At 66.8% G+C, this 46,400-nt stretch carries 50 protein-coding genes (1 of these 50 running past the window's edge); 14 read left to right on the top strand and 36 right to left on the bottom strand.

Translation table 11 applies throughout. The annotated features are described in order from the left end of the window. Positions 1–83: 83 nt before the first annotated feature. The 3 genes from ACQKLX_RS12630 to fabD all read right to left on the bottom strand — a co-directional run bounded on the left by ACQKLX_RS12630 (position 84) and on the right by fabD (position 2,403). Positions 84–317: an acyl carrier protein gene (locus ACQKLX_RS12630; RefSeq protein ID WP_043236751.1), complete on the bottom strand. Its 234-nt coding sequence runs from the start codon at positions 315–317 to the stop codon at positions 84–86. A gap of 370 nt (positions 318–687) precedes the next feature. Beyond that, entirely contained in the window at positions 688–1,425 is a 738-nt protein-coding gene (gene fabG, locus ACQKLX_RS12625; protein ID WP_427361910.1) for a 3-oxoacyl-[acyl-carrier-protein] reductase, read from the bottom strand. A 33-nt stretch (positions 1,426–1,458) separates the two neighbouring features. After that, entirely contained in the window at positions 1,459–2,403 is a 945-nt protein-coding gene (gene fabD, locus ACQKLX_RS12620; protein WP_427361909.1) for an ACP S-malonyltransferase, read from the bottom strand. Positions 2,404–2,750: 347 nt separating this feature from the next. Here fabD and rpsF point away from each other — a divergent pair, with 347 nt between their 5' ends. The 10 genes from rpsF (at position 2,751) to ACQKLX_RS12570 (ending at position 12,621) form a co-directional block, all read left to right on the top strand. Further along, positions 2,751–3,197 carry a 30S ribosomal protein S6 gene (gene rpsF, locus ACQKLX_RS12615; RefSeq protein WP_427361908.1) on the top strand — a complete coding sequence of 149 codons (447 nt, stop codon included), beginning with the start codon at positions 2,751–2,753 and terminating at the stop codon, positions 3,195–3,197. Positions 3,198–3,199: 2 nt separating this feature from the next. Next, on the top strand, positions 3,200–3,445 hold the full coding sequence (rpsR, locus tag ACQKLX_RS12610; RefSeq protein WP_038367644.1) for a 30S ribosomal protein S18: 246 nt from the start codon (positions 3,200–3,202) through the stop codon (positions 3,443–3,445). Positions 3,446–3,595: 150 nt separating this feature from the next. Next, a complete protein-coding gene (locus ACQKLX_RS12605) occupies positions 3,596–4,540 on the top strand; it encodes a hypothetical protein (RefSeq protein ID WP_427361907.1) in 945 nt (314 codons plus the stop codon). Positions 4,541–4,576: 36 nt separating this feature from the next. Then, a complete protein-coding gene (gene rplI / locus ACQKLX_RS12600) occupies positions 4,577–5,140 on the top strand; it encodes a 50S ribosomal protein L9 (protein WP_377795550.1) in 564 nt (187 codons plus the stop codon). 151 nt (positions 5,141–5,291) lie between these two features. After that, a complete protein-coding gene (locus tag ACQKLX_RS12595) occupies positions 5,292–6,785 on the top strand; it encodes a replicative DNA helicase (protein WP_427361906.1) in 1,494 nt (497 codons plus the stop codon). Continuing rightward, positions 6,782–7,912 (top strand): alanine racemase, encoded by a 1,131-nt coding sequence (gene alr, locus ACQKLX_RS12590; RefSeq protein WP_427361905.1) that lies wholly within the window; start codon positions 6,782–6,784, stop codon positions 7,910–7,912. The genes ACQKLX_RS12595 and alr overlap by 4 nt, the downstream gene beginning before the upstream one ends. After that, positions 7,912–9,336 carry a DNA repair protein RadA gene (gene radA / locus ACQKLX_RS12585; protein WP_427361904.1) on the top strand — a complete coding sequence of 475 codons (1,425 nt, stop codon included), beginning with the start codon at positions 7,912–7,914 and terminating at the stop codon, positions 9,334–9,336. The genes alr and radA overlap by 1 nt, the downstream gene beginning before the upstream one ends. Positions 9,337–9,529: 193 nt before the next feature. Then, entirely contained in the window at positions 9,530–10,246 is a 717-nt protein-coding gene (locus ACQKLX_RS12580; protein ID WP_427361903.1) for a CvpA family protein, read from the top strand. Between the two features lie 142 nt (positions 10,247–10,388). Further along, complete coding sequence (purF, locus tag ACQKLX_RS12575) at positions 10,389–11,861, top strand: amidophosphoribosyltransferase (protein ID WP_427361902.1); 1,473 nt, start codon at positions 10,389–10,391, stop codon at positions 11,859–11,861. 19 nt (positions 11,862–11,880) lie between these two features. Further along, positions 11,881–12,621, top strand: coding sequence for an SDR family NAD(P)-dependent oxidoreductase (locus ACQKLX_RS12570; RefSeq protein WP_427361901.1), 741 nt, complete (start codon positions 11,881–11,883; stop codon positions 12,619–12,621). Between the two features lie 121 nt (positions 12,622–12,742). On the opposite strand, the gene ACQKLX_RS12565 is transcribed toward ACQKLX_RS12570, so the two are convergent. The 4 genes from ACQKLX_RS12565 to ACQKLX_RS12550 all read right to left on the bottom strand — a co-directional run bounded on the left by ACQKLX_RS12565 (position 12,743) and on the right by ACQKLX_RS12550 (position 16,066). Further along, a complete protein-coding gene (locus ACQKLX_RS12565) occupies positions 12,743–13,153 on the bottom strand; it encodes an NUDIX hydrolase (RefSeq protein WP_427361900.1) in 411 nt (136 codons plus the stop codon). Then, a complete protein-coding gene (gene der / locus ACQKLX_RS12560) occupies positions 13,153–14,541 on the bottom strand; it encodes a ribosome biogenesis GTPase Der (RefSeq protein WP_427361899.1) in 1,389 nt (462 codons plus the stop codon). The genes ACQKLX_RS12565 and der overlap by 1 nt, the downstream gene beginning before the upstream one ends. Positions 14,542–14,645: 104 nt before the next feature. Beyond that, complete coding sequence (locus ACQKLX_RS12555) at positions 14,646–15,308, bottom strand: tetratricopeptide repeat protein (RefSeq protein ID WP_427361898.1); 663 nt, start codon at positions 15,306–15,308, stop codon at positions 14,646–14,648. A gap of 164 nt (positions 15,309–15,472) precedes the next feature. Continuing rightward, positions 15,473–16,066 (bottom strand): TetR/AcrR family transcriptional regulator, encoded by a 594-nt coding sequence (locus tag ACQKLX_RS12550; RefSeq protein ID WP_427361897.1) that lies wholly within the window; start codon positions 16,064–16,066, stop codon positions 15,473–15,475. A 70-nt stretch (positions 16,067–16,136) separates the two neighbouring features. On the opposite strand from ACQKLX_RS12550, the gene ACQKLX_RS12545 reads away from it, so the two are divergent. Beyond that, entirely contained in the window at positions 16,137–16,541 is a 405-nt protein-coding gene (locus ACQKLX_RS12545; protein WP_427361896.1) for a VOC family protein, read from the top strand. Between the two features lie 63 nt (positions 16,542–16,604). Then, positions 16,605–17,612, top strand: coding sequence for a purine-nucleoside phosphorylase (locus ACQKLX_RS12540; protein ID WP_427361895.1), 1,008 nt, complete (start codon positions 16,605–16,607; stop codon positions 17,610–17,612). 3 nt (positions 17,613–17,615) lie between these two features. Here the strand turns inward: ACQKLX_RS12540 and queA are convergent, their stop codons facing one another. The 25 genes from queA to ACQKLX_RS12415 form a co-directional block, all read right to left on the bottom strand. Beyond that, entirely contained in the window at positions 17,616–18,710 is a 1,095-nt protein-coding gene (gene queA, locus ACQKLX_RS12535) for a tRNA preQ1(34) S-adenosylmethionine ribosyltransferase-isomerase QueA (protein WP_427361894.1), read from the bottom strand. Positions 18,711–18,786: 76 nt separating this feature from the next. Continuing rightward, positions 18,787–19,254, bottom strand: coding sequence for a peptidylprolyl isomerase (locus ACQKLX_RS12530; RefSeq protein WP_427361893.1), 468 nt, complete (start codon positions 19,252–19,254; stop codon positions 18,787–18,789). Next, entirely contained in the window at positions 19,254–19,883 is a 630-nt protein-coding gene (locus tag ACQKLX_RS12525; RefSeq protein WP_427361892.1) for a hypothetical protein, read from the bottom strand. The genes ACQKLX_RS12530 and ACQKLX_RS12525 overlap by 1 nt, the downstream gene beginning before the upstream one ends. A gap of 4 nt (positions 19,884–19,887) precedes the next feature. Then, on the bottom strand, positions 19,888–20,448 hold the full coding sequence (locus ACQKLX_RS12520) for a peptidylprolyl isomerase (RefSeq protein ID WP_427361891.1): 561 nt from the start codon (positions 20,446–20,448) through the stop codon (positions 19,888–19,890). Between the two features lie 393 nt (positions 20,449–20,841). Further along, positions 20,842–21,072: a DUF1467 family protein gene (locus ACQKLX_RS12515; RefSeq protein WP_427361890.1), complete on the bottom strand. Its 231-nt coding sequence runs from the start codon at positions 21,070–21,072 to the stop codon at positions 20,842–20,844. Next, positions 21,069–21,470 carry a RidA family protein gene (locus ACQKLX_RS12510; protein WP_427361889.1) on the bottom strand — a complete coding sequence of 134 codons (402 nt, stop codon included), beginning with the start codon at positions 21,468–21,470 and terminating at the stop codon, positions 21,069–21,071. The genes ACQKLX_RS12515 and ACQKLX_RS12510 overlap by 4 nt, the downstream gene beginning before the upstream one ends. Positions 21,471–21,473: 3 nt before the next feature. Next, positions 21,474–21,878, bottom strand: coding sequence for a methylmalonyl-CoA epimerase (mce, locus tag ACQKLX_RS12505; protein ID WP_092154233.1), 405 nt, complete (start codon positions 21,876–21,878; stop codon positions 21,474–21,476). Positions 21,879–21,926: 48 nt separating this feature from the next. Then, on the bottom strand, positions 21,927–23,597 hold the full coding sequence (locus ACQKLX_RS12500; RefSeq protein WP_427361888.1) for a ribonuclease J: 1,671 nt from the start codon (positions 23,595–23,597) through the stop codon (positions 21,927–21,929). A 107-nt stretch (positions 23,598–23,704) separates the two neighbouring features. Beyond that, on the bottom strand, positions 23,705–24,484 hold the full coding sequence (locus ACQKLX_RS12495; RefSeq protein ID WP_427361887.1) for a biotin--[acetyl-CoA-carboxylase] ligase: 780 nt from the start codon (positions 24,482–24,484) through the stop codon (positions 23,705–23,707). Between the two features lie 8 nt (positions 24,485–24,492). Further along, on the bottom strand, positions 24,493–25,923 hold the full coding sequence (nuoN, locus tag ACQKLX_RS12490) for an NADH-quinone oxidoreductase subunit NuoN (RefSeq protein ID WP_427361886.1): 1,431 nt from the start codon (positions 25,921–25,923) through the stop codon (positions 24,493–24,495). A gap of 10 nt (positions 25,924–25,933) precedes the next feature. After that, positions 25,934–27,445 (bottom strand): NADH-quinone oxidoreductase subunit M, encoded by a 1,512-nt coding sequence (locus ACQKLX_RS12485; protein ID WP_427361885.1) that lies wholly within the window; start codon positions 27,443–27,445, stop codon positions 25,934–25,936. A 4-nt stretch (positions 27,446–27,449) separates the two neighbouring features. Next, positions 27,450–29,474: an NADH-quinone oxidoreductase subunit L gene (nuoL, locus tag ACQKLX_RS12480; RefSeq protein WP_427361884.1), complete on the bottom strand. Its 2,025-nt coding sequence runs from the start codon at positions 29,472–29,474 to the stop codon at positions 27,450–27,452. A 26-nt stretch (positions 29,475–29,500) separates the two neighbouring features. After that, complete coding sequence (gene nuoK / locus ACQKLX_RS12475) at positions 29,501–29,809, bottom strand: NADH-quinone oxidoreductase subunit NuoK (RefSeq protein ID WP_091829440.1); 309 nt, start codon at positions 29,807–29,809, stop codon at positions 29,501–29,503. Next, positions 29,806–30,429, bottom strand: coding sequence for an NADH-quinone oxidoreductase subunit J (locus ACQKLX_RS12470; protein WP_346364090.1), 624 nt, complete (start codon positions 30,427–30,429; stop codon positions 29,806–29,808). The genes nuoK and ACQKLX_RS12470 overlap by 4 nt, the downstream gene beginning before the upstream one ends. Before the next feature lie 129 nt (positions 30,430–30,558). After that, positions 30,559–31,047: an NADH-quinone oxidoreductase subunit NuoI gene (gene nuoI / locus ACQKLX_RS12465; protein ID WP_057192642.1), complete on the bottom strand. Its 489-nt coding sequence runs from the start codon at positions 31,045–31,047 to the stop codon at positions 30,559–30,561. Between the two features lie 21 nt (positions 31,048–31,068). Next, entirely contained in the window at positions 31,069–31,308 is a 240-nt protein-coding gene (locus ACQKLX_RS12460) for a hypothetical protein (protein WP_427361883.1), read from the bottom strand. Then, positions 31,308–32,327, bottom strand: coding sequence for an NADH-quinone oxidoreductase subunit NuoH (gene nuoH, locus ACQKLX_RS12455; protein ID WP_427361882.1), 1,020 nt, complete (start codon positions 32,325–32,327; stop codon positions 31,308–31,310). Before nuoH ends, ACQKLX_RS12460 begins: the two co-directional genes overlap by 1 nt. A 3-nt stretch (positions 32,328–32,330) precedes the next feature. Next, positions 32,331–34,394 (bottom strand): NADH-quinone oxidoreductase subunit NuoG, encoded by a 2,064-nt coding sequence (gene nuoG, locus ACQKLX_RS12450; RefSeq protein WP_427361881.1) that lies wholly within the window; start codon positions 34,392–34,394, stop codon positions 32,331–32,333. A gap of 4 nt (positions 34,395–34,398) precedes the next feature. After that, positions 34,399–35,703, bottom strand: coding sequence for an NADH-quinone oxidoreductase subunit NuoF (nuoF, locus tag ACQKLX_RS12445; protein WP_427361880.1), 1,305 nt, complete (start codon positions 35,701–35,703; stop codon positions 34,399–34,401). An 11-nt stretch (positions 35,704–35,714) separates the two neighbouring features. Further along, positions 35,715–36,959: an NADH-quinone oxidoreductase subunit NuoE gene (nuoE, locus tag ACQKLX_RS12440; protein ID WP_427361879.1), complete on the bottom strand. Its 1,245-nt coding sequence runs from the start codon at positions 36,957–36,959 to the stop codon at positions 35,715–35,717. Continuing rightward, positions 36,959–38,149: an NADH-quinone oxidoreductase subunit D gene (locus ACQKLX_RS12435; RefSeq protein ID WP_137880609.1), complete on the bottom strand. Its 1,191-nt coding sequence runs from the start codon at positions 38,147–38,149 to the stop codon at positions 36,959–36,961. The genes nuoE and ACQKLX_RS12435 overlap by 1 nt, the downstream gene beginning before the upstream one ends. Then, on the bottom strand, positions 38,146–38,583 hold the full coding sequence (locus ACQKLX_RS12430) for a GFA family protein (protein ID WP_427361878.1): 438 nt from the start codon (positions 38,581–38,583) through the stop codon (positions 38,146–38,148). The genes ACQKLX_RS12435 and ACQKLX_RS12430 overlap by 4 nt, the downstream gene beginning before the upstream one ends. A 4-nt stretch (positions 38,584–38,587) precedes the next feature. Continuing rightward, entirely contained in the window at positions 38,588–39,193 is a 606-nt protein-coding gene (locus tag ACQKLX_RS12425; RefSeq protein WP_427361877.1) for an NADH-quinone oxidoreductase subunit C, read from the bottom strand. Positions 39,194–39,229: 36 nt separating this feature from the next. Next, positions 39,230–39,808 (bottom strand): NuoB/complex I 20 kDa subunit family protein, encoded by a 579-nt coding sequence (locus ACQKLX_RS12420; protein WP_091830506.1) that lies wholly within the window; start codon positions 39,806–39,808, stop codon positions 39,230–39,232. 78 nt (positions 39,809–39,886) lie between these two features. Further along, a complete protein-coding gene (locus tag ACQKLX_RS12415; protein WP_427361920.1) occupies positions 39,887–40,252 on the bottom strand; it encodes an NADH-quinone oxidoreductase subunit A in 366 nt (121 codons plus the stop codon). Positions 40,253–40,671: 419 nt separating this feature from the next. On the opposite strand from ACQKLX_RS12415, the gene ACQKLX_RS12410 reads away from it, so the two are divergent. Then, on the top strand, positions 40,672–41,286 hold the full coding sequence (locus tag ACQKLX_RS12410; RefSeq protein ID WP_427361876.1) for a YcbK family protein: 615 nt from the start codon (positions 40,672–40,674) through the stop codon (positions 41,284–41,286). A gap of 24 nt (positions 41,287–41,310) precedes the next feature. Here the strand turns inward: ACQKLX_RS12410 and ACQKLX_RS12405 are convergent, their stop codons facing one another. Continuing rightward, positions 41,311–42,624, bottom strand: coding sequence for an aspartate aminotransferase family protein (locus ACQKLX_RS12405; protein WP_427361875.1), 1,314 nt, complete (start codon positions 42,622–42,624; stop codon positions 41,311–41,313). A 134-nt stretch (positions 42,625–42,758) separates the two neighbouring features. On the opposite strand from ACQKLX_RS12405, the gene ACQKLX_RS12400 reads away from it, so the two are divergent. Next, entirely contained in the window at positions 42,759–43,541 is a 783-nt protein-coding gene (locus ACQKLX_RS12400; RefSeq protein WP_427361874.1) for an IclR family transcriptional regulator, read from the top strand. An 8-nt stretch (positions 43,542–43,549) separates the two neighbouring features. Here the strand turns inward: ACQKLX_RS12400 and ACQKLX_RS12395 are convergent, their stop codons facing one another. The 3 genes in view from ACQKLX_RS12395 to ACQKLX_RS12385 are tightly spaced (at most 55 nt apart) and all read right to left on the bottom strand, a layout consistent with a single transcriptional unit that may run on beyond the window. Beyond that, on the bottom strand, positions 43,550–44,497 hold the full coding sequence (locus ACQKLX_RS12395; protein WP_427361873.1) for an ABC transporter permease: 948 nt from the start codon (positions 44,495–44,497) through the stop codon (positions 43,550–43,552). Beyond that, on the bottom strand, positions 44,494–45,372 hold the full coding sequence (locus tag ACQKLX_RS12390; RefSeq protein WP_427361872.1) for an ABC transporter permease: 879 nt from the start codon (positions 45,370–45,372) through the stop codon (positions 44,494–44,496). The genes ACQKLX_RS12395 and ACQKLX_RS12390 overlap by 4 nt, the downstream gene beginning before the upstream one ends. 55 nt (positions 45,373–45,427) lie before the next feature. Beyond that, positions 45,428–46,400, bottom strand: the 3' portion of a protein-coding gene (locus ACQKLX_RS12385) for an ABC transporter substrate-binding protein (protein WP_427361871.1). 566 nt of this gene lie beyond the right edge of the window; 973 of the gene's 1,539 nt are visible here — the last part of the coding sequence; its start codon lies beyond the right edge, outside the window; its stop codon occupies positions 45,428–45,430.

Raw genomic sequence — 46,400 nt, 5'->3', positions numbered from 1 at the left:
CACCCCCCCCGGCCGATCGGTCCTCCAAACACCCCGCGCGGGCGCGCGGGCGCCGCCCCCCGGCCCCCGGGGCCAAGGCCTTGTCAGGCCGACTTCGACAGGAACTTGACCGCGTCGCCGACGGTCACGATCGTCTCGGCCGCGTCGTCCGGGATCTCGACGCCGAACTCTTCCTCGAAAGCCATGACCAGCTCGACGGTGTCGAGGCTGTCTGCACCGAGGTCCTCGATGAAATTGGCGCCCTCGACAACCTTCTCCGGCTCAACGCCGAGGTGCTCGATCACGATCTTCTTCACGCGCTCGGCGACATCGCTCATGGGTCTTTCCCTCAAACCTCGAAAACACACCGCTGAATGCGACGCGTGGGTGAAACTGATTTCCCGGCCCGGATCTTCGCCTGGCGGCGGACCACGCCGGGGAGTTCATCGCTGCACAAACGCAACAACCGGGCCGGCGTCAAGTCCCAAGAGCACGCGCCGATCAGATTGCAATGCAATCTGATCGGATCACGCGTTCTCCAACAAGAGCTTAGAGACGGATTCACCGATCAGGCTGATTCAGCCTGATCGGATCCGGCTCTAGAACACCGATCGGCGCTTGGCCGGCAGGGTCATTAACACACTCGTAATGGGCTGGCGAGAGCGCAGCACAAACCTTTAAGTGTATTAAAAATCTGAACTAACCAATTCAGATCATTGCCATTCCGCCGTTGACGTGCAGGGTCTGCCCGGTCACGTAGCCGGCTTCCTCGCTGGCGAGATAAGCCACCGCCGCAGCGACGTCCGCTCCCTGGCCGAGGCGCCCCATCGGCACGTCGGCGAGGATGCCCTCGCGCTGCTTCTCGTTCAGCACATCGGTCATCGGCGACTCGATGAAGCCCGGCGCGACGACGTTGACGGTGATGTTGCGGCTAGCGACCTCCGCGGCCAGCGACTTCGACATGCCGATCAGCCCGGCCTTGGAGGCGGCGTAGTTACCCTGCCCCGGATTGCCGCTGGTGCCGACGACGGAGCCGATCGAGACGATGCGGCCATAGCGACGGCGCATCATGCTCTTCACCGCCGCGCGCGAGAGCCGGAAGGCAGCAGTCAGATTGACGGCCAGGACGAGATCCCAGTCCTCGTCCTTGAGGCGCATGAAGAGGTTGTCGCGGGTAACACCGGCATTGTTGACGAGGATGTCGAGCCCGCCGAGCTTGGCCTCGGCCGCCGGCACCAGCGCCTCGACCGAATCGCGGTTCGACAGATCGCAGGGCGTGATCTCGGCCCGCTCGCCGAGCTCCTTCGCCAGAGCTTCCAGCGCCTCGACGCGGGTGCCGGACAAGGCGACGGTCGCGCCCTGGGCATGGAGCCGGCGCGCGATCGCGCCGCCGAGGCCGCCCGTGGCGCCAGTGACCAGCGCCTTCTTTCCCGTCAGATCGAGCATACTGCCTCCCTTGATCGCCGGCTCTATTGCCGTTCAGCCCTTCTGGGCCTTGTAAGCCGCAATGTCGTCGGGCGTGCCGATCGACGCCGCAGTCGTTCCCGCCGCGATACGCTTGACCAGGCCGGCGAGCACCTTGCCCGAGCCGACCTCGTAGAACTGGGTGACACCCGCAGCCGCCATCGCCTCGACGCATTCGCGCCAGCGCACAGTGCCGGTGACCTGCGCCACCAGCGAGGCGCGGATCGCGGCCGGGTCGCTGAGGGGAGCGGCGCCGACATTGGCCATGACCGGCACGACCGGCGCCTGCATCGAAACCTCGGCGAGCGCCGCCTGCATGGCCTCGGCCGCCGGCTGCATCAGGGCGCAGTGGAAGGGCGCGGAGACCGGCAGCAGCATGGCGCGGCGCACGCCGCGTTCGCCGGCGAGCGCGATCGCCCGCTCGACCGCCGCCTTGGCGCCGGAGAGCACGACCTGTCCACCGCCATTGTCGTTGGCCGCCTGGCAAACCTGGCCCTCGGCGGCGTCGGCCGCGATCGCACGGGCCTGCTCCAGCTCGACGCCGAGCAGCGCCGCCATGGCGCCCTCGCCTGCCGGCACCGCCTTCTGCATGGCGTCACCGCGGATGCGCAGCAACCGGGCTGCATCGCTGATCGAAAAGGTGCCGGCCGCAGCCAGCGCCGAATACTCGCCGAGCGAATGGCCGGCGACGAAAGCGGCGTCGTTCTTCAAAGAGAGCCCGGCCTCGGCCTCAAGCACGCGGATCGCGGCCAGGCTCACCGCCATCAGCGCCGGCTGGGCGTTGGCGGTCAGGGTCAGCTCCTCGCCGGGACCGTCCCACATCAGGGTGGAGAGTTTCTGCGAGAGTGCGGCATCGACCTCGTCGAAGACGGCGCGCGCCACCGGAAAGGCTTCGGCGAGCGCCTTGCCCATGCCGACGGCCTGCGAACCCTGCCCTGGAAAGATGAAAGCCGTCGCCATGTCGCAATGGTCCTGAAGATCACGCTTGGTTAATAAAGTCCGGGCGCAGTCGCACCGTGCGGTGGGCCAAGTCAAGGCGTTTACGCGACTAAAGTCGACCTTCGCTGGCATTTTCCGGTGTTTTCCGCTTGCATGATAGAGCGTCCCGCTGTAACGACCGCCTCGGTTTGTTCGGCCGGAGGCTGAACGGACGGCGAAGCGATTCCCAAAAAGGAAGCGTTTTGTAGGCTTCTCCCTGGAGGGCCGCCGTCCCGTGTCTCCGCCTTCGAAGAAATCCTGTCGGGCCTTTATCCAGGGCTCGGAGGGCTCCGCGTCGAACGAAACCGGTGAACGAAGAAAGGCCAATCATGGCATTGTACGAGCACGTTCTGCTCGCGCGGCAAGACGTCAGCGCGCAGCAGGTCGAGGCCCTTGTCGAGCAGTTCAAGGGCATCGTCGAGGCGAATGGCGGTTCCGTCCCCAAGGTCGAGTACTGGGGTGTGAAGTCGCTGGGCTATCGCATCAAGAAGAACCGCAAGGCGCACTACTCGCTGCTGAACATCAACGCTCCCGCGGCGGCCATCGCCGAGATGGAGCGCCAGATGCGCATCAACGAAGACGTGCTGCGCTTCATGACCATCCGCGTCGAGGAACTCGAGGAAGGTCAGTCGGTCATGCTGCAGAAGCGCGACCGCGACGAGCGTAGCGACCGCTTCGACCGTGGTCCGGGCGGCGACCGTTTCGACCGCGGCCCGCGCCGCGAGCGCCCGCGTCGTGAAGACGAGGCGACCACCGAGACCGCTGGGGAGGCCTGAGCATGTCGACTGCATCCGCCGGCGCCCGCCGCCCCTTCTTCCGCCGCCGCAAGTCCTGCCCGTTCTCGGGCGAGGGCGCGCCGAAGATCGACTACAAGGATGTGCGCCTGCTCTCGCGCTACATCTCCGAGCGCGGCAAGATCGTGCCGTCGCGCATCACGGCCGTCTCGGCCAAGAAGCAGCGTGAGCTCGCCCAGGCGATCAAGCGCGCCCGCTTCCTCGGCCTGCTGCCCTACGTCATCCGCTGAGCGGATGAGGATTTCCCCGGCGGCGCCCAGCGCCGCCGGGCTTTCGATCTCACGTGAACTTTAGTCGCCAGGCGGTGAAAACCCGTCTGGTATGTTGAGGCGAAAGCCTCTCACCCTGCCCTTTTCGAGCAGCGGGACAGCAGGACGGATATGCTCCCCATCGTCGGCATCGGCGCCGGGCTGGTTTCAGCCCTCCTGTTCACAGTGGTGATCACCGGATCGCCGCTGGCGCTGCTGTTGTCCTATGTCGCGCCGCTCCCGGTCTTCATCGCCGCCCTCGGCTGGAACCATCGCGCCGGGCTGGTTGCGGTCGCTGCCGGCACGCTTGCCGTCACCGTCGTACTCAAGCTCTCGCTCGGGCTCGCCTTCGCGATCGGCGCGGCTTTGCCGGCCTGGTGGATCGCCTATCTCGCCCTGCTCGCCCGCGGTGACGACCAGGGTAATAGCGAGTGGTATCCACTCGGGCGCCTGCTGGTCTGGATCGCCGCGGTCGCTACGCTGGTGACGGTCGGCGGCGCGCTCGCGATCTCAACCGATTTCGAGACCTATCACCGCGTCATGTCGCATGGCCTGCGTCTCGTGCTGACTGGCGGCGAGGGCATCGGCCCGGTGGTGCGGCTGCCGGCAGGCGTCGATGCCGGCGAGCTTGCGGCGCGGCTCGCTGCCCTGGTCCCCGCCGCGGCCGGCGCCTCCTTCGTGCCGATGATCGTCGCCAATCTCTGGCTGGCGGCGAAGGCCGTCCAGGTTTCCGGCCGGCTACCGCGGCCCTGGCCCCTCATTTCCTCGACGCGCCTGCCGGCGCAGGCGGTCGCCGGGCTACTGGGCGGCATCCTGCTCAGCTTTGCCGGCGGCTTCATCGGCCTTGCCGGCGCTGCCCTGGCCGGTGCGCTGATCGCCGCCTTCGGCCTCGCAGGGCTCGCCGCCGTGCACGACATCAGCCGCGGCAAGGCCTGGCGGACGCCGACGCTGTTCGCGGTCTACCTCGCGCTGGTGATCATGCTGATCACCGTCTTCCCGTTCCTCGCGCTGCTCGGCATCGCCGACGCGCTGATCGACCTTCGCCGGCGCAAGCCGCCGGCGTCGCCTGCTGCCTGAACCAACGCCTATTCACGACATCAAAGGAGAAGACCCATGGAAGTGATCCTGCTCGAACGCGTCGCCAAGCTCGGCCAGATGGGTGAAACCGTCCGCGTGCGCGACGGCTATGCCCGCAATTTCCTGCTCGCCCGCGGCAAGGCCCTGCGCGCCACCGAAGAGAACAAGAAGCGCTTCGAGACCCAGCGTGCCCAGCTCGAGACCCGCAACCTCGAGCTGAAGCGCGAGGCCGATTCGGTCGCCGAGAGCCTCAACGGCCAGTCGGTCGTGATCCTGCGCCAGTCGGGCGAGTCCGGCGTGCTCTACGGCTCGGTCTCGACCCGTGACATCGCCGAGGCGCTGAGCGCCGCCGGCTTCACCGTCGACCGCAACCAGGTCACGCTCAACACCCCGATCAAGACGCTCGGCCTGCACACCGTCCCGGTCGTGCTGCATCCGGAAGTCTCGGTCACCGTGACCGTGAACGTCGCCCGCTCCGCCGAGGAAGCCGAGCGCCAGGCTGCCGGCGAGAACGTCACGGCCCGCGAGGAGTTCGACCTCGACGATCTCGGCCTCGAGGTCGGCGCGGCGCTGGCCGAGGCCGGCGACGACGACCGCTGAGCCCTTTCAGCGGCTTACGCGAGTCAATGGGCGCCGTGGCAACACGGCGCCCTTTTTCATGCGCTGTGGACAGCGTGCAGAGTTGACGGTATTAGGCGTGTTCCTAATTTGTTCATGTTCATGACTCACCGGCATTAACCTATCCAGAGCCATGTCCAGCGCCACCGCCCTCGTCGCCCGCCTCGAAACCAGTCAAGAGGCGAACTTCCGCGTCCAGCCGCACAACATCGAGGCGGAGCAGGCGCTGCTGGGCGCCATCCTGGTCAACAACGATGCGTTCTACCGGGTCTCGGACTTCCTGCAGCCCGAGCACTTCTTCGAGGAGCTGCACCGGCGCATCTTCGAGATGATGGCCAGCATGATCCGGGCGGGCAAGATCGCAACGCCGATCACGCTCAAGACCTTCATCGGCGAGATCGATCTCGGCGGCATCACCGCGCCGCAATACCTCGCCCGGCTCGCGGCCGAAGCGACCACCGTCATCAACGCCGCCGATTACGGGCGGACGATCTACGATCTTGCCATCCGCCGCCAGCTGATCGGCGTCGGCGAGGAGCTCGTCAACGTCGCCTATGATGCGCCGGTCGAGATGGCGCCGCGCGAGCAGATCGAGGACGCCGAGCGCAAGCTCTACGCGCTCGCCGAGAAGGGGCGCTACGAGGGCGGATTCCAGAAATTCGACGGCGCGCTCCGGCTTGCCATCGACATGGCGGCGAGCGCCTTCCAGCGCGCCGGCGGCCTCTCCGGCATCTCGTCCGGCCTGCGCGATCTCGACGCGCGAATGGGCGGCCTGCAGCGCTCCGACCTGATCGTGCTCGCCGGCCGCCCGGCCATGGGCAAGACCTCGCTGGCCACCAACATCGCCTTCAACATGGCCAAGGCCTGGCGGGGCGAGCGCCAGGAGGACGGCTCGATCAAGTCGGTCGACGGCGCCATCGTCGGTTTCTTCTCGCTCGAAATGTCGGCCGACCAGCTCGCCACCCGTATCGTCGCCGAACAATCCAGCATCTCCTCCTACAAGATCAGGCAAGGCCGCATCACCGAAGGCGATTTCGCCCGGCTGACGGATGTCGCCGCCCAGATCGAGAAGCTGCCGCTCTATATCGACCAGACCGGCGGCATCTCGATCGCCCAGCTCGTCGCACGCGCCCGCCGACTGCAGCGCCAGAAGGGTCTCGACGTCCTGTTCATCGACTATTTGCAGCTGCTCTCCGGCTCGGCCAAGAACGGCCAGAATCGCGTCCAGGAACTGACCGAGATCACCACCAGCCTGAAAGCGCTGGCCAAGGAGCTGAACGTCCCGATCATCGCGCTCTCCCAGCTCTCGCGCCAGGTCGAGAACCGCGACGACAAGCGTCCGCAGCTCTCGGACTTGCGCGAATCCGGCTCGATCGAGCAGGACGCCGACGTGGTGATGTTCGTCTACCGCGAAGAGTACTATCTCAAGGCCAAGGAGCCCCGGCCGGGCACCGACGAGCACAACAAATGGGTGATGGAGATGGAGGCGGCCCACGGGCTCGCCGAGCTCATCATCGGCAAGCAGCGCCACGGCCCGACCGGAACTGTCGCCCTGCAGTTCGACGCCGACGTGACGCGCTTCTCCGACAGGGCCGACCAGAGCCATCTACCGGAACGCCTCGAATGAACGCCTTCGACACGCCCGAGAATGCCGGCCACGGCGCCATCCTGACGATCGACCTCGGCGCGCTCGTCGCCAACTGGCGCATGCTGAAGCAGCGCGCCGGCACGGAGGCAGCCGCCGTGGTCAAGGCCAATGCCTATGGCATCGGCATCGAGCCGGCAGTGACCGCGCTCGCAAAGGCCGGCTGCAGGACCTTCTTCGTCGCGCATCTCTCGGAAGCGGTGCGGGCTCGCGCCGTCGCACCGGAGGCGACCATCTATGTGCTGAACGGCCTCGCGCCGGAAACCGGCGGCGCTTATGCCGAGCACGACCTTTCGCCGGTGCTGGGCTCGCATGAGGAGCTGCTCGAATGGGCCGGTTTCCGGCAGAGCGGCGCCAGGGTCCGGCCAGCGGCGCTGCATGTCGACACGGCGATGAACCGGCTCGGGCTCTGGCCCGGCGAAGGGCTCGACCTGGCGCGCGAGAAGAGCGGCGTGATCGCCGCCGCCGGCATCGGGCTGGTGATGAGCCATTTCGCCGCCTCGGAGGTGATCGACGATCCGGCCAATGCCCGACAGGTTTCCGCCTTCGCCGAGATCGCCGCCGCCTTCCCCGGCGTGCCGGCCTCGCTGCTGAATTCGTCCGGCCATTTCCTGCCGGGCTGCCCGTCCTATCAGCTCACGCGGCCGGGCTATGCGCTCTATGGCGGGAATCCGACGCCCGGACAGCCGAACCCGATGCGTCCGGTGGTCGGGCTCGAGGCGCAGATCATCCAGCTGCGCGAGGTCGAGGCCGGGACGCAGGTCGGCTATAACGGCACCTGGACGGCAAAAGGCCGGCGCAAGCTCGCCACCATCTGCCTGGGCTATGCCGACGGCTATCCGCGCAATGCCAGCTGGACCGATCGTTCGCAGGGCGGCTCGGCACTGGTCGGCGGCGTGCGCTGCCCCTTCGTCGGCACGGTCTCGATGGACCTGATCATCGTCGACGTCTCGGACGCCCCCGCAGAAGCCGCCAGACGCGGTGCGCTGGTCACATTGATCGGAGGCGAGCTCGACCTTGAAGCGGTCGGCGCCGGCGCCAAGACAATCGGCTACGAGATCCTGACCAGCCTCGGCCGCCGCCATGCGCGGCGCTATATCGGGCTGTAATGGCCAAGCGCGGTCCGACCTATATCTGCCAAGCCTGCGGCGCGGTCTATCACCGCTGGCAGGGCAAGTGCGATTCCTGCGGCACCTGGTCGTCGCTCGCCGAGGAGGCGCAGGCCGCGCCGGTCCCCGGTGGCGGCCGGGTGCCCTCCGGCGGTCGGGCCCGCGGCCGCATCTTCGCGCTGGAGAGCCTGAAGGGCGAGACGCAGGATGCGCCGCGCATCATCTCGGGGATCGGCGAGCTCGACCGCGTCACCGGCGGCGGCTTCGTGCCGGGCTCGGTCCTGCTGATCGGCGGCGATCCCGGCATCGGCAAGTCGACGCTGCTGATGCAGGCCTGCGCCGCCATGGCATCGAGCGGCCGGCGCGTCGTCTATGTCTCGGGTGAGGAATCGACCAGCCAGGTCCGCCTGCGCGCCCAGCGCATGGGCCTCGCCGAGGCGCCGGTCGACCTCGCCGCCGAGACGAACATCGAGGATATCATCGCAACGCTCGGCCAGGGCCAGCGCCCTGCCCTCGTCGTGATCGATTCGATCCAGACGATGTGGTCCTCCGAGGTCGAGAGTGCGCCCGGCACGGTGACGCAGGTGCGCGGCTCGGCCCAGGCGCTGATCCGCTACGCCAAGACCTCGGGCGCCTGCCTGATCCTGGTCGGCCATGTCACCAAGGACGGCCAGATCGCCGGGCCCCGCGTGGTCGAGCACATGGTCGACGCGGTGCTGTCCTTCGAGGGCGAAGGCACGCATTCCTTCCGTATCCTGCGCGGCCAGAAGAACCGCTTCGGCGCCACCGACGAGATCGGCGTCTTCGAGATGACCGGCGCCGGCCTGTCCGAAGTCGGCAACCCCTCTGCCCTGTTCCTCGCCGGACGCGACCAGGATGCGCCGGGTGCGGCCGTGCTCGCCAGCATCGAGGGCACACGGCCGGTCCTGGTCGAGATCCAGGCACTGGTGGCGCCGAGCGCGCTCGGCACGCCGCGCCGCGCCGTGGTCGGCTGGGAGAACAGCCGCCTCGCCATGGTGCTGGCGGTGCTGGAGACGCATGGTGGGCTGAAGCTCGGCCAGCATGATGTCTATCTCAACGTCGCCGGCGGCCTGCGCGTCGGCGAGCCGGCGGCGGACCTTGCCGTCGCCGCAGCGCTCGTCTCCTCGCTGACCGGGGCGATCCTGCCCTCGGGCGCGGTCCATTTCGGCGAGATCGCGCTCTCAGGCGCGATCCGGCCGGTCTCGGTCGCCGCTGCCCGGCTGCGGGAGGCCGCCAAGCTCGGTTTTGAAAGTGCCGTTCTGCCCTCGGCAGGGGCCGATATCGGCGACGGCAACGGCCTGAGATTGCGGCGCCTCAGCCATGTCGGCGAACTCGTCGCCGAAATCGCAGCAAGCGCCCCGCGAGCCCGCTCCGGTCAGCGCGCTCAGCAAGCGGACCGGTAAAATCGTCTCCATTTGAAGCGCGAGAAGCGGATTCAGCGATCAGCTTGGATAACTTGGCAGAATCCAGTTCTCGCAGCGCAAAATGAACCGACTGCATGGGTGACGTGCGGCACGCGAGCGGGTATAGCAAAATCCGCCCGGCCCACCCATTTGACGCGTGCCGGCCCCGATTTTGCAGCGAAGCGGCCCAGACATGCCTGTGACCATTCTCGATCTCGTCGTCATCGGCGTGGTGCTGATCTCGGCTTTGCTGGCGGCCGTGCGCGGCTTGACGCGCGAAGTGCTGGCGATCGCCTCCTGGGCGGCGGCGGCCGTCGTCGCCTGGATCTTCCATCCGCAACTGCTGCCGCTGGCGCAGCAGCACATCCCGAACAAGACCGTGGCGCTGGTCGCGGTGATCGCGGCGCTATTCCTGGGCACGCTGATCATCGTCTCGCTGATCACGGCGCGGATTTCGGACTTCGTTCTCGATTCGCGCATCGGCGCGCTCGACCGCACCCTCGGCTTCGTCTTCGGCGCCGCCCGCGGCCTGCTGCTCGCGGTCGTCGGCTATCTCTTCTTCACCGCGCTGGTGCCTGAGAAGATGCAGCCGGCCTGGGCGCGTGATTCGCGCTCGAAGCCGCTGCTGGAGGAAACCGGCCGCAGCCTGCTCACAATGCTGCCGCAGGATATCGATTCAGAGTTCGTGAAGAAGCTGCTGCAACCGAAGGCGCCCGAGTCGACCGACGCACCGGCCGAGGAGCCGCGCACGCCCGGCGCCACCCCGCCGGCCGGCGGCACCGCCCCGGCTGACCCGCAGCGCCGCACCCAGGCGCCCGCCACCGATCGGCAGGCCCTGCAGCGCGTGATCGATTCGACCGCTCCGGCCACCACCGGCGCCACGCCTGCCCCGGCGCAACGCCGGCCCTGATCGGAACCAGAGCATGGTCCCATCACAAAAACGGCATCCGTTCTTGTGATGGGGCGATGCTCCAACAAGTAGTTGGCAAATTCTTTCCGATGGGCCGCTCCGGCCGAATGGAAAGCGTACCGAAGCCGCGATGGAGCCTGCGATGAGCCTGATCCACGATGCCGACGCCGTGTTCGACCCGAATGCCGATCGCCTGCGCGAGGAGTGCGGCGTCTTCGGCATTTTCGGACATGAGGATGCGGCGGCGCTGACCGCGCTTGGGCTGCATGCCTTGCAGCATCGCGGCCAGGAAGCGACCGGCATCGTCTCGTTCGATGGCAAGCGCTTCCATACGGAGCGTCAGCTCGGCCTGGTCGGCGACGTCTTCTCCGACGCCAGCGTGATCGAAAAGCTGAAGGGCAAGCAGGCGATCGGCCATGTCCGCTATTCGACCACCGGCGAGACCATCCTGCGCAATGTCCAGCCCCTGTTTTCCGAGCTGCATGGCGGCGGCTTCGCGGTCGCCCATAACGGCAACCTGACCAACGGGCTGACGCTGCGGCGCAATCTCGTCCGCGACGGCGCGATCTACCAGTCGACCTCCGACACCGAGGTCGTGCTCCACCTCGTCGCCCGCAGCCGCAAGCCGAAATTCATCGAGCGCTTCATCGACGCGCTGCGCCAGATCGAGGGCGCCTATGCCTTCGTCGGCATCACCAACAAGAAGTTGGTCGGCGCGCGCGATCCGCTCGGCATCCGCCCGCTGGTGCTCGGCGAGCTGAACGGCTGCCCGATCCTGACCTCAGAGACCTGCGCGCTCGACATCATCGGCGCCAAATTCGTCCGCGAGATCGAGAATGGCGAGGTCGTCGTCATCTCCGAGCAGGGCATCGAGAGCCACAAGCCTTTCCCGCCGGTGCCGGAGCGGCCCTGCGTTTTCGAGTACATCTATTTCGCCCGGCCGGATTCGATCGTGAAGGGCCGCAGCATCTATGAGCGGCGCAAGGCGATGGGCGCCCAGCTTGCGCTGGAAGCCCCGACCGAGGCCGACGTGATCGTGCCGGTGCCGGATTCCGGCGTACCGGCGGCGCTCGGCTATGCCCAGGCGAGCGGCATCCCGTTCGAGCTCGGCATCATCCGGAACCACTATGTCGGCCGCACCTTCATCGAGCCGACGCAGAAGGTGCGCGAGCTCGGCGTGCGCCTGAAGCACTCTGCCAATCGCAGCGTGGTCGAGGGCAAGCGCATCGTGCTGGTCGACGATTCGATTGTGCGCGGCACGACCTCGCTGAAGATCGTCAAGATGATGCGCGAGGCCGGCGCGCGCGAGGTGCATTTCCGCATTTCCTCGCCGCCGATCACCCATCCCGACTATTATGGCATCGACACGCCCGACCAGCAGAAGCTGCTTGCTGCGACCCATACGCTCGAGGAAATGCGCCAGTTCGTCGGCGCCGATTCGCTCGCCTTCATCTCGGTCGACGGGCTCTACAAGGCGATGGGCCATGAGCGGCGCGATCCGACCCGGCCGCAATTCACCGACCATTGCTTCACCGGCGACTATCCGACTTCGCTGACCGACCTCGTCGGCGAGAGCGCCAAGCAGCAGATGTCGCTGCTGGCCGAAGCTGGCTGAGCCTTTCGACAGGACTTCGATGACCAAGCCTCTGGAAGGGCGCATTGCGCTCGTCACCGGCGCGTCGCGCGGCATCGGCCGCGCTGCGGCGCTCGCCTACGCCGAGGCCGGCGCCCATGTCATCGCCCTGGCGCGCACCACCGGCGCGCTCGAGGAACTCGATGACGAGATCCGGGCGATCGGCGGCAGCGCGACGCTGGTGCCGGTCGACCTCGCCGATGCCGAGGCGATCGAGAAGCTTGGCCCGGCTCTGCTGGAGCGCTGGGGCCGGCTCGACATCCTGCTCGCCAATGCCGGCATCCTCGGCCCGCTTTCACCGCTGACCCATGTCAGCGCCAAGGAGTGGGCGCAGGTCTTCGACATCAATGTCAGCGCCAACTGGCGGCTGCTGAAATCGGTCGAGCCAGCGCTGAAAGCCTCCGAATCCGGCCGCGCGATCTTCGTATCGTCCGGCGCGGCGCATAAGGGTCTGGCCTATTGGGCTCCGTACGCGGTCTCCAAGGCGGCGCTCGAAGCGATGGCGCGCAGCTATGCCGACGAGACCCGGAACACCAATCTGCGCGTCATGCTGGTCAATCCCGGGCCGCTGCGCACCCGGATGCGCGCCCAGGCGATGCCGGGCGAAGACCCCCAAACGCTGAAGACGCCGGAAGAACTGGCGCCGCATCTGGTCGCAATCGCCTCGCCGGAGTGGACCGAGACCGGCAAGATCTTCGATTTCCCGCAAGGCAAGGTTCTGACGCCGCAGATGCCGGCGTAGCAGGCGCCGTCATTCTCGGCCGGAGCGTAGCGAAGAGCCGAGAATCTCAGGACCAGTAGGCGCGGACTGGAGCATCATTCGGCCGGAGATGCTCGGGTCGAGCCCGAGCATGACGCGCCTCTCATCGCGCCGCCACATACTCCCGCACCACCGCGATCAGGTCGGGCACGGTCAGGTTCGGCAGGGCCGCCATCTCGTCGAGCGAGAACCAGCCGATCCGGACATGCTCGTCGGAGAGGTTCTCCGCCTCGCCGCCGTCCCAACCCGAGACGACATAGATGTGGTGCAGCGCGGCGCCGTTGCGCTCGGGGAAGCGTTCCTCGGCCGAGAGCATCAGGCGGTAGGTCAGCGGCGCCAGCCCGACCTCCTCGCGGCATTCGCGGATGAGCGCGGCTTCGAGTTCCTCGCCCGCCTCGACCCGGCCACCGATCGCGTCCCAATGATCGGCCCAGGCGCGCTTCCAAGACGCGCGCAAGCCGAGCAGCACCCGCCCGTCGGCGCGCAGGAAGAGCGCGCTGACGGTCTCCAGCATCAGCCCTTGCTCTTGTCGTAGGGGTTGGCGCCGCCGCGGGTATGGAGCCGGATCGGCGTGCCCGGCAGCTCGAAGGCCTCGCGCAGGTTGTTGGTCAGATAGCGCAGATAGGACACCGGCAGATGCTCGAGCTGGTTGCCGAACAGCGCAAAGGTCGGCGGCCGCGCCTTGGCCTGCGTCATATAGCGAATCTTGATGCGCCGGCCGGCGACGGCCGGCGGCGGATGGGCCGAGAGCACGCCTTCGAGCCAGCGATTGATCCTCGCGGTCGAGACACGGCGATTCCAGACCTCATAGGCGCGGAAGACCGCCTGCATCAGCCGGTCGATACCCTCGCCGGCGATCCCCGAGAGCGGCACGATCTCGACGCCGCGAATCTGCGCCAGCAGATGGTTGGCCTTCTCCTTCAGCTCGGCGAGCAGGCCCTGCTTGTCGGCGACGAGGTCCCATTTGTTCAGGCCGATGATGACGGCGCGGCCCTCGCGCTCGGTCAGGTCGGCCAGCGTCAGGTCCTGCTTCTCGAACGGGATGGTCGCGTCGAGCAGGACGACGACGACCTCGGCGAAGCGTATGGCGCGCAGCGAATCCGCCACGGCGAGCTTCTCCAGCTTCTCGTCGATGCGGGCGCGCTTGCGCATGCCAGCAGTGTCGAACAGCTTCACCGGCCGGCCACGCCATTCCCATTCGACCGAGATGGTGTCGCGGGTGATGCCGGCCTCGGGGCCGGTCAGCAGGCGCTCCTCGCCGATCATCCGGTTGACCAGGGTCGACTTGCCGGCATTCGGGCGGCCGATGATGGTGACGCGCAGCGGCCGGTTGGGGTCGGCGTCCTCATCGTCCGCAACCGCGGCAGGCGCATCGGCCCACGCCTCCTCCTCGTCCTCTTCCGGCTCGTCGACGATATAGGGCGCGAGCGCTTCAAGCAGGTCGGCGGTGCCTTCGCCATGCTCGGCCGAGAACGGCACGGGATCGCCGAGGCCGAGCGAATAGGCCTCCATGACGCCGTCCTTGCCCTTGTTGCCCTCGGCCTTGTTGGCGAGCAGGATCACGGGCTTGCCCGAGCGGCGCACCAGATCGGCGAAAGGCTGGTCCATCGGCGTCAGGCCGAGCCTGGCGTCGATCATGAACAGGATGACGTCGGCCTGCTCGATCGCGGTTTCGGTCTGGGCGCGCATGCGGCCAGCGAGCGAATCCTTGTCGGCCTCTTCGAGACCGGCAGTGTCGATCACCGTGAAGCGCAGATGGCCGAGGCTGGCCTCGCCCTCGCGGCGGTCGCGGGTGACACCCGGCTGATCGTCGACCAGCGCCAGCTTCTTGCCGACGAGCCGGTTGAACAGGGTCGACTTGCCGACATTGGGCCGGCCGACGATGGCGATGATGGCGCTCATGATCCGTCTTTAATGCAGCATCGGGCCTCGTCCGGAAAGTGGGCCCACTCTCCGGTCCGAAGCCCCAGCCTGATGGCTGCCGCCCGCAAGGGCGGCGTCCGATTTCAGTTCTTGGTGGTGACGGGGCCGCCGCGCACCAGCGTCAGATAAAGCTCGACGCGCTGGCGCAGCACCTGCGGCGATTGCGGGTCGGCGACGACGGCGTCGAACCAGCGCCCGGCATCCTCGAAGAGGTTGGCCTTCAGCGCGGCGATGCCGAGGAACTCGCGGGCCGAATGGCGCCAGAGCCCGGTCGGCGTCGCCAGCGGCTCGAGCTCCTTGCGCAGCTCGGCATAGGGCACGAGGTCGACGCGCAGCATGCCGGCGCGCAGGCGGGCGAGATCGCGATGATACTGGTCGAGCGCGGCATCGTTGGCGAGAGCGTCAAAGGCGGCCGCACCGGCGGCCGCATCGCGCTTGCCGACCTCGGCCGCGAGGCGGAAGCGCGAGAGCAGGCGATAGCCCGCCGGAGCATTGGCGGAGAGCTCGGTCAGCGTCGCCTCGGCCGCGCTGGCGTCGTTGTCGCGCGAGGCGCGCACCGCCGCCTCGAACTTTGCGCCGACGGCCTCGGCCTTCTTGCGCTCCTGCTGCTGCCAGAACTGCCAGCCGGCGACACCGGCCACCGCCAGTACGGCGATGGCGATGAAGACATTGCCATACTTCTTGAAGACGGCGGCCGCCTTGTCGCGGCGGACCTCCTCATCGATCTCGCGGAAAATATCGGACATGACGCCTCAAACTGACCTTCGCGCGCTTTCCACCTGACCGACATCGGTCAAACGGACAGAATTCGCGCGAAGCTGAAAAACTGCGCATGCCGGGTAGCACCTTTGCCGGCGGAATGCGAGCCGGAACGGCCACACGGAGCCGTCAGCGCAGGCTTATTGCGGCGCTACGCCGCCGCAGCCAATCCTGTGATCACAGTATCGATGAGCTTGCGCCATTCGCCGGCGTCAGCTCCCCCCGCGATGGCGAGAGCAGCACGGTCATAGGCAGCGCTCAGGAGCTGTGCGGTCGGCGCCAGCGGCAGCGCCGGCAGCGCACCGACCTGCATCGCCGCCGCGAGCCCTTCGCGCAAGGTCCGCCCGCCATGGCGGGCGTCGATCGCATCGAGCTCATCTCGGCCGAGTACGGCGGCGGCGTCGATCAGCAGCAGCTGGGTCCGGCCCGGGACCTGCATCGCCTCCAGAAAGGCCGCGCCGCCCTTGCTGAAGGCCTTCAGCGGCGACAGGCCAGGCCGGGCCGCACCCTCGATCTCATGCGCGACCGCGGCCGATTCCGCCTCGACCACCGCCCGGAACAGCGCCCGCTTGTCGGCGAAGTGGTGATAGAGCGCGCCCCGCGTCACGCCAGCCTCGGCCACCAGCTCGGGCGTGCCCGTCTCGGCATAGCCGCGATCAACGAAGAGCTTGCGCCCGGCGGCGATCAACGCGGCCCGGGTGGTTTCGGAGCGATCCCTGTTGGATCGGCGTCCACTCTCTTGCATACATGCAGCCTGTATGTTATTTCACATAAACATGCAGATTGTATGTTTATGAAGAGAGGCAGGCAAGCCCATGAAAGTCACGAGCTATTACCCGGTGATCATGACCGAGAAGGTCGCCGAGACCGCCGCCTTCTACATCGCGCATTTCGGTTTCGAAGCACTGTTCGAGGCCGATTGGTACGTCCACCTGCAGTCGACCGTGGACGAGCGGGTCACGCTCGCGGTGCTGAATGGTAGCCATGAGACGATCCCCCTCCCCGGCCGCGGGCGCGTCCGCGGGCTGATCCTGAATTTCGAGGTCGAGGACGTCGATGCGGAATACGCCCGGCTAAAGGCAGCCGGCCTGCCGATCCTGCAGGAACTACGCGACGAATGGTTCGGCCAGCGTCACTTCATCACCGCCGATCCGAGCGGCGTGCTGGTCGATGTGATCAAGCCGATCCCGATGAGCGCACCGCCCGAAGCCCACGCTTGATCGTGCAGTCCATGGCAGGCACCTTGCTTCGGCTTCCGCCATCACAGTGGCAAGGAGAGCGCCATGAACCGGATCGCCAGCGGGCTCGGAGCAGCCCTATTCACCCTCGCCTCGCTCGGCGCGGCGCAGGCGGCGCCGACCAAGGTCAAGGTCTTCGTCGCCTCGATGTTCGAGATCGGCGCCAATAGCGGCGACCGGGCCGGCGAGTTCCAGCACTGGTATGAGCGCTATTGGCAGAAGAGCCAGCCGCACGAGGTGCGCGGCGCGCTGAAGCCGATCTATTGCAATGGCGACGGCGTCTGCGGCGCAGTGCTCGGCATGGGCAAGGTCAATTCCTCCTCCTCGATGCAGGCGATCCTGCTCGACCCGGACTACGATTTCTCGCAGGCCTATTTTATCATCACCGGCGTTGCTGGCACGCCGCCTTCGCGCGGCACGATCGGCGATGTCTCCTGGGGTACCTGGCTGGTCGACTATGATCTCGGCCATCGCTGGGCGCCGGAGGAAGGCAAGCCGGGCGAGCCGGTGTTCATCCCGCGCAAGGGCTATGAGGAGTATCGGGTCTTCAAGCTCAATCCGGCGCTGGTCGGCTGGGCGACGCGGCTGAGCGCCGGGGTCAACCTCCAGGATTCGGAGTCGGCAAAGCAATACCGCCAGCGCTATCCGGACGAGAAGGCGCGGGCGGCGCCATCGGTCCAGACCGGCACGCACATGACCGGCGACACCTTCTTCCATGGCCCCGGCCTGTCGAAGGAGGCGCAGTACATGGCCAAGCTCTATGGCGCGGACGACTACGTGATCACCGAGATGGAGGCGGCGGCGATCACGCTGGTGATCAAGCGGCAGTTCGGCACCGACCGGATCCTCAGCCTGCGCGGCGCGGTCAATTTCGACCAGGGCAACCCGAACGAGACGACGCAGCAGCATCTCGACCCGGCGCCGGGCCAGACGGCCGGCGGCTTCGCCGAGACCGTCGCCAATGTCGAGGCGGTCGGCTCGCGCGTCGTCGATCACATCGTCGGCAATTGGAGCGAGTGGCAGAAAGGCGTGCCGCCGCTCGCGGCCAAGTAGCTTTCAGGCCGTCTTGTCGGCCCGGAACAGCAGGCTGCCATCGCCATAGGAGTAGAAGCGATAGCCCTCGGCGATGGCGTGGGCGTAGGCACGCTTCATCACATCGAGCCCGCTGAAGGCGCTGACCAGCATGAACAGCGTCGAGCGCGGCAGGTGGAAATTGGTCATCAGCAGGTCGACGGCGCGGAAGCGATAGCCCGGCGTGATGAAGATCGCCGTGTCGCCCGAGAACGGCTTGATGATGCCATCCTCGCCGGTCGCGCTTTCGAGCAGACGCAGTGAGGTCGTGCCGACCGCGATGATGCGCCCGCCGGCGGCGTGAACCGCGTTGAGCGCGTCGGCCGTCGCGGCGCTGACCGTGCCCCATTCGGCGTGCATGCGGTGTTCGTCGGTGTCCTCCGCCTTGACCGGCAGGAAGGTGCCGGCGCCGACATGCAGCGTGACGAAATGGCTGGAGACGCCGCGCGACTTCAGCGCCGCGAACAGCTCCGGCGTGAAGTGCAGGCCTGCCGTCGGCGCGGCGACGGCGCCCTCCTCGCGGGCATAGGTCGTCTGGTAGTCGCGGGCATCGGCCTGGTCGGTCGCGCGCTTGCCGGCGATATAGGGCGGCAGCGGCAATTCGCCGAGCCGCGCGATCGCCTCGTCGAGATAGGGGCCGTTCAGCGAGAAGCGCAGGCCGATATCGCCGCCCTCCCCCTTGTCCTCGACCTCGGCCTGGAGACGGGCGAGCTCGCAGGCATTGCCGGCGCCGTCGCTGTCGAAGACGATCGTCTCGCCGACGGCGAGCTTCTTGGCCGGACGGGCGAAAGCGCGCCAGCGATCATCCGCCTCGCGCTTGTGCAGCATGATCTCGATGCGGGCGGAGGTTTCGCCGCGATAGCGCCGCCCCCAGAGCCGCGAGGGAATGACGCGGGTGTCGTTCAGCACCAGCGCATCGCCGGGCTGCAGCAATTCGACAAGGTCACGGATGCCGCGGTCTTCGAACGGCTCGGTCGCGTCGGGACGGACGACGAGCAGCTTCGCGGCATCGCGCGGGCTCACCGGCCGCAGCGCGATGAGTGCCTCGGGCAGATCGAAGTCGAAGAGGTCGACGTCCATGGGCCGATCCTAAAAAGTCATCCCGGGCCGACCAAGTCGACCCGGGATGACTTTGTTCGCAACCAGTGGGAACGCCTCAGGCGTCCGCCTGAACCTTCATCGAGACGATGGAGTCGGGATCGCGCACCGGCTCGCCGCGCTTGATGTTGTCGACGTTCTCCATCCCCTCAACGACCTGGCCCCAGACCGTGTACTGCTTGTCGAGGAAGCGGGCGTCGTCGAAGACGATGAAGAACTGGCTGTTGGCCGAGTTCGGGTTCTGGGCGCGGGCCATCGAGCAGATGCCGCGGACATGCGGCTCGGCGTTGAACTCCTGGGCGAGGTCCGGATAGCTCGAGCCGCCGGTGCCGGTGCCGTGCGGGCAGCCGACCTGCGCCATGAAGCCGTCGATGACGCGGTGGAAGACGATGCCGTCATAGAAGCCCTCGCGGGCGAGCAGCTTGATGCGCTCGACATGCTTGGGGGCGAGGTCCGGACGCAGCTTGATCACCACGCGGCCCTTGGTGGTCTCCATGACGAGGGTGTTCTCGGGGTCGAGCGACATCAGACTGATCTTTCGTTTGTCGGCACGCGGCCGAAGAAGCGGATGATGATCGGGCGGCCTGCGATACTCCCTCCAAGCCCCGGCGACAACCTCATCGGCGTGCAATCGCGCACGGCCCGCATCAGCGAGTCGGTGAAACGCTCGCGCAGGCCCTCCGGCGCTCGCCGCATCTCCCAGGTGACGCGCGGCTGGCCGAAGAGCGTGCCGTCGCGGCGCAGGCTGAAGCGGACGCTGGCGGCCGCACTGTCCCCCACCGCGAGCGCAGGCGGTTTCCAGCAGCGTCGCAGCGCCGGACCGATCTGGTCGAGCCGGTCGACTGTCTCCTCGCCAATGCCGATCGTCTCGGGATTGACGGTGCCGATGACGCCGCGATCGACGCCGGGCGTCGGCGACGGCACGACCGGGCGGCGAGCGCCCTCGCCGAACGGGCCACCGATGCCCGGCATGTAGCGCTGCCCCGATTGCGGCGGCAGCACCGGGTTCTGCGAACCCGAGGGCGGTGGCAGGACGGGGTTCTGCGAGCCGGACGACGGCGGCAGGCCGAGATCGCGCGTGTCCTGCGCTTGCCCCGCGCTGCCGGCCAGAGCCAGCAGCAGGAGTGCGAGCACAGGAACGCGCGACCGGCGCATGGCCTTACTTCGCGTCGGCCAGGAGGCGCATGCGGATGATCTTGTCGGGGCCGCTCACCGAGCCATTGTTGGCACTGCTGCCCTTCTTGATCTTGCGCACGGCGTCCATGCCGGAGACGACCTCGCCGAACAGGGTGTACTGGCCGGTCAGAGAGCCGCAGCCCTCGAAGCAGATGAAGAACTGCGAATTGGCCGAGTTCGGGCTCTGCGAACGCGCCATGCCGACCGAGCCAACCTTGTAGGGCGTCGGGGTGAATTCGGCCGGGATGTTCGGCAGGTCGGAGCCGCCGGTGCCGTCGCCCTTCGGGTCGCCGGTCTGGGCCATGAAGCCGTCGATGACGCGGTGGAAGACGATGCCGTCATAGAAGCCGCGCTTGGTCAGCGCCTTGATCTGCTCGACATGCTTGGGCGCAAGATCAGGCCGCAAGCGGATGGTGACGCGTCCGTCCTTGGTGTCGAGCGCCAGGGTGTTCTGCGGGTCGAGATTGGCCGGTGCGGGCGCCTGGGCCTGAGCCAGGCCGATGGAAGCGGAAAGCGCCAGGACGGCGAGCGTGGTGCGAAGCATCGGAAACCTCTCCTGACCGCCGGAACGGCCCGGCGCATCTGACCTTGCGAGGTAGCCGCATCCTATGACTGGAACAAGGCGCGGAATCGTGCACGGAGCACAATGTTGCACCGCACAAGAACAAACTGGAATAATTTTGCAAAAAGTTCGGACACCGGCTGCCTAAACAGGTGACAACATTATTGCGATCGGCTAATCACTCTGTCGCTGGGCTCGCCCGACCGTTTTCCGGGCGCCGCGGACCAGGTCTCGGGAGGAACAAACAGCCGTCTAGTATATGAGTGCGCATAAACAATGGCGCGCCGATACTGCGGTAAAAAACAGACTTCCAAAGGCAAGGCGAAAGCCTTGCCTTTTGTTTTGGTCTATACGCTCAGCTATACTGAACATTGTTCAGGCGTCGAGCTGAGTCCAGATATACCAGACGATGCAGAACGCGATCGCCGCGATGATCGACGTCGCGACCGCCTTCTTGGCCAGGCCCGGCAGAACCGGCGCGCCGGGATCGGTGCCCTTCTCGACCTCGCCGCTCTCGGCCTGGCTGCGCACGCCAAAGGGCAGTGTCACGAACAGCACCGTCCACCAGATCACGAAATAGACCGCGAGCCCGCCGCCGATCGTCATGACGCGCTGCCTTCTGAGACCAGCGCAATACAGGCGAACGCGACCTTGGCCTCTGTCGGCACGCCGAAGCGTGCCGTGTGCCTCGCCGGCAAGCCATTCGGAAAATGCTTCACATACTCGGCGTTGCAGGCGGCATAGTCGCCGGGGTCGGTGATCAGCATCGTCATCTGCACGACCCGATCGAGACTGGAGCCAGCCTGCGCCAGGATGCTTGCGACATACGCCAGCGCCTGCCTCACCTGCTCAGCGGGCGTCTCACCACGGACGATGCCATTCGCCGGATCATGCGGCGCCGACTGGCCGGAGACGAAGACCAGCCCGCCCGCTCGCGTGGCGAGGCTGAAGGGGCGCGGCGATCCGGCCTCCGGTTCGCCGAAGAAGGTGATCTCGGACGTCATGGCTCAGGCCTGCTCCAGCTCGACGAGCGTGCCGCAGAAGTCCTTGGGGTGCAGGAAGAGCACCGGCTTGCCGTGGGCGCCGATGCGCGGCTCGCCCGAGCCCAGCACGCGGGCGCCCTGCGCCTTCAAGCGGTCGCGGGCGGCGAGGATGTCGTCGACCTCGTAGCAGATGTGGTGGATGCCGCCGTCGGCATTGCGCTCGAGGAACTTGGCGATCGGCGAATCCGCGCCCATCGGCTCCAGCAACTCGATCTTGGTGTTCGGCAGCTCGACGAAGACGACGGTGACGCCGTGCTCCGGCTGCGGCAGCGGCTGCGAGACCCGCGCGCCGAGCGTGTCGCGATAGAGCGCGGTCGAGGCGGCGAGATCCTTCACGGCGATGGCGACGTGGTTGAGGCGTCCGATCATTCCAGGGCTCCGTTCAGGCGCGGCGTTCAGCGGGCGGTATGCCCGATCCTACACCGTGATCACCAGCGCGTTCACCAGCGGCTTCTTGCCCCACTCCTCGTTGACGGCGCTGCGCACGCCGCGTTCGAGCGCGTTGCGCACCGCTTCGGGATCGCGGCGCTTGCCCTTGGGCATGCCCTCGATCAGATCCTCGACCGCATCGGCGACGATGTCGTCGAAGGGCGTGCCGTCCTTGGCAGCGAGCGGCAGGCCGATCAGCGCGACCTCCGGGTCGCCGGCGAGCTCGCCCTTCTCGTCCAGGGCCACCGCGATCGAAATGACGCCGGCGAAGGAGAGCTTGCGACGCTCGGGAATGGTGCGGTCGAGCGCGCCGATCAGGAGCTCGCCATCCTGGTAGAGCCGGCCGTGCTGGACCTCGGTGAGCTTGCGAGCACCGTCTTCGGCGATCGCGACGACGTCGCCATTGCCGGCGCGCAGCACATGCTTGACGCCGAGGCTGCGGGCGAAGGTCGCGTGCTCGGTCAGGTGCTGGTCCTCGCCATGGGCAGGGATGGCGATCTTCGGCTTCAGCCAGCCATACAGCCGTGCCAGTTCCTCACGCCGCGGATGGCCGGAGACGTGGACGAGATGGGTGCGGTCGGTGATGATCTCGATATTATCGCGCGCCAGCCGGTTGAGAATAGCGCCGACCGCCCTCTCGTTGCCCGGGATGGTGCGCGAAGAGAAGATCACCCGGTCGCCGGGCGAGAGCGCGATCTCGGGATGGTCGTCGGCGGCGATGCGCGACAGCGCGGCGCGCGGCTCGCCCTGGCTGCCGGTCACGAGCGCGACGACCTTGTCGCGCGGCAGGTAGCCATAGGTATCGACGCCGCGGAAAGCCGGGATGCCCTCGAGGAAGCCGCATTCGCGGGCGACGTCGATGACGCGGTCCATGGCGCGGCCGACCACGACGACCTCACGCTGGTTCGCCATCGCCGCCTCGGCGACGGCGCGCAGGCGCGCCACGTTCGAGGCAAAGGTGGTGACGGCGACGCGGTTCGGAGCGGAAGCCACCAGTTCCTTGAGCTTGGCCGCGACATCGGCCTCGCTCGGGCTGATGCCATCGCGCAGAACATTGGTGGAATCGCAGACCAGCGCCAGCACGCCCTCCTCGCCGAGCTCGCGCAGGCGCGCCTCGTCGGTCGGCAGGCCGACACGCGGAGTCGGGTCGATCTTCCAGTCGCCGGTGTGGACGACGAGACCGGCCGGCGTGCGGATCGCGAGCGCGTTCGATTCCGGGATCGAGTGCGCCACCGGCACGAACTCGATGTCGAACGGCCCGAGCGTGAAGCGCCCGCCCTGCGCGACGATATTCATCTCGACCTTTGGCGCGCCCGGCTCTGAGAGGCGCCGCGTCCCCAGCAGGCCGGCGGCAAAGCGCGTGCACCAGACCGGAACGCGCAGCGAGGGCCAGAGCGCCGCGAGCGCGCCGATATGGTCCTCATGGGCGTGAGTGATGACGATGCCGAGCAGGTTGGCCCGATCCTGGATGATGTAGCTGAGGTCGGGCAGGACGATGTCGACCCCCGGCGCTTCCGGCCCGGCGAAGGAAAGCCCGCAATCGACCAGGATCCATTTGCGCTTCTTCTCCGGCCCGAAGCCGTAGAGCGCGGCATTCATGCCGATCTCGCCGAGGCCACCGAGCGGAACGAAGACGAGCTGGTCGCTGGAACGGGTCACTGGCTATCCTGACGTTCTATGCTGAGGCGGGCAAAAGCGGGCGGCGGCAGGCCTAGCATGCTCTCCGACGCGCCTCCATAGCGGCAGGAGCAGGCAGAAGCGTTGCCTCAACCTGCCGGTGCGCCTGAATTGGGCGAGGAACCGAAATAGAGATCGCCGGCATCGATCAGCCGTCGCCCGGCTTCGGTCTCAAGTTCGAGCCGCCCGGAGGCGTCGAGCCCGAGGAAGCGGCCGGAGACCGATCCTTCCGGCAGGCGCATGGTGATGGTCTGCCCGAGATAGGCGGCTCGCTCCAGCCAGGCGGCACGGGTCGGGCCGAAGCCGCCGGGCAATGACCATGCCGAGAAGCGCCGGTGCCAGGCGTCGGACAGCGCCAGCAGCAGGCGCTCGACATTCGCTTCGTCGGCGTGCGCGGCAAGGCGCGTCGCCGGATAGGGCGTATCCTGCGGTGCGGAGGCGACGTTGACGCCGATCCCGATGACGACGTTGAAGCGCCCTGCCCGGTTCTCGCCTTCCAGCAAGAGGCCGGAGGTCTTGGCGCCGTCGATCAGCAGGTCGTTCGGCCATTTCAGGGCAAGCGCCGGATGGGATAGCCCCGTCACCGCCGCTGCTGCATCATGCAAGGCAAGTCCGGCGACGAAACCGAGCTGCGGCGCCAGCGCCGGCTCGCAGGGCGCGACCAGAAGCAGGCTGGCGTAGAGATTGCCGGGCGGCGAGCCCCAATACCGGCCATGCCGGCCGCGACCGGCATTCTGGCTTTTCGCGACGATCCAGAGTCGGCCCGGATCACCCTCGCCCAGCGCGCGACGCGCCTCCTCCATAGTGGAGGCGACCTCGTCGCGGACGATCAGGCGATAGCCGGCGGCGCGGGCGCTTTCGCCGAGCACTCCAGCGCTCAGAACAGCGACTTCGCCGCCGCGGCAGCGGAGTCGAACAGCGGCGCCGGCATCAGGGACAGCACCAGCACGAACAGCGCCGAGATCAGCAGCACCGTGCGCACGCCGGCATCGCCCTTGTCGAAGGCGGGCCTGGCGTCGTCGAAATAGATCACCTTGACGATGCGCAGATAGTAATAGGCGCCGACCACGCTGGTGATCACGCCGACCACGGCGAGCACGTAGAGCTTGGCCTCGATCGCGGCGAGGAAGACGTACCACTTCGCCCAGAAGCCGGCGAGCGGCGGGATGCCGGCAAGCGAGAACATCATCATCGACATCGCGAACGCCATCCAGCCATTGGTGCGGGACAGGCCGGCGAGCTCGCCGATCTCCTCGACCGGTTTGCCATTGCGGTTCATCATCAGCACGCAGGCGAAGGCGGCGAGCGTGGTGGCGAGATAGATCGCCATATAGGTCATCACACCCTGGACGCCGGCCGGAGTGCCGGCGGCGAGGCCGACCAGCGCATAGCCCATATTGGCGATCGAGGAATAGGCGAGCAGTCGCTTGATGTTGGTCTGGCCGATCGCGGCGAAGGCGCCGAGCGCCATCGAGGCGATCGCCATGAAGACGATGATCTGCTGCCAGTCATGCAACGCGCCCGGGAAGGCGCCGACGAAGATGCGCACGGTCATCGCCATCGCCGCCATCTTCGGCGCCGAGGCGAAGAAAGCCGCGACCGGGGTCGGGGCGCCCTCATAGACGTCCGGCGTCCACATGTGGAACGGCACGGCCGAGATCTTGAAGGCGACGCCGGCGGCGACGAAGACGAGGCCGATGATCAGGCCGATGCCAGGATGGCCGCCTTTCACCGCTTCGGCGATGCCGGCATAGCTCACCGTGCCGGTGAAGCCATAGACCATGGACGAGCCGTAGAGCAGCATGCCCGAGGAGAGCGCGCCGAGGACGAAATACTTCAGGCCCGCTTCGGTCGAGCGCGGGTTGTCGCGGTCGAAGGCGGCGACGACATACAGCGCGAGCGATTGCAATTCCAAGCCAACGTAAAGACCGATCAGGTCGCTGGCCGAGATCATCATCATCATGCCGATGGTGGCGAGGACGACGAGGATCGGGAACTCGAAGCGCATTGCGCCGTCGCGGCGCAGGAAATCGGCTGAGAGCACGATCGCGGCCGCGGCGCCGATCAGCGTCAGCACCTTCATGAAGCGGGCGAAGCCGTCGGCGACGAAGGCGCCGTTGAAGGTGACGACCTTGCCCTCGCCGCGCAGGACGAGCACCAGCGCCAGAGCCAGCAGCGCCAGCGCCGCGATCTCGAGCGTGCGCGTAGAGCGCTCGCCCTGGATCGCGCCGTAGAGCACCATGGCGATGGCGCCCAGCGCCATGACGATTTCCGGGAGCGCCGGACCGAAAGCAGGCAAGGTGGTCATCGGAGCAGCCTTACTGGACTGCCAGCATCGCCGTCTTCGCGGCGGTGATGGCGGCCTGATAGTTCTTGATGAGGGCTTCGGTCGGCGCCGCGAAGGCGTCGAGGATCGTGCCGGGCGCGATGCCGTACCAGATCGTCAGCAGGACGAGCGGCACGAAGATCGCGATCTCGCGTGCGTTGAGGTCGGTGATGTCCTTGAGCTCGGGCTTCGTAAGCTCGCCGAAGACGACGCGGCGATAGAGCCAGAGCGCATAGCCCGCCGACAGGATCACGCCGGTGGTCGCCAGGAACGCCACCCAGGGATTGGCCTTGAAGGCGCCCATCAGCGTCAGGAACTCGCCGACGAAGCCGGCGGTGCCGGGCAGACCGACATTGGCCATGGTGAAGATCATGAACACCACCGCATAGAGCGGCATCCGGTTGACCAGGCCGCCATAGGCGGCGATCTCGCGGGTGTGCATCCGGTCGTAGATCACGCCGACGCAGAGGAAGAGCGCGCCCGAGACCAGGCCGTGGCTGACCATCTGGAACATGGCACCCTGGATGCCCTGCGGCGTCAGGGTGAACAGGCCCATGGTGACGAAGCCCATATGCGCCACCGAGGAGTAGGCGATCAGCTTCTTGATGTCCTCCTGCATCAGCGCCACCAGCGAGGTGTAGATGATGGCGATGACGGAGAGCGCGAAGACCAGCGGCGCGAACATCGCCGAGGCATCCGGGAACATCGGGATCGAGAAGCGGATGAAGCCGTAGCCGCCCATCTTCAAGAGGATCGCCGCCAGGATGACGGAGCCGGCCGTCGGCGCTTCGACGTGCGCGTCGGGCAGCCAGGTGTGGACCGGCCACATCGGCATCTTCACCGCGAAGGAGGCGAAGAAGGCGAGCCAGAGCCAGGGCTGCATCTGGACCGGGAACTTGTGCGCCAGCAGCGTCGGAATGTCGGTGGTGCCGGCGTTCCAATACATCGCCATGATGGCGAGCAGCATCAGCACCGAGCCGAGCAACGTGTAGAGGAAGAACTTGTAGGAGGCGTAGACCCGGCGCTTGCCGCCCCAGATGCCGATGATCAGGAACATCGGGATCAGGCCCGCTTCGAACAGCAGGTAGAACAGCACGAGGTCGAGCGCGACGAAGACGCCGATCATCAGCGTCTCGAGGATCAGGAACGCGACCATGTACTCGCGCACCCGCTTCTCGACCGAGGTCCAGGACGCCAGGATGCAGAACGGCATCAGGAACGCGGTCAGGACCACGAAGGGGAAGGAGAAGCCGTCGACGCCGAGCTTGAACTTGATGATGTCCGAGACCCAGGCATGGCTCTCGACCATCTGGAAGCCTGGATTGGCCGAGTCGAAGCGGCCCCAGGCGACCAGCGCCAGGATGAAGGTCGCGACCGTCGCGATCAGCGCCGCCCAGCGGGCGTTGGAGTTGACCGACGCCTCGTCGCCGCGCTGCGCCAGGATGAAGGCGGCGCCGACCAGCGGCAGGACCAGGAGACCGGTGAGGATACCGAAGCCGAACATCATCTCACCCGCGGGCCATGAGGTACCAGGTCACCAGCCCGGCGACGCCGATCAGCATGGCGAAGGCATAGTGGTAGACATAGCCGGTCTGCAGCCGAACGACCCGGTTGGTCACGTCGACGACGCGGGCCGAGACCCCGTCCGGCCCGAGGCCGTCGATGACGGCGCCGTCGCCCTTCTTCCAGAGGAAGCGGCCGAGCCACATCGCCGGCTTCACGAACAGGAAGTCGTAGATCTCGTCGAAATACCACTTGTTGAGCAGGAACTTGTAGAGGACCGGGTTGGCGGCCGCGAGCTTGCCCGGGATCTCGGGCCGGCGCATGTACATGTACCAGGCCAAGACGAAGCCGATCAGCATCGCGACGAAGGGCGATGCGACCACCCATTTCGGCACTTCGTGCATGGCGTGCAGGATGTGGTTGTCCTTGCCGGTGAACAGCGCCGCCTTCCAGAAGTGCTCGTAGTCGTGGCCGACGAACGCTTCCTTGAAGGCGAAGCCGGCCGCGACCGCGCCGAGCGATAGCACGGCGAGCGGAATCAGCATGACCAGCGGGCTCTCATGCGGCGTGTGGTCGTGGCCGTGACCATGGCCGTGATTGTCATCATGAGCGTGCGCGGCATGAGCATGATCATCGTGACCATGACCGTGACCGCCCCAGCGCGGCTGCCCTTCAAAGGTCATGAAGTAGAGGCGCCAGGAGTAGAACGAGGTCATCAGCGCAGCGGCAACCAGCAGCACGAAGGCATAGGAGCTGGCGAAGCTGCCATGCCCGATCGAGGCATAGGCGCTTTCGATGATGGCGTCCTTCGAGAAGAAGCCGGCGAATCCAAGCACGGTTCCGGGAATGCCGACGCCGGTCAGCGCCAGCGTGCCGATCGTCATGGCGGCTGCGGTCCACGGGATGTGCTTACGCAGGCCACCCATGTTCCGCATGTCCTGCTCGTGGTGCATCGCATGGATGACCGAGCCGGCGCCCAAGAAGAGCAGCGCCTTGAAGAAGGCGTGGGTGAACAAATGGAAGATGCCGGCTGAATAGGCGCCGACCCCCATCGCCACGAACATGTAGCCGAGCTGCGAGCAGGTCGAATAGGCGATGACGCGCTTGATGTCGTTCTGCACCAGGCCGACGGTCGCAGCGAAGAAGGCGGTGGTGGCGCCGATGACGACGACGACGGTCAGCGCGACCGGGGCATATTCAAAGATCGGCGACAGGCGCGCCACCATGAAGACGCCGGCGGTGACCATGGTCGCGGCATGGATCAGCGCCGAGACCGGGGTCGGGCCTTCCATCGCATCCGGCAGCCAGGTGTGCAGCAGGAACTGCGCCGACTTGCCCATCGCGCCCATGAACAGAAGCAGGGCGGTCAGCGTCAGCGCGTTCCAGTCATAGCCGAGGAAGCGGAAGCTGCGCTCCGTCAGGCCGGCGATCTGCGGGAAGATGCTGTCGAAGGCGACCGATCCGGTCAGCACGAAGACCAGGAAGATGCCGAGCAGGAAGCCGAAATCGCCGACGCGGTTGACGACGAAGGCCTTGATTGCCGCGGCGTTGGCCGAGGGCTTCTGATACCAGAAGCCGATCAGCAGATAGGAGGCGAGACCGACGCCTTCCCAGCCGAAGAACATCTGCACGAGGTTGTCGGCCGTCACCAGCATCAGCATGGCGAAGGTGAACAGTGACAGATAGGCGAAGAAGCGCGGCCGCGACGGGTCCTCGTGCATGTACCCGATCGAATACAGGTGCACGAGCGAGGAGACGGTGTTGACGACGACCAGCATCACCGCGGTCAGCGTGTCGATACGGAAGGCCCAGTCGACCCGCAGGTCGGCCGAGGCCAGCCAGGTCGCGACCTGAACGCGGGTGGTGCCCGAGCCGAAGCCGACCTGGAACAGGGCGACCCAGGACAGCACCGCCGAGAGCAGCAGCAGGGTGGTGGTAACGATCTCCGAGGCGCGGGCGCCGATCAGCCGGCCGAAGAGGCCGGCGATGAAGAAGCCGATCAGGGGAAGGAAGACGATCGCTTGATACATGGCAGGTTACGGGCGCGTTGCCGCGCTCAGCCTTTCATCATGTTGATGTCTTCCACCGCGATCGTGCCGCGGTTGCGGAAGTAGACGACGAGAATGGCGAGCCCGATCGCGGCCTCGGCGGCGGCGACGGTCAGCACCAGCATGGCGAAGACCTGGCCGACGATGTCGTTCAGGAAGCTCGAGAAGGCGACGAAGTTGAGGTTGACCGAGAGCAGGATCAGCTCGATCGACATCAGGATGACGATGACGTTCTTGCGGTTGATGAAGATGCCGAGCACGCCGAGCGTGAACAGGATCGCAGCGACCGCAAGGTAAGAACCAAGCCCGACCATCACGCCATCTCCTCGGGAACGCCGGCGCGCGAAGGCACCTGCTTCACATCCATCGCCGCTTCCTTGGTGCGGGCGTTCTGAGTCGGGATATCCTGGCGCTTGATGCCCTTGCGGTCGCGCAGCGTCAGCACGATCGCGCCGATCATCGCGACCAGCAGCACGAGCCCGGCCGCCTGGAAGTAGTAGATGTACTTCGTATAGAGCACCTGGCCGAGCGCAGCCGTATTGGTGACATTGGCAGGAATAGCCGCGACCGGCGCGCGCACGATCTGGGGGTCGATGACCCAGGCGCCGACGACCAGCAGCAATTCGACCGCGAAGATCAGGCCGATCAGGCCGCCGATCGGCAGGTATTGCAGGAAGCCCTGGCGCAGCTCGGCGAAATCGACGTCGAGCATCATCACCACGAAGAGGAAGAGCACCGCGACCGCGCCGACATAGACGACGACCAGCAGCATCGCCAGGAACTCGGCCCCGAGCAGCAGGAACAGGCCCGCCGCGTTGACGAAGGCGAGGATCAGGAACAACACCGAATGCACCGGGTTGCGCGCCGAAATCACCATCAGCGCCGAGGCGATGGTGACGCCTGAAAAGAGATAGAAGAAAGCCGCTGCGGCATTCATCTTCGCCAGCCTTTCCGCCCTTGCGGGCGGCCCTCGTTTCGTCACACGGCGGGCCCGAGTCCCGCCGCAGTTTGGAGCGTCTATAGTCAGGCCCGCCTAGCGCGACAACCGCGCGACGGGCCGCCATCCTCAGCGATACGGCGCATCCATCGCGATGTTGCGCGCGATCTCGCGTTCCCAGCGGGCGCCGTTATCGAGCAGCTTGTCCTTGTCGTAGAACAGCTCCTCGCGCGTCTCGGTGGCGAACTCGAAATTCGGCCCCTCGACGATGGCATCGACCGGGCAAGCTTCCTGGCAGAAGCCGCAATAGATGCACTTGGTCATGTCGATGTCGTAGCGCGTCGTACGGCGGGTGCCGTCATTGCGGCGCGGGCCGGCCTCGATCGTGATCGCCTGCGCCGGGCAGATCGCCTCGCAGAGCTTGCAGGCGATGCAGCGTTCCTCGCCGTTCGGATAGCGACGCAGCGCGTGCTCACCCCGGAAGCGCGGCGAGAGCACGCCCTTCTCGAAGGGATAGTTCAGCGTCGCCTTCGGCTTGAAGAAGTAACGCATCGACAAGGCGAACGCGCCGACGAACTCCTTGAGGAGCAGTCCCTTGGCGGCTTGCGCGAGTGACATCCTTCTCGTCCTTCTCTCGTCTCAGCCAAACAGAGTCTGGCCGATCAGGTAACCGACGATGGGCAGACCACCCACCGAAACCACCAGCACCGCCGCCTTCAACAGGCGGATGCGCCGTTCGTAATCGTCCTTCTCGGCCTGCGTCCGGGAGCTGTCGGTGCGGCGCAACGCGCCGACCACAACGCCCGTGACGAGCCGATACTCGATCAGGCCGACGACGAAGCCGACCAGGGCTCCGATCAGGCCGGCCTGCCCCGCCATCAGGGAGCGGGCCCCCAACCGGTGATCTGCAGCACCGCCGCAACGATCACGACACAGGCCAGCGACAACGGCAGGAAGACCTTCCAGCCCAGCCGCATCAGCTGGTCATAGCGGTAGCGCGGCACGAAGGCCTTCACCATGGCGAACATGAAGAAGACCATGCAGACCTTGAGCGCGAACCAGAACACGCCCGGCAGCCAGGTGAAAGGCGCGATCGGGAACGGCGGCAGCCAACCTCCGAGGAACAGGATCGTGGTCAGCGAGCACATGGTCATGATCGCCACGTATTCGCCGAGCATGAACAGCAGGTAGGGGGTCGAGGAGTACTCGACCATGAAACCGGCGACGAGCTCCGATTCCGCCTCGGCCAGGTCGAAGGGCGGCCGGTTCGTCTCGGCCAGCGCCGAGATGAAGAAGACAATGAACATCGGGAAGAGCGGCAGCCAGTACCAGCCGAACAGGCCCGCCTTCGAGTTCTGCGCCTCGACGATCGCCGACAGGTTGAGCGAGCCGACGCAGAGCAGCACGGTGACGATCACGAAGCCGATCGAGACCTCGTAGGAGACCATCTGCGCCGCCGAGCGGAGCGCGCTGAGGAACGGGTACTTCGAGTTCGAAGCCCAGCCGCCCATGATGATGCCATAAACGCCGAGCGAGGAGATCGCGAAGATATAGAGGATGCCGACATTGATGTCGGCGATCGCCCAGCCATCCGCAACCGGGATCACCGCCCAGGCCGCCAGCGAGAGCAGGCAGGAGATCAGCGGCGCCAGCAGGAACACGCCCTTGTTGGAGCCCGATGGGATGATCGGCTCCTTGAAGACGAACTTCAGCAGGTCGGCGAAGCTCTGGAACAGGCCGAATGGGCCGACCACGTTCGGGCCGCGGCGCAACTGCACCGCCGCCCAGATCTTGCGATCTGCGAGCAGGATGAACGCGATGAAGACCAAGAGGCAGACCAGCAGCAGCAGGCTCTTGCCGGCAATGATCGCGAGGTCGAGGACGAGGTCCCAGTTCATCTCTTACTCCGCCGCCTGGCGCATGCGGCCGGAGGCCAGCGCCGAGCATTCCGCCATCACCGCCGAAGCGCGGGCAATGGGGTTCGTGGTGTAGAAATCGGCGACGGCCGGGACGAAGCCGGCCTTGTCGGTCGCGCCGCCCTGCCCGGCCAGCTTCGCCAGCCCGGCGCGGTCATTCTCGGCGACCGTGTCGACCGCAGCGAAATGCGGATGGGCGGCATAGAGCTCGCGGCGCAGCGCCGACAGCGAGTCGAAGGGCAACGGCTTCCCGAGCGAGGCCGAGAGCGCCCGCAGGATCGCCCAGTCCTCCTTGGCATCGCCGGGCGGGAAGGTGGCGCGCGCAGCCATCTGCACGCGGCCTTCGGTGTTGACGAAGGTGCCGGATTTCTCGGTGTAGGCCGCGCCCGGCAGGATCACGTCGGCGCGGTGCGCGCCCTTGTCGCCATGGCTGCCCTGGTAGACCACGAAGGCACCGGCCGGCACCTCGATTTCGTCGGCGCCGAGCAGGAAGAGCACGTCGAGTGCGCCCTCCCTCGTCATGCGAGCGACGTCGTGACCGCCCTCCCCCGGCACGAAGCCGAGATCGAGACCGCCGACGCGGGCGGCCGCCGTGTGCAGCACGCCGAAGCCGTTCCAGCCATCCTTGACCGCGCCGAGCACCTCGGCGGCCTTGGCCGCGAGCGAGAGCACGGCGGCACCGTCAGAGCGCGTGAGAGCGCCCTGCCCGACCAGCACCATCGGCCGCTCGCCAGCCGCCCCGGCCCGCTTGACCAAGTCCGCCAGGGTCTCGGCGCCGGCGCCGAGATAGTCATAGGCATAGGTCAGGTCGACCTTCTCGCCGATCAGCGAGACCTTGAAGTCGCCGCGCAGCCAGCGCTTGCGGATGCGGGCATTGACGATCGGCGCCTCGCGGCGCGGGTTCGAGCCGATGATCAGCAGCGAGGTCGCGTCCTCGATGCCGGCGATCCCGGTGTTGAGGATATAGCTGGCGCGGCCGAAGGCCGGGTCGAGCTTCGCGCCGTCCTGGCGGCAATCGAGATTGTGAGAGCCGAGGCCTGCGATCAGCGCCTTGAGCGCATACATCTCTTCGACCGCGGCGAGATCGCCGGCGATCGCGCCGATGCGCTCCGGCTTGGCGGCCTTGAGCTTGGAGGCGACCAGCGCAAGTGCCTCGGTCCAGCTCGCCGGGCGCAGGGCGCCGTTCTCGCGGATATAGGGGCGGTCGAGCCGCTGGGTCCGGAGGCCGTCGGCGATGTGGCGGGTCTTGTCGGAGATCCACTCCTCGTTCACCGCCTCGTTGACGCGGGGCAGCACGCGCATCACCTCACGGCCGCGCGAGTCGACGCGGATCGCCGATCCGACCGCATCCATCACGTCGATGGATTCGGTCTTGGTCAGCTCCCAGGGCCGCGCCTTGTTCTGGTAGGGCTTGGAGGTCAGGGCGCCGACCGGGCAGAGGTCGACGACATTGCCCTGCAGCTCCGAGCTCATCGCGTGCTCGAGATAGGTGGTGATCTCCATGTCCTCGCCGCGGCCGATCGCGCCGAGGTCGGAGGCACCGGCGACCTCGGTGGTGAAGCGGACGCAGCGCGTGCACTGGATGCAACGCGTCATCGAGGTCTTGACCAGCGGGCCGATATACTTGTCCTCGACGGCGCGCTTGTTCTCGGCATAGCGCGAGGTGTCGACGCCGTAGGCCATGGCCTGGTCCTGCAGGTCGCACTCGCCGCCCTGGTCGCAGATCGGGCAGTCGAGCGGATGGTTGATGAGCAGGAACTCCATCACCCCTTCGCGCGCCTTCTTGACCATGGGCGACTTGGTCAGCACGACCGGCGGCTCGCCGTTCGGGCCGGGACGCAGGTCGCGCACGCCGATGGCGCAGGAAGCCTGCGGCTTCGGCGGGCCGCCCTTCACCTCGACCAGGCACATGCGGCAATTGCCGGCGATCGAGAGCCGCTCATGGAAGCAGAAGCGCGGCACTTCGGCGCCCGCCGCCTCGCAGGCCTGGAGTACGGTGTACTCCGGCGGGACGTCGACCTCGATGCCGTCGATCAGAAGCTTGGTCATGGTCTCACTCCGCCGCCATGAGCCTGACCGGCTCGCCATGCGGGTTGGCGGCATAGTCGTCGATGCGCTGCTCGATCTCGTGACGGAAATGGTTGATCAGGCCCTGGATCGGCCAGGCGGCAGCATCGCCCAGCGCGCAGATGGTGTGGCCCTCGATCTGCTTGGAGACGTCGAGCAGCATGTCGATCTCGCGCTTCTGGGCGCGCCCCTCGGCCATGCGGTTGACGACGCGCCACATCCAGCCGGTACCCTCGCGGCAGGGCGTGCACTGGCCGCAGCTCTCATGCTTGTAGAAATAGCTGATGCGAGCGATGGCGCGGATGATGTCGGTCGACTTGTCCATCACGATCACCGCCGCCGTGCCGAGGCCCGACTTCAGCTTGGAGAGCGAGTCGAAATCCATCGGCGTGTCGATGATCTGCTCCGCCGGCACCATGCGCACCGACGAGCCGCCGGGGATGACCGCCTTGAGATTGTCCCAGCCGCCGCGGATGCCACCGCAATGGCGGTCGATCAGCTCGCGGAAGGTCAGGCCCATCGCCTCTTCGACGTTGCAGGGCTTGTTCACATGGCCGGAGACGCAGAACAGCTTGGTGCCGACATTGTTCGGCGTGCCGATCGAGGAGAACCAGCTGGCGCCACGGCGCAGGATGGTCGGCGCGACCGCGATCGACTCGACGTTGTTGACGGTGGTCGGGCAGCCATAGAGGCCGACATTGGCCGGGAAAGGCGGCTTCAGCCGCGGCATGCCCTTCTTGCCCTCTAGGCTCTCCAGCAGCGCCGTCTCTTCGCCGCAGATATAGGCGCCGGCGCCGTGATGCACATAGAGATCAAAGGGATAGCCGTGCTTGTTGTTCTTGCCGATGAGGTTGGCCTCATAGGCCTCGTCGACGGCGCGCTGCAGCGCCTCGCGCTCGCGGACATATTCGCCGCGGATGTAGATGTAGGCCGCGTGCGCGCCCATGGCAAAGGAGGCGATCAGGCAGCCCTCGACCAGCGTATGCGGGTCGTTGCGCATGATCTCGCGATCCTTGCAGGTGCCCGGCTCCGACTCGTCGGCGTTGACGACGAGGTAGTGCGGGCGCCCGTCGCTCTGCTTGGGCATGAACGACCATTTCAGGCCGGTCGGGAAGCCGGCGCCGCCGCGCCCGCGCAGGCCCGACTTCTTCATCTCGTCGATGATCCAGTCGCGCCCCTGCTCGAGCAGGAATTTGGTGCCGTCCCAGGCGCCGCGCTGGATGGCGCCCTTCAGCCCGGGATCGTGCAGGCCGTAGAGATTGGTGAAGATGCGGTCGCGATCAGCAAGCATCGTTGTTCGCCTCAGTTCGCCGGCTTGTCGCCGAGCTTGCTCTCCGGCCGCCAGCCGGTAGCGAGCTTCTTCGCCTGCGAGATCCAGTCGTCACGGACCGCCCTGCCCTTGAAGCCGGTCAGCCGGGCATCGACCCAGGCGAGCTCGGCGGGGGTCCAGGCGGCGACCTGGTCGAAGTGCCAGATGCCCATCTCGTTGAGCATCTTGCCGAGCTTGGGACCGACGCCCCAGATCAGCTCGAGATCGTCGCCCTTGCCACCGCGCGCCGCGGTCAGCAGCTGCGGCTTGGACTCGGCCACGGCGGAGGCGGGCTCGGCTGCGGGGGCAGCCTTGGCCGCTGGCGCCTTTGGAGCCTCGCTCTTGGTGGTGTCCTTGATCGCCTTGCTCGTCGCCGAGGGCGTATCCTGCGCGGCATTCGCCGGCTGCTTCGGATCGGAGGGCTTCGGGCGGGCCGGCGCCGCGGCTTCGGGAGCCGGCGCGGTCTTGACGTCGGTCGGGCCTGCCTTGGCCGTCGCGGCTGCCGTCTCGGCCTCCGCCTTGGCCTTGGCCTCGGCCGCAGCCTTCTCGCTGGCGATCTTGATCGCGGCTTCTTCGCGCTGCTTGGTGATGCGCTTCTGCCAGTCGCCAGCGCCGATCATCGAACCGTCGAACAGGGCCGGATCCTTCAGCGTGTCGCCACCACCGAGCGGCTCAGAGCAGGAACGGTCGACCTGCGGGCCAGGCTTGGTCGGACGCCCGTGACGCAGGTCCTCGAGCAGCTCGCGGAAATTCTCCGGCGTCAGGTCTTCGTAGTAGTCGAAATTGATCTGCGCCATCGGGGCGTTGCAGCAGGCGCCGAGGCACTCGACCTCGAGCCAGGACAGCTTGCCGTCGGCGGTAACGGTCGACTGCGGGCCGATCACGTCCTCGCAGACCTTCTTCAGCGCCTCGGCGCCGCGCAAGGCGCAGGGCGTCGTGCCGCAGAGCTGGATGAAATGCGTGCCGACCGGCTGCAGGTTGAACATGGTGTAGAAGGTCGCGACCTCCAGCACCCGCATCGGCGCCATGCCGAGCTTATGCGCGACCGCCTCGATCGCGGCGCGCGGCAGCCAGCCATGATGCTGCTCCTGCGCCTTCCACAGCAGCGGAATCACGGCCGAGGCCTGGCGGCCCTCCGGGTATTTGGCGATCTGCTGGTCGGCCCAGTTCTCGTTCGCCGCATTGAAGGCGAAGGAGGCCGGCTGAACGTGATCGGGCGCGAGACGACGGACGGACATCAGCGGTCCACCTCACCAAAGACGATATCGAGGGAGCCGAGGATCGCGGAGACGTCGGCGAGCATGTGCTTGCGGCACATGAAATCCATGGCCTGGAGATGGGCGAAGCCCGGCGCCTTGATCTTGCAGCGATAGGGCTTGTTGGTGCCGTCGGAGACGAGATAGACGCCGAACTCGCCCTTGGGCGCCTCGACGGCGGCGTAGACCTCGCCCTCGGGCACCTTGTAGCCCTCGGTGTAGAGCTTGAAGTGGTGGATCAGCGCTTCCATCGAGCGCTTCATCTCGCCGCGCTTGGGCGGCACCATCTTGCCGTCGAGCGAGGAGACCGGGCCGCCGCCATCGGCCGCCAGCAGCTTCTCGCAGCACTGCTTCATGATGCGGACCGACTGGCGCATCTCTTCCATGCGGATGCAGTAGCGGTCGTAGCAGTCGCCGTTCTTGCCGACGGGGATGTCGAATTCCATCTCCTCGTAGCACTCATAGGGCTGGCTCTTGCGCAGGTCCCAGGGCGCGCCGGAGCCGCGCACCATCACGCCCGAGAAACCCCATTTCCAGCAGGTCTCAAGATCGACGACGCCGATGTCGACATTGCGCTGCTTGAAGATGCGGTTGTCGGTGAGCAAGCCTTCGAGGTCGTCGCAGACCTTGAGGAACGGGTCGCACCATTCGGCGATGTCGTGGATCAGCGAGGTCGGCAGGTCCTGGTGGACGCCGCCCGGCCGGACATAGGCCGCGTGCATGCGCGCGCCACAGGCCCGCTCGTAGAAGATCATCAGCTTCTCGCGCTCCTCGAAGCCCCAGAGCGGCGGGGTGAGCGCGCCGACGTCCATCGCCTGCGTGGTGACGTTGAGGATGTGCGAGAGGATGCGGCCGATCTCGGAATAGAGAACGCGGATGAGCTGGCCGCGACGCGGCACGGTCACGCCCATCAGCTTCTCGACCGCGAGCGCGTAGGCATGCTCCTGGTTCATCGGCGCGACATAGTCGAGCCGGTCGAAATAGGGCACGGCCTGGAGGTAGGTCTTGTGCTCGATCAGCTTCTCGGTGCCGCGATGCAGCAGGCCGATATGCGGGTCGACGCGCTCGACGATCTCGCCGTCGAGCTCCAGCACCAGGCGCAGCACGCCGTGCGCCGCCGGGTGCTGCGGCCCAAAATTGATCGAGAAATTGCGGATGTTGTGCTCGGTCATGTCCGGCCTTCCTGGGCGGCATGGAATTCAGCGATCACCTGCTCACCGGTCTTGCGGCGGCGCTCGCCCGCGAAGGCGTAGAGGTCAGGCTTCTCGTCGATGAAGATCTCTTCGGCGAAGACGAGATCAGAAGGATTGTCGAGGCTCGGGAACGCCACGGCGACATGGCCCTCGCCCGAGCGCTGGCGCCAGAACAGGCTGGTGCCGCAGTTCCGGCAGAAGACGCGCTCGCCCCATTCCGAGGAGGTGTAGACCGCAAGATGGGTCTCATCGACAACGGCGACGTCCGTGCAGGGCACGGTCATCAGCACGCCGCCGCTCCATTTGCGACACATGTCGCAATGGCAGACATCCATCTCCGGCTTGGCCATGGTCGCCGTGAAGCGCACCGAGCCGCAGAGACAGCCGCCGAAAAGTTTGTGGCCTTCGCCCATCCGCTCAGCCCGCCTTGGCCTTCTCGTCGCCCGGCAGGACGTATTCCGTCCCTTCCCAGGGCGAGAGGAAGTCGAAGTTGCGGAACTCCTGGTTCAGCTTCACCGGCTCATAGACGACGCGCTTCTGCTCGTCGTCATAGCGAACCTCCACGAAGCCGGTCAGCGGGAAGTCCTTGCGCAGCGGATAACCCTCGAAGCCGTAATCGGTGAGGATGCGGCGCAGGTCCGGGTGGTTCGAGAACAGGATGCCGTAGAAGTCGTAGGCCTCGCGCTCGTACCAGTTCGCCGCCGGGAAGACCTCGATCACAGACGGCACCGGGGTCGCCTCGTCAGCCTGGACCTTGACGCGGATGCGCCGGTTGTGGCGCGGCGAAAGCAGGTGATAGACGACCTCGAAGCGCTTCTCGCGCTGCGGATAATCGGCGCCGGCGATATCGGTGAAATTGACGAAGCGGAAGCGCGGATCGTCGTAGAGGGTCTTGAGGACCCGCACGATCTCTGCGGCTTCCGCCAGCACCGTGATCTCGTCGAAGGCGACGACGATATCGGTCACCGCGCCGGGCAGCGCCGCCTTGATCTCTTCGCCCAATGTCACGAGCGCTTCGCTCATCGCATCACCTTCGCAAGCCGCCGGTCGTTGAGCGCCTCAGCGCTCGATCGTCCCGGTCCGCCGGATCTTCTTCTGCAGCAGCAGCACGCCATAGAGCAGCGCTTCCGCGGTCGGCGGGCAGCCCGGCACATAGACGTCGATCGGCACGATGCGGTCGCAGCCGCGCACCACCGAATAGCTGTAGTGGTAATATCCGCCGCCATTGGCGCAGGAGCCCATCGAGATGACGTAGCGCGGCTCCGGCATCTGGTCGTAGACCTTGCGCAGGGCCGGAGCCATCTTGTTGGTCAGCGTGCCGGCGACGATCATCACGTCCGATTGCCGCGGACTGGCTCGGGGAGCGAAGCCAAATCGCTCGACGTCGTAGCGCGGCATGGAGAGCTGCATCATCTCGACCGCGCAGCAGGCGAGGCCGAAGGTCATCCACATCAAGGAGCCCGTACGGGCCCAGTTGATCAGGTCGTCGCTCGCCGTGACGAGGAAGCCCTTGTCGGCGAGCTCGTTGTTGATCTCGACGAAGTAGGGATCGCGGGCGCCGAGCGGCTTGCCGTCGGGGCCGAGCAGGCCCCTGGGAGCCTGCGCGACGAGCGGATCACCGCGATCGATCGCTGTCATGGCCATCAGTTCGAACCTTTAGGTTTCGTCGAATGTAAGAACGGTACCAGGACGGTATCAGGTTTACGCGACAATTGGTCAGTCCCACTCGAGCGCGCCCTTGCGCCACTCGTAGACGAAGCCGACCGTCAGCACGCCGAGGAAGACCATCATCGACCAGAAGCCGACCCAGCCGAGCCCGCCGAAGGCGACCGCCCAGGGGAAGAGGAAGGCGACCTCGAGGTCGAAGATGATGAAGAGGATGGCGACGAGGTAGAAGCGCACGTCGAACTTCATGCGCGCATCGTCAAAGGCGTTGAAGCCACATTCATAGGCCGAGAGCTTCTCGGCATCCGGCTTGGAATAGGCGACGGCAAAGGGAGCGATCAGCAGCGCCAGGCCGATCACCAGCGCCAGGCCGATGAAGATCACCAGCGGCAGGTAGTCCGACAGCAGGGACTGCACAGGAAGAGCTTGCATCTGTCACCCCGCTTCAACCCGGCGCCGAGGCGGCGCCCTCAATCTCGCCAGTCGATTAGACCCTGCTTTAGAATCACGCAAGGGTTCGCCGCGCCGCACAACCCGGCTGTCGCCATGTCTTTGCCGCATATGTTCGCCCGGCCTGCGGAAGCGGCACGATTCCCGGCCGTTTCGGCTCCGATTTTCGTGATCGGACGCGCCTCGCGCAAGGTGGTTGTCGCGGCGCGTCGAAGCGTGGCAAACGGGGACGTAACGTTAAGTCTTCGGCGCCGGCACGATTCGTCGGCAGGCACTGCCGATGCGTCAGGAGCACCGTTGCGGGACATGCCGAAGCCGACAACGCATCGTGATCGCGCGATCCCGGCTGCTGCGCCGCTGTCGACGTCCCGCGCAGCATGAGGGCAATGCGGCGAGTCGTTCTGGCCGGTGCCTGTGTCACCGGGTTGATGCTCGGTGGCCCGGCCGCAGCGCAGATGATGCTGGCGCCGCTGCCGCCAGAGCGCCCATTCGATCTCGACCTGCAGATCAAGCCGGGCGCGCCGCCGATCGTCGTGCTTCCCCAGGCCCCGGTCGAAGCCAGCGCCGTGACGACGCCTGGACCGGCCCCCACCCTTGCCCAGCCCGAGCCCGATGACGACGAGGGGCCGGAATGGCCACAGCGCACGCCGGGGCAGACCGCCGAGGAACCCGCCTTCGACCCCAACGAGAAACCCGACAGACCGGGCATCTCGACCGATCCCGGCACCTCGATCGCCTGCCTGCCGCCGGTGCTGAAGGGCATTCTCGGCAAGATCTCGGACAAATACGGGGCGGTGAAGGTGACCTCGACCTGGCGGCCGCCATGGCGAGCGCGGCGCGGCTCCTACCACAAGCGCTGCGAGGCGATGGACTTCCGCGTGCCGGGCGTCAGGCCGCGTGCCGTGCTGGAATGGGCCCGTGCCCTCCCCGAGGTCGGCGGCAACAAGGTCTACTGGAACGGGCTGATCCACATCGACACCGGCCCGCGCCGGCCCTGGTGATCAGGCGCAGGGCATCAGCCCAACTCAGATCTCTGTGACGGCTCCCCGAACCGCCTCGAGCGTGGCATCGACGATCGCCTGGTCATGCTCCGAGGAGACGAACCAGGCGCCGCGCTCCAGCACGCGCACGCCCCGCCTGAGCAGCGCATGGGCGAAGCGGCTATAGGCGACCTTGTCGGAGCGGGCGACGTCCCGGTAGTTCCACGCCGGCTCATCGAGGCCGAAGGCGACGTGGAAGATCAGCGGGAAGCCGGCGACCTGTGCCTTGATCCCCGCCCCCGCCAGGATCGAGCGGATACCGTCCTGCAGGCGCTGGCCATGGGCGGAGCTGCGCTCGTAATGCTCCGATGTCAGCAGCTTCTGCGTCGCCACCATCGCCGCCATCGCGATCGGCTGGGCGTTGAAGGTGCCACCATGCAGCACGCCGTCGGCGAAGAGGTCGACCAAATCGGCCCGGCCGGCGATCGCCGCTACCGGAAAGCCGTTGGCGATCGCCTTGGCCATCAGGGTGAGATCCGGCGTGACGCCGAAACGCTCCTGCGCACCGCCTCGGGCGAGCCGAAAACCGGTGATGACCTCGTCGAAGATCAGCAGCGCGCCATGCTGGCGGCAGGCGGCGAGCGCGCCTTCGAGATAGCCGGGCGCGGGCGCGATGGCGCCCTGGTTGCACATCGCCGGCTCCATCAGCACTGCGGCGACGTCGCCCTTGGCGAGGCGCGCTTCCAGCGCCGCAAGATCGTTCCAGCCGAGGATCGAGAGCCCCTCGCCCGCCTCCGGGTCCTGCCCCTTGCTGCCGATCACCGGAGTCGGCACATCCTCCGGCCCGGCCGCGTTCAGCCCCGGCGCGGTGGACCAGAGGATGTTGTCGAACCAGCCGTGATAGTGCCCCTCGAACTTCACGATGGTCCGCCGACCGGTGGCGGCGCGGGCGAGCCGGATCGCCGCCTGCGCCACCTCCGAGCCCGATGAGCCGAAGCGCAGCCGTTCGGCCGAAGGCACGCGCTCGCAGATCAGCTTCGCTGCCTCGTATTCGATCGGCGCCTGACCGGCGAAGAGAATGCCTTTTTCCGCCTGCTTCCTGACCGCTTCCAGCACCGGCTGGGGCGTATGGCCGAGCACGGTCGCGCCCATGCCGCAGTAGTAGTCGATGATCCGGTTGCCATCGACGTCGATGAGATAGGCGCCCTCGCCGCGCTCGAAGACCAGCGGTCCCGGCGCCATGCCGAGGCGGAAATTGCTGTTCACCCCGCCGGCGATGAAGCGCGCATTGTGCGCGATCTGCCGGGCCGATTCCTCGAAGCGGAGTGTTCCCGCTTGCTCGGTGCCGCTCGCTGCCACCTGCGTCGCCTCCGCTGCTTTCATCCGAGCAGACCAAACCGGCCCGTCCACGTAAAGGAACGCCGGTTTCGTGTTGCGGAATTCATGTGTGCTGGCTATGCCGGCTCATCGTTCGGGAAACGACCGGAGCGGCCATGCCGAAGACGAGCGAGAATCCTTACGTCGTGCAGCCGGTGATGAAGGCGCTGAGGGTGCTGGAGCTGGTCGCGCGTCACGGCCACGAGATCGCGCTCACCGCCGTCAGCAAGGAATTGCGGATCCCGAAGACGACGACCTTCCGCTATCTGCAGACGCTGACAGCCGCCAAGTTCCTCGACCACAACCGGGCGACCGACCGCTACACTCTCGGCCCGCAGATGCGTTCGATCGCTCGTGCCGATGCCAGCGTCAGCAAGGTCCGCACCCTCGCCCGCCCGGCGATGATCGAATTGATGCACGAGTTCAACGAGACGGTGAACCTCGCGGTGAAGGGCAACGGCACGATCGTCTATGTCGACCTGATCGAGGCCAATCGCTCGCTGCGCATGCAGGCGCGGATCGGCGACAGCCATCCCATGCACTCGACCGCGCTCGGCAAGGCGATCCTCGCCTTCCTGCCCGAGGCGGAGCGGCAGCGCCAGCTCGACTTGCCACTGACCGAGCGTACCGGCCGCACTTTGCTCGAACGCGAGGAGATCGAGCGGCAATTGCGCCAGGTGGCGCGCACCGGCTACGCCACCGAGATGGGCGAGAACGAGGACGGCGCGATGTGCATCGGCGCTCCGATCCTCGACGAGCACGGCTATCCGGTCGCAGCGCTGTCGATCTCGGCACCACTGATGCGGATGCCGCATTCGCTCGCGGCCAAGGCCGGCGCGCGCCTGCGCGAGATCGCGGCCGGCATCTCGGCGCATCTCGGCTCGCAGCGAGCGGTTTGAGACAGCGTTCATCGGTATTCGATCCGCGGATCGATCCAGGCGTAGAGCATGTCGACTGCGAGGTTGATCAGCATGTAGGCGATCAGGATCACCAGGATGCAGCCCTGGATCAGCGGGTAGTCGCGCGTCGTGATCGCCTGGATGAGCAAACGCCCGAGGCCGGGATAGGTGAAGACCGCTTCGGTGACGACCGCACCGCCAATGAAGTGCGCCATCATCAGTCCGACGATAGTGACGAAGGGCAGCAGTGCATTGCGCATGATGTGCAGGCCGACGACGCGCTTTTCCGGAACGCCCTTGGCGCGGGCGGTGCGGACATAATCGGCCCGCGCCTCGCCGATCAGCGAGGCCCGCAGGAAGCGCCCGAGCACGCCGGAAACGTAGACGCCGAGCGTCAGTGCCGGCAGGGCAAGGCTGCGCAGAGAATCGAGCGGCGCTTGCCAGAGCGGCACATAGCGCGACGCCGAGGGCAGCCAGCGCAACTCGACGGCAAAGAGCAGGATCAGCAGGATGCCGAGCCAGAAGGTCGGCACGCCGAGCGCCAGCGCGCTCCAGCCGCTGAGCACCCGATCGAGCCAGGAATTCGGCCTGACTGCGCTGGCGACCGCGACGGGGATGCCGATGACGAGCGCGACGATGATGGCAGCCAGCGCGAGCTGAAGCGTCGCCGGCAACCGCTCGCCGATCAGTTGGAGCACCGATTGGCGGCTGTGCAGCGACAGGCCGAAATCACCGGCGAGCGCCCGGCCGAGCCAGTCGGCATATTGCATGACCATCGGCCGGTCGAAGCCGAAGCGCCGGGTGACCTCCGCGATTTCCTCGGCCGTGGCGTTCTCGCCGGCGATGACCGCGACCGGGCCGCCCGGCACGGCATAGATCATCGCGAAGATCGCAAACGACGCGATCAGCAGCACCGGTAGCATCTGGGCGAGGCGACGCAGGACGTAGGACGTCATCGCCGGCCTCCGATCGCCACGCCGGAGGCATCGGTCTCGTCGCGGTCGAGGATCGCGGTGAGCGCCCGGCCGATCGTATCGAATGAAAGGATGGTCAGCGTCAGGACGAGACCCGGCAGCACGGCATAAGTCGGAGCCTCGTAGAGATAGGATTTGCCGGTGCGCAGCATCTCGCCCCAGCTCGGCGTCGGCGGCGGCACGCCGACGCCGAGGAAGGCGAGCGCCGCCTCGAGCAGGATCGCGATCGAGGCGAGCACGATCGCCTGCACCACGAGCGGGCTGAGGATATTGGGCAGCAGGGTCCGGACCATGATGTAGCCGGGCCCACCGCCGAAGCTGCGCACGGCCATGACGAAATCGAGCTGGCGCAGCGCCATCACCTGCGACCTGGCGATGCGGGCGAAGCCCGGTATGCCGGCGATGCCGACGGCGATCAGCGCCGCGCCCTGGCTGCGGCCGAGCACCGCGATCAGCGCCATGGCGAAGAGGATGTTCGGCAGAGCGAGCAGCACGTCGATGCAGCGCATCAGCAGCGAGTCGCGCCAGTCGCCATAGAAGCCGGCTACGAGCCCGACCGGCACCCCGATCAGCGCCGCGATCAGGACGGCGCCGAAGGCGGTGACCAGCGAGGTGCGCGCTCCATAGACGACCCGGGCGAGGATATCGCGGCCGAGTTCGTCGGTGCCGAACCAGGCCTCGGCCGAAGGCGGCTTCAGCGAATCCGCAATGCTCTGCGCCAGCGGGTCGAGGGGCAGCAGGTCGGCGAAGATCGCGGTCAGCGCGACCAGAGCGAGGAAGGCGAGGCTCAAGGCGCCGCCGCGCCGGTCGAGCAGCCGGCGCAGCAGGTCTCTCACGGCGGCCAATGCCTCCGTCATATGCAAGCGCCGAACCGCAATACGTCAGGCGCCGGACGGACCCCGATCCACCCCCTCACTTGAACCCGATCGTGCGGGCGATGAAGAGATTGTCGATGTCGAGCGTGATGCCGCCGATTTTCTCAGAGGCGACGATCAGGCCGACATCATAGGAGTTGGTCGGAATGCCGAAGGCGTCCTCGACCATGACGCGATTGAGGTTGTCATAGGCCGCCTTGACCTCGGCCTCGCCACCCGCGGCGGCGTCGACCTTGGCGATCGCCGCGACATAATCCGGATGCGGGTGCGGATCCCTCAGGATCGGATTGCCGGAGGTGCGGTAGATCGAGTTGGTCGTCACCCGAGACGGGAATTTCTGGACATTGCCGACCGCGCCGAAGGTCGCGGCGAAGTCGCCGCCGAGCAGCGCGGTGACGTATTCGGCGCCCTGGCGCATGTCGAGCTCGATCGGGACTCCGACCTTCTGCAGCGAGCCCTGCACGATCTGGCTGATCGCCACGGAGGCCTCGTCGCTGCCGTTGACCAGCAGCTTCCAGCCCTTGATCTCATCGGCGGAAAGGCCGGAGGCTGTGATCAGCTTCTTCGCCTTTTCAAGGTCATAGGCGTAAGTCTTGGTGTAGTTGTCGTCGAAGGCCGGGCTTGCCGGCGCCCAGGGCAGCGCCACCACCTTGCCCATGCCGGCATAGCCGACGCGCAGGATGCTGGCGCGGTCCATCAGGTAATTGAAGGCCTGCCGGAACGACTTGTTGCGGAAGGGCCCGCGCGTCGAATTGATGCGGAAGACCTGCACCAGCGGTCCCGGCCCGGCGAAGACCTGATAGCCGGCGCCCTTCAACCTGACGGCGCTGCGTGAGGAGCCGTTATAGACGATGTCGACCGCGCCCGATTCCAGCGCCGCGGTCGCGGCAGCATCCTCGCTGAACACGGTGAAGACGAGATCCTGCGCGACCGGCTGCTTCTCGCGCCAGTATTTCGGGTTGGCCTTGAGGACCAGCCCCTGGCCGACGGCGCGGCTGACCAGCGTATAA

Origin of the sequence: Allobosea sp. NPDC003192 (genome assembly GCF_050275675.1) — a bacterium.
Taxonomy (GTDB): domain Bacteria; phylum Pseudomonadota; class Alphaproteobacteria; order Rhizobiales; family Beijerinckiaceae; genus Allobosea.
Note: the sequence above shows the minus strand (reverse complement) of the source record. Positions and strands in the feature narration are given on the sequence as shown.

Bases quoted from the DNA above. Each gene is read 5' to 3' on its own strand.
- ACQKLX_RS12565 (WP_427361900.1), bottom strand. From the start codon at position 13,153: ATGCTGGAGACCGTCAGCGCGCTCTTCCTGCGCGCCGACGGGCGGGTG.
- ACQKLX_RS12545 (WP_427361896.1), top strand. From the start codon at position 16,137: ATGAAAGTCACGAGCTATTACCCGGTGATCATGACCGAGAAGGTCGCC.
- ACQKLX_RS12520 (WP_427361891.1), bottom strand. From the start codon at position 20,448: ATGCTTCGCACCACGCTCGCCGTCCTGGCGCTTTCCGCTTCCATCGGC.
- purF (WP_427361902.1), top strand. From the start codon at position 10,389: ATGAGCCTGATCCACGATGCCGACGCCGTGTTCGACCCGAATGCCGAT.
- ACQKLX_RS12595 (WP_427361906.1), top strand. From the start codon at position 5,292: ATGTCCAGCGCCACCGCCCTCGTCGCCCGCCTCGAAACCAGTCAAGAG.
- fabD (WP_427361909.1), bottom strand. From the start codon at position 2,403: ATGGCGACGGCTTTCATCTTTCCAGGGCAGGGTTCGCAGGCCGTCGGC.
- ACQKLX_RS12460 (WP_427361883.1), bottom strand. From the start codon at position 31,308: ATGGCGGGGCAGGCCGGCCTGATCGGAGCCCTGGTCGGCTTCGTCGTC.
- ACQKLX_RS12485 (WP_427361885.1), bottom strand. From the start codon at position 27,445: ATGTTCGGCTTCGGTATCCTCACCGGTCTCCTGGTCCTGCCGCTGGTC.
- nuoN (WP_427361886.1), bottom strand. From the start codon at position 25,923: ATGACCACCTTGCCTGCTTTCGGTCCGGCGCTCCCGGAAATCGTCATG.
- ACQKLX_RS12580 (WP_427361903.1), top strand. From the start codon at position 9,530: ATGCCTGTGACCATTCTCGATCTCGTCGTCATCGGCGTGGTGCTGATC.
- ACQKLX_RS12420 (WP_091830506.1), bottom strand. From the start codon at position 39,808: ATGACAGCGATCGATCGCGGTGATCCGCTCGTCGCGCAGGCTCCCAGG.
- nuoF (WP_427361880.1), bottom strand. From the start codon at position 35,703: ATGCTTGCTGATCGCGACCGCATCTTCACCAATCTCTACGGCCTGCAC.
- ACQKLX_RS12515 (WP_427361890.1), bottom strand. From the start codon at position 21,072: ATGACGATCGGCGGCGGGCTCGCGGTCTATTTCGTGATCTGGTGGACG.
- ACQKLX_RS12395 (WP_427361873.1), bottom strand. From the start codon at position 44,497: ATGACGTCCTACGTCCTGCGTCGCCTCGCCCAGATGCTACCGGTGCTG.
- nuoE (WP_427361879.1), bottom strand. From the start codon at position 36,959: ATGTCCGTCCGTCGTCTCGCGCCCGATCACGTTCAGCCGGCCTCCTTC.
- nuoI (WP_057192642.1), bottom strand. From the start codon at position 31,047: ATGTCACTCGCGCAAGCCGCCAAGGGACTGCTCCTCAAGGAGTTCGTC.
- mce (WP_092154233.1), bottom strand. From the start codon at position 21,878: ATGATCGGACGCCTCAACCACGTCGCCATCGCCGTGAAGGATCTCGCC.
- nuoL (WP_427361884.1), bottom strand. From the start codon at position 29,474: ATGTATCAAGCGATCGTCTTCCTTCCCCTGATCGGCTTCTTCATCGCC.
- ACQKLX_RS12470 (WP_346364090.1), bottom strand. From the start codon at position 30,429: ATGAATGCCGCAGCGGCTTTCTTCTATCTCTTTTCAGGCGTCACCATC.
- rpsF (WP_427361908.1), top strand. From the start codon at position 2,751: ATGGCATTGTACGAGCACGTTCTGCTCGCGCGGCAAGACGTCAGCGCG.
- fabG (WP_427361910.1), bottom strand. From the start codon at position 1,425: ATGCTCGATCTGACGGGAAAGAAGGCGCTGGTCACTGGCGCCACGGGC.
- ACQKLX_RS12390 (WP_427361872.1), bottom strand. From the start codon at position 45,372: ATGACGGAGGCATTGGCCGCCGTGAGAGACCTGCTGCGCCGGCTGCTC.
- ACQKLX_RS12410 (WP_427361876.1), top strand. From the start codon at position 40,672: ATGCGGCGAGTCGTTCTGGCCGGTGCCTGTGTCACCGGGTTGATGCTC.
- nuoG (WP_427361881.1), bottom strand. From the start codon at position 34,394: ATGACCAAGCTTCTGATCGACGGCATCGAGGTCGACGTCCCGCCGGAG.
- ACQKLX_RS12430 (WP_427361878.1), bottom strand. From the start codon at position 38,583: ATGGGCGAAGGCCACAAACTTTTCGGCGGCTGTCTCTGCGGCTCGGTG.
- ACQKLX_RS12400 (WP_427361874.1), top strand. From the start codon at position 42,759: ATGCCGAAGACGAGCGAGAATCCTTACGTCGTGCAGCCGGTGATGAAG.
- der (WP_427361899.1), bottom strand. From the start codon at position 14,541: ATGAGCGCCATCATCGCCATCGTCGGCCGGCCCAATGTCGGCAAGTCG.
- alr (WP_427361905.1), top strand. From the start codon at position 6,782: ATGAACGCCTTCGACACGCCCGAGAATGCCGGCCACGGCGCCATCCTG.
- queA (WP_427361894.1), bottom strand. From the start codon at position 18,710: ATGGACGTCGACCTCTTCGACTTCGATCTGCCCGAGGCACTCATCGCG.
- nuoH (WP_427361882.1), bottom strand. From the start codon at position 32,327: ATGAACTGGGACCTCGTCCTCGACCTCGCGATCATTGCCGGCAAGAGC.
- ACQKLX_RS12425 (WP_427361877.1), bottom strand. From the start codon at position 39,193: ATGAGCGAAGCGCTCGTGACATTGGGCGAAGAGATCAAGGCGGCGCTG.
- ACQKLX_RS12510 (WP_427361889.1), bottom strand. From the start codon at position 21,470: ATGACGTCCGAGATCACCTTCTTCGGCGAACCGGAGGCCGGATCGCCG.
- ACQKLX_RS12435 (WP_137880609.1), bottom strand. From the start codon at position 38,149: ATGACCGAGCACAACATCCGCAATTTCTCGATCAATTTTGGGCCGCAG.
- rplI (WP_377795550.1), top strand. From the start codon at position 4,577: ATGGAAGTGATCCTGCTCGAACGCGTCGCCAAGCTCGGCCAGATGGGT.
- radA (WP_427361904.1), top strand. From the start codon at position 7,912: ATGGCCAAGCGCGGTCCGACCTATATCTGCCAAGCCTGCGGCGCGGTC.
- ACQKLX_RS12530 (WP_427361893.1), bottom strand. From the start codon at position 19,254: ATGTCGCTCGACCCCGAGAACACCCTCGTCATGGAGACCACCAAGGGC.
- ACQKLX_RS12630 (WP_043236751.1), bottom strand. From the start codon at position 317: ATGAGCGATGTCGCCGAGCGCGTGAAGAAGATCGTGATCGAGCACCTC.
- ACQKLX_RS12540 (WP_427361895.1), top strand. From the start codon at position 16,605: ATGAACCGGATCGCCAGCGGGCTCGGAGCAGCCCTATTCACCCTCGCC.
- ACQKLX_RS12555 (WP_427361898.1), bottom strand. From the start codon at position 15,308: ATGTCCGATATTTTCCGCGAGATCGATGAGGAGGTCCGCCGCGACAAG.
- rpsR (WP_038367644.1), top strand. From the start codon at position 3,200: ATGTCGACTGCATCCGCCGGCGCCCGCCGCCCCTTCTTCCGCCGCCGC.
- ACQKLX_RS12570 (WP_427361901.1), top strand. From the start codon at position 11,881: ATGACCAAGCCTCTGGAAGGGCGCATTGCGCTCGTCACCGGCGCGTCG.
- ACQKLX_RS12525 (WP_427361892.1), bottom strand. From the start codon at position 19,883: ATGCGCCGGTCGCGCGTTCCTGTGCTCGCACTCCTGCTGCTGGCTCTG.
- ACQKLX_RS12605 (WP_427361907.1), top strand. From the start codon at position 3,596: ATGCTCCCCATCGTCGGCATCGGCGCCGGGCTGGTTTCAGCCCTCCTG.
- ACQKLX_RS12550 (WP_427361897.1), bottom strand. From the start codon at position 16,066: ATGCAAGAGAGTGGACGCCGATCCAACAGGGATCGCTCCGAAACCACC.